This is a genomic window from Shewanella sp. 4_MG-2023, assembly GCF_030548015.1.
Taxonomy (GTDB): Bacteria; Pseudomonadota; Gammaproteobacteria; order Enterobacterales; family Shewanellaceae; genus Shewanella.
The window spans coordinates 1-57,671 of sequence record NZ_JAUORL010000017.1 but is presented as its reverse complement, the minus strand read 5'-3'; the positions used below and the strand labels follow the sequence as shown (position 1 = coordinate 57,671).

The following is a 57,671-nucleotide window of genomic DNA, read 5'->3' as shown; positions in this document are numbered from 1 at the left end:
TGATAATATTATTGGTTATGTTAACCGTAATAATATCATTCAAGCAGAACGTTACACCCAGAAAGAATCCATTGGTGTATTGAAGAAAAACCTGCTGGTTATTCCTGAAACCGCCAAGATTTTACCGATATTTGAATTGATGATTAAGCGAAATACTAAAATCGCTATGATTGTCGATGAGTATGGTTCTGGTGAAGGTATTGTCACCTTAGAAGATATTGTTGAGTCTTTACTGGGACTAGAAATTGTCGATTCAAACGATCCTGTCACCGATATGCAGCAATTAGCGCGTAAATTGTGGAGTAGCCGCATGAAGCATAAAGGCATTGTATTATCTGATGACGGTGAGTTTACCAAGCAATCTCAAACCCCACCGCAATAATACTCTAGCTTTATAGCTATAGATTTAAGGGAGCTTAAGCTCCCTTTTTAATTTAGTTAATATAACCACAGCCTTGGTTTAACGGCTATGCATTAGCAGCAACTAAAGTAAACAACGACTAAAGTAAACAGCTACAAAAATCAGTCACCCATTAAGTTCATTAAACGCCGGATCAGGAACAGCCTCCTTTTTCTGTATTAGAGTAAAAGATGCCCAATAACTATCGCCTTAGCCTTGCTCATATTAACGATACTCATTCTAATTTTGAGCCTAGCAGTGTTCAATTTTCCTTATCGGTCGAGCAACAGCATTATCACGTCAACACGAAAACAGGTGGCTACGCCCGTTTAGGCCATCAAATTGAATCAGCAAGGCAACAAGCTGCTCAACATAACCATGAGTTTTTGTTTTTGCATGGCGGCGATAGCTTTCAAGGCACCTTATATTTTAGAGAATTTCAAGGCGCGGCTAACGCGCACCTACTCAATATGCTCAAACCCGATGCTATGGTGTTAGGTAATCATGAAATAGATGCAGGTAATAGCCCAGTACTGGCTTTTTTAAATCGTATCGAATTTCCGGTGTTAGCTGGCAATATGGATCTCAGCCAAGAGTTAACCGATAAAGAAGGCCGCCTAAGTGGTCACCCTATGCTTTATGATTACGACAATCAGACCCAATGTGCCAAGGTGCTAGTTAAGCCGTTTTATGATACTCACATCGCCATTGTCGGGATTACGCTGGATCAGATGCCGCTGATTGCTCGCCCCGATCCTGATACCCATTTTATCAATGCCATTGACACGACGGCTAATACCATTGCCAGTCTGCAGCAGCAAGGCATACAGCATATTATTGTCCTCAGCCATTTAGGGCTAGATCAAGACCGAGAGTTAGCAGAAAAAGTATCTGGGATCAGCGTCATAGTTGGTGGGCACTCACATACCTTACAAGGTCAATTCGATGAACTAGGTCTTAGCCACACTCCCTATGCTGAGCGGGTAAATAACACCCCTATCATCCATGCCAGTAAATACGCTGAAGTCTTAGGCTTAGCTAATATCACTTTTGATCGCTCTGGCGCCTGTATTGCCATAAATGGTAATAACTACTTTATGATTGATGATGAATTAGAAGTGCTGTTTAATCCTAAGCAAGATAATCAGCTTTCTAACCTCAATACTTTGCCCACAGAGCAGCAAATAAATAGCGTAAAAACCAAGCTTATCAGCCACCCTGCTATCCGTGGTGATCAGGCCTGTGAAAGCATTCATAACACTATAATGGAGCAATACCGCCCAGCGCTAAATGCGCTAGAAGAGCAAGTGCTTGCTTACATACCCCATGATTTCATTCATACCCGTTTACCCAGTAAGCACTTTCCCCATGGCAGTGAAATTGCCCCTTGGGTTTGTAGAAGTATGTTTAAAGCCACTAAGCATTCAGGTGAAAAACTCGATTTTGCCTTACATAATGCCGGTGGCGTTCGGCAGTCATTAAATAAAGGCAGCTTATCAATGGCGGATGTATTAGGGCGGATTTTGCCTTTTGAGTTGCCATTAGTGAAATATCAAATTCAAGGCAAATACCTTTATGAAGTGCTGGAGTCGGCCATTAATGCCGCCACCAATAATGGGGTAACTGGCACTGGCGCTGGTAGCTTCCCCTACACTTATGGTATCCGCTATTTCTATGATGGCACCTTAGCGATGCATCAACGTATTACCTCCGTTGAGTTATATCAAGACGGTTTATGGTCGGCAATTGATCCTGAAAAGCTCTATATTGGGGTGTCTTCGGCCTATACCGCCTTAGGTAAAGAAGGTTATGACGCATTACTAAAAGCCCATTGGCAACAAGACTTAGATACCATGACGTTACCTGAAGCCTTTGTTGATTTTGTTACCCAGCATGGAAACTTAATCGAAAACCCATTACAGCCTAATGTTTACTATATTAGCCACAGGTAATATTGAGTTTAAATTTTGCCTTGTGTAGTAATTTAGTATTCACAAATCTGCCGCGGATCACAGACCCTGTGTGCGCTTCATGATTTAATAAACTATCTTTATGTAGATTCATGACCTGAATCATTGCAAAATTTAGCCTAATCAAATAGGGAACGTATTCATGAAAGCAAAACTGATCAAATTAGCTGCAGCAGCAACATTAGCATTAGGCGTATCATCAGCATGGGCTGCTGGTATTATGCACCAAGGTGAAGTAGTAGAAACGATGAACAGCGGTGGTTATACCTATGTTCAAGTTAAAGCAGAAGATAAAACTTTTTGGGCTGCTGGCCCACAAGTTGCGATCACTAAAGGTGACACTGTGATCATGAATGAGCAAATGTGGATGCAAGATTTCACCAGCAGCACATTAAACAAAACCTTTGATAAATTATTATTTGTTGGCAAAATCGAGAAAAAATAACTCGCTTTAGCAATAAATACCCCATAATCGGCTAATTCTCATTAGCCGATTTTTTATCTGATATCAAGCAGCCATGACTCAAACAGCGCAATATTCAATTATCACCTTCAGGCCTGCTTTTGCTCAGCAAGTCAGTGAGCTAGTTCATCAAAGTGTTCGACAAATCTCACACCGACGATACTCTCAAGCCCAGTTAGCCGCATGGTCAACTAAACCGCGCTCAGCAAAACATTGGCAATTACGGCTGACGCGATCGCAATCTTGGTTAATGCTGGCAACAAACAAAGCCGATACTTTAGCAAGTCAGCAGCCAAAGGTTATTGGGGTTATCAATGTCGAAACCCATTTTAAAAGCCGCGGTTATATTGATAGTTTGTATATCGCCCCCGCCTATCAGCAACAAGGGCTAGCATGTCAGCTTTATGAAACCTTAGAAAAGTGGGCTCTCAGCCAAGGCTACGCAGAATTGAATGTTGATGCGTCATACTTATCAAAAGCATTTTTCATCAAGCAAGGGTTTACACTGATCCAGCCAAGCTACCAAATCAGTCAACAGCAGGTGATTAATAGTTTCTATTTAAGCAAGCCGCTCACTTAAATCTTAATCCTCAGCAGCACAAGGCAAGATATCAACTGATAAAGACAAGTCTTACAAACACGTTAACCAGTGGATTTACTTTGTTAATAACGGCTGCAGCATCTGCTCTAAACCATTAAGTTTTACTTCATACATCAATGCCAATTGCTCGCCTAACTTCCCCTCAGGAAAACCTTTACTATGAAACCACACCAGGTATGGCTCGGGTAATTCCAGTAACTTTCGTCCAGCATATTTACCAAATGGCATGGTTTGGTTAATGGCTTCTAATAATAATTTTTCATTCATAGTGTCAAAGTCTTTTTGTTCAGGAGATTTAGTTAACAATAGCAATATAACATTTTGGAATAGCGATAAATACAAAAGCAAAGTTTAGTTATAGATAAGAGTCATTTACATTTAGCGGTTGGCAACACTAGCCACTTTTCTGGTCATTAATTTATCAAATAATCAACTTAAGCAATTCAATTTATTACTAAAATTCTAGTGAATAGCTCATAAGGTTAACACAGTCAAAAAATCGCCATTAGCCGCTATTTTGTCAAAAAACAAACGCCTGTCAAAGCCACTAAAACCGTCAATTTATAGCACATTGACGACCAAGTCATAGCAACATAAAGTTAATAACAAGTACAACATAAAGCGCCAACAAAAAATCAACCTTTTATAACCAAGCGAATCAATAATGATTGACAATCCAATGGCGTTATACCACATCAGGAGATGTTTTGATGATTATCTTAGTCGGTGGTGAAAAAGGCGGTAGTGGTAAAAGCTGCTTAGCCCAAAATATCGCAGTATTTCTCGCTAAAGAAGCCACAGCCAGTATTATCATGGTCGATTGCGACCCGCAAAGAACTACATCAGATTGGATCCAAGCGCGCAATAACAACCCTGAATTACCAGCAATAAATTGCGTCCAATTGTACGGAAAAATCCGTAACGACTTACTCAGTCTTGAGAAACATTATGATTATGTACTCGTTGACTGCGGCGGCCAAGACAATTTAGCCCTGCGCGCTACATTATCAGTGGCCTCTCACGCCTTAATGCCCCTAAGACCCAAGCGTAGAGACCTAAAAACGGTCAGTCACATGGATGATATTGTCGCTACCTGCAAAATGATTAATCCCACCATGAAAGCCTCTTTTGTGGTAACTCAGTGTCCAAGTTTGCCTAACCAAGCAGGTCGAATACTCGAAGCTAAAGAGGTATGTAAAACTTACGATATTAACGTGCTTGATGCGATTACTTACAGCCGAAATATTTATGACGACAGTGAAGAGTCTGGCTTGTCAGTCATTGAAATAGACCCCAATGGAAAAGCCGCGGTTGAAATCCGTAATATTGCTTGTGAATTGCTAGAAGTAAGCGATGCCAAACAGCTAATCAGGCAGCGAAATAATAACGATAATGTAACGCAATTAGGGGGAAGTTATGGGCCTGGCCGATCTGAAGAAAACCGTTACGCCATGTAGTACGCCTTTTTTGCCGCAAATGTCAGTTGATGACTTTATTGAGGCAGCAAATCTTTACGCTATGGGCAAACCACAGCAGTCGAGCGCCTGTAAAAATGCAGATTCAAACCAACAGGCGATGCAGCAACTATGGGAATTAACCACCCAAGCTGAAGCGAATGAACCCATAAATGAAAAACCTAAACCATTTAGACGGGCAACATTTACCTTAAGTGAAGCGGCAATTGAGCAATTAAACTGCTTAAGTCAAAGCAGCCAATCGGCAAAGTCAAAGTTAATTAGAATATTGATTAAACAGCATTTTTCATTATCACTTGAAGAACAACAGCAAATAGAGCAACGACTGCAAATACGTTAAATCAACTATAAAAATAAACTCCCTCCCCTTCTTTCTGGCAGCAACCTTGGTCGTTTGCCAGTTTTTTTTGTCTCAATAAAAATCAGCCACTTGAATTTGGCGCAAATTCACCCAATAACATAATGACAAGCTAATATAATCTGGGAGAGCTGAATGTTTGCAGTGTTTTTACTTGTCACCGTTGCGGTAACTGCCATCGCGTTGATTATGACTAAGTCTCAACGCACTGAAAAGCGCAGGCAACAGCTTATGACAAGGCCTTTCCCTAAAGCATGGCGGCAAATCCTTAAGCGTCGCTTACCCTATTTTCATGCATTGCCCACAGATCTGCAGCTACAACTAAAAAAGTTAATCCAGATTTTTATTGATGAAAAACAATTTGTCGGCTGTGATGGCTTCAACATTACCGACGAAGTAAGAGTGACCATTGCCGCGCAAGCCTGCTTGTTATTACTCAATCGAAAAACCAATTTTTACCCCAAGTTAAAACAAATTTTAGTGTATCCCTATGCGTTTATTGTTGAGAAAAATAACACCGACTTTGCCGGCGTATCCTCTAATGAACGTAATGTGTTACTGGGAGAGTCCTGGGGTAATGGCAAGATCATCTTGTCGTGGAAAAGTACTTTGGACGGCGCTGCAGCGCCATTTGATGGTCAAAATGTGGTTATTCATGAGTTTGCTCATCAGCTAGATCAGGAAAACGGCAATGCCAATGGCGCACCGCCATTAAAAGAGTTCACCGATTATGCCACTTGGTCAGCAACACTCGGTCGTGAGTTTAAAGCGCTGCAATATTGTGCCCAGCATCAATTACCCTCGCTGTTTAACTACTATGGTGCGACCAATCCTGCTGAGTTTTTTGCCGTCATTAGTGAAACCTTTTTCGAGAAACCGTTAGCGTTTTACCAACAGCATCAATTGCTTTATAAAGAACTGAGTCAGTTTTATCAGCTAGACCCAATCAATTGGCATTAAGATCAGCATTGAGTCATTGATTTTCGAGGCTATCATTACCAGCCAGCATTTAGCAGACAAGGAATTTTCATGCACAAAGCCATCTTAAGATTATTATTAACCACTAGTTTATGTTTAATGTCTTCTTTACCCCTAGCAGCTCAAGAGGCACTCTCTGACGAGTCAAAGCAACAAGCTAATAGCATTCTCGACCAACTACACCAAAATGCCAGCCAGGCGAACTGGGACAGTTACTTTTCGCTATATCACCAGCAAGCGGTGTTTTTAGGCACTGATGCCACAGAGCGCTGGGATATGCAACAATTTGCCGGTTATGCCAGACCTACAGATGGTTGGCATTATGAAGTCAGCTCACGCCAGCTACTGCAGTTTGATAACACCATTGTTTTTGATGAATTACTTGAAAGCGCCAGTTATGGTCTATGTCGCGGTACAGGTGCACTACAATTAACTGATGATGGCTGGAAAATTATTCAATATCATTTAAGTATTGCAGTGCCTAACGACAATGCCAAAGCCGTGGCGCAGTTGATAGGCGCAAAGAAACAAGCTAAATAACCTCTATCGATAAGTTAATATTGATTAAAAACCTAAGCCAGCAACTTAGCTACGCTGGCTTTGCTTACTTGAGCGCTTAAGCCAAACAATCGATTAGTTTCTCAAGATATGAGTTTAACGAGCTATCAGTCAAAAAAGTCCATAAGCAAAAGAATACAGCAACAAAACTCCCCCCTATTAGTGTCTATGTTATTTACTCTAGCATTAGGTGCCTTCGATAATGACTCACTAATCCTTTAGCCGCTTTGGATTGATATTAATCAATAACATAACTAGAAGGTTTAACTGAATCAGCTGTGATTTCGCTATAAATTTTAAGCAAAAAAAACGGCTCATAAGAGCCGCAACACAAGCAAATGGTTGAAAACTTACTGGGTAGGAAGTAAAAATCCTCGCATTAAGAACGACAACTAGCTTGCGCTAAAATTCCAAATACTGGATAAAACCCGATGTAGCCTGTAGGTGAACTACATCGGGGGACATCAGCTGCATGGCAGCTAAACTGTTACAGAAGTGGTATTAAAACAGCTCTTCTTCGGTAAAGCCGGTCAATGCCGTCACTGAAGATTAACCGCCTTGAATACAGCTTGTCACTTGGTCAAAGTAACCTGTGCCCACTTCTTGTTGATGCGACACGAATCTATAACCTTTCTCAGCCGTTATAAATTAAACTTTTGTAATACGTCTACTGAATTTAAGCTGTTAATAACTCATAACCCGGTAGTGTTAAGAAATCGACCAACTCATCAGAGGTGGTAATTTCCTCAAACAGACTGGCCGCTTTAGTAAACTGACCACTGGTAAACCTTTGCTGCCCTAGCTCTTGCTCGACATTAATTAGCTCTTCAGCCAGCATGGTTTTGAATAAGTCTTTAGTGACTAACTTGCCATTAGAAAGTGACTTTTCATGTTGGATCCACTGCCAGATCGAGGTGCGTGAGATTTCTGCTGTAGCGGCATCTTCCATCAATCCGTAGATAGGAACGCAACCATTACCTTGGATCCACGCTTCGATATATTGCACTGCGATACGAATGTTTAAACGCATGCCCGCTTCGGTACGTTCACCATCACAAGGTGTCAGCAGCTCTTCGGCTAATATCGGTGCATCGACATCACGGGTAATGTGCAACTGGTTAGTTCCGGCGCCAATATAATCATTGAAAATCGCCATGGCGGTATCGGCTAAACCAGGGTGTGCCACCCAAGTACCGTCATGTCCATTACGCGCTTCAAGCTCTTTATCACCTTTTACTTTTTGCAAAATAATTTCATTTTCTTCGGCTGTTTTAGCCGGAATTAATGCTGCCATGCCGCCCATAGCTAATGCGCCACGCTTGTGACAGGTTTTAATCAGTAGACGTGAATAAGCACTTAAAAAAGGCGTATCCATAGTGACTGCTTGGCGATCTGGTAAAACACGGTCAGCATGTTTGTTCAAGGTTTTGATATAGCTGAAAATGTAATCCCAGCGGCCACAATTTAATGCCACAATATTTGAACGTAGTTCATATAAAATCTCGTCCATTTCGAATACTGCCGGCAGCGTTTCAATTAGGCAGGTACATTTTATTGTGCCTGGCTTTAAACAAAAACGTTCTTCAACGAATGCGAACACTTTTGCCCACCAGCGCGCTTCAACATGACTTTCAAGCTTAGGAAGATAAAAGTAAGGGCCGCTGCCATTAGCTAATAATTGATGGTAGTTGTGATAAAAATACATCGCGAAGTCGAACAGACCACCTGGAATAGACTCGCCCTTGAACTCAACGTGCTTTTCTTTAAGGTGTAATCCACGTACTCGACAGATAAGTACTGCAGGATCTTCATCTAAACTGTAATGTTTGCCTGTTGCCTCAGCAGTAAAGCTAATATCGCCTCGCACTGCATCACGTAAGTTAATTTGACCTTGAACGACTTTTTCCCAGCTTGGTGCTAGTGAGTCTTCAAAATCTGCCATGAATACTTTTACGTTGGCATTCAGCGCATTAATAATCATTTTGCGATCTACGGGGCCAGTAATTTCAACTCTACGGTCAGTAAGATCTTCAGGTATCCCTCTAATCGCCCACTCACCATCTCGAATAGCGCGGGTTTCAGGTAAGAAGCCAGGTAATTGACCATCATCAATGCGTTGCTGCTTTAATTTTCGCTGTGATAGCAACTCAGGAACTTCAGCAGCAAAAGCACCACATAAACTAGCCAATAATGACAGTGAGCCATCATTGAAGATAACCTCTTGGCCAGGGACTTCTGGGCCAATCAAAGCAAGCTCTGAGCTTGTTGGTAAATCAGTTTCAGCACTTGGCTGTGATTTAGCATATTTAGCCATTAGTTGTTCTGCTGTCATATTTAGCCCCTTGAGCAATAATTCGTTTTTAAAAGTTAAATGGTGGTCAGTAAGCGTATTTATCTGTACACCTCTATCAGTGTTTATAAACAGACAACTTACTTCCACATATCTAAAAACAAACCCTGCTACTTTTTAACCATCAAATGTTTGTTTCGTACTAAAACCTAACCAGAAACGTTTGCATTTGCAACAACCAAATAACATCCTCAACAAGCCAAACAGCAACCTAACAATTGGTAACACCAACAACAAAAACACAACAAGACACTGATTTAAAACAGATAAAATTTAAAACAACATTTAATTGGTTTTAGTTGGTAACTTGTCCAACCAATTTACCAACAGCACAAAAAGGTAATTACACAAGTGCTTTAATTACATATCGCAAATAATTGTGTACAGCCTTAAGGCAGTTTTCTACTAAAGTAGAAATAGCATTTTGTTTTGAACATACCCTGAGGTAAAGCCATTAAAATAATTAAAATCATTGAGTTATAATATGCTTAATCACAACCAAATTTAAACAACTGTTTTAATTTGACGTTTACGTAAACAAAATAGGCTGTCTAGAATATATACTCTAGACTGGTGGAGTTGTAACCGGATCAACATCACAAAAGTTATTGGTTTAGTCGAAAAAAAATGCATCTTTTTTTATAAAAAGTTAAAAACAGTCACAATTTAAAGCATTTTTGCACTAAGGAAGGTCAAAGCTTGCAAATACAGAAGCCATATTGGTGCAGATAAAAACGCCCAAAGCAGGTAGCTATGATAAATAAACCACTTTATTTCGACCTTCAGATTTTGCTTTATATAAGGCTGTATCTGCACGGTTAATGATGGGATCAAGGCTTAGATCATCTGCCGTTATTTGGCTAACCCCAAAACTTGCGGTAATTGTAAATTGATGACCAGAAAAACGAGTATCAATCGACTCAATATCAAATCGTATTTTTTTCGCTAACTCAACTGCTAATTCAATTGTGGTAAAAGGCATAAAAATAGCAAACTCTTCACCACCCATTCGACTGACGATATCTGTACTACGGGTATTCGCCGTTATCACCTCAGCAACCTTTTTCAGTGCCCAATCCCCAGTGCCGTGGCCAAAGGTGTCGTTAATCTGTTTAAAAAAGTCTAAATCAATCACTATAACGCTATATTGTCCGCCACGGGCAAGCACTTGGACAAATTCATCTTCGGCTTTTTCTTCGCCAGTACCACGATTTAACAAGCCGGTGAGTAAATCAATTTGAGCTTGTTTACGAAATTGATTTCTTTGCATCCATGCGGTGGCAAGCAACAAACTCAAAAATGCTACCGTGCCCGTCAAGACGGTAGAAAACATAAACGAAGCGCTTTTTTCGCTATTCATAATGCTGCGCTCTTTCGCTAGCATTTCTTGATCTTGTGCCAGTTTATTTAACTGGCGAGTCTTTTCTGCATTATCGAATTTTGCAACTTGGTATGCCGTTTCTTTGACCTTTTTATCATTAATTAACAGCATCCCTATGGCATGGGCTTGCACATGATATTGATAAGCAACTTTAAATTGACCACGTTTACTGGCCACCATTGAAAGCACATTATAAGCACGCTGCTTAGCCTTATAATTATTAGGCTCGTTAGTCAGTTTATCGACCAATTCGGCATACTCAACCGCCTGTTGAAATTGTTGTAACTGAAAATAAACTTCACTTAAATAAGCGTAAATATTATTAATTTCTAACTCAAAATTAAACGGTTGATAAGCTGCTAACGCTTTAAGAAATAACACTTCTGCGGTTTGATAATGATGGTGTTCAAACTCAACTATAGCCTTGCCTTTAATGGCCATAGCTGCAATTAACGGGAAATTATTTTGCTGACAATAATCTTGGGTATCTGCAAATAATTGTAATTGTTCTAGATAAGGGATTTGGTTCAATGATAATTGCGCTGCAGATGTCAGTACCATGGCATAGCAATGGGATTTGCTATCTTGGCCTTTATTTAACATAAAAACAATCTTCGAAAGCCTAAGTACCTCGTCATATTTATCTAAATCTAGATAGGTATTCATTAGCCTGACATAGGAACTGATTTTAATCGAGTTATCTTGAAAGCTGTCAATGCGTGCTAGGCTTTTCTCCAGTAGGCTAAAAGCATCTTCATAGCGCTTTAAAGGAATACTAGCAGAAATTTTATAAGCATAAATATTCGTTAATTGCTCATCGTTCGGGTTGAGTAATAGAGCCTTATCTAAAGTCTGTAAGGCACTTTCATATTTTCCGGCAAGAATAAGCCGTACCGACTCAAAAATATAAAGCCTTATTTTTTGCGCTCGACTTAGACTATCAAACAAACCAAACAGTTCATTAATGCTGGCGCTAGAGGTATCAATATCTTTAAGTATTGATACATCTAGCAGATCTAATTTTTGGTCAATATCGTCAGCGCTGACGTCATCGGCACTCACTGCTGCGCAGAAAATGAATAACGTGGAGCAAAGTAACCGATTAAGCGCTTTTAGCATGAGGCTAAGATTACGATAAGTGATGGACGAGTAAAATTGATTTCAGTTCAACATCACCCACCAAGGATTTAACTTGCGCCATATCCCCTGACATCACAGCGTCAATGTCTTTATCTGATAAACCATTGGCCTGCATAACGCCGCGAGGATCTTTCTTATAAGCCTCTAACAACTTGGCATCTGAGCTTAATTGAGTAAAAAACTCGGTTAAATTTGACATGTTATTTCCTTATTTGTCTTCAAGGTTGTTATCACTATTGATTAGTACAGCTATCAAGCGCGGTTATTGTCCACAATAACCCGTATTCTGTTAACCAATATCATTGGCATTAATCCCTAATTTTTTCATCATCAGCTGATTTAACTTCAGCGGCATTGAAGGTGGGATTAATAAAGTACTGATCATACTTAATGGCGCAAACGGCAAATCCTTTAAAGGAATTTGGTCAATTCTTGGAGATTGAATTGGCAAGTTTGCCGCTTCATATATAATAACTTGGTGATCAAGTGGGTACCATTGGCTTAAGTGATCAACCAAAATCTCCAAGCGGTGTTGATCAGTACTAAACTCGGTCAAAGTATGCTCACCAGCCAAAGCGATTTGCCATAATAGCAAGTAAGTCGCAGGATCTGGATGATGCTGGTAAAGCATAAATTGTGTTGCTTCAAAGCTTTGATGACCATTAGAGCCGGGGTCAATGCCTAAATCTGCCCACAAACATGCTTCAGCGGAAATACCCGGCAGCATATTCGCCTCATAGCCTTCGTTAACCGCTTGCTTAATGGCTAAATGAGATACACAAGAAAATACCCCAGGGTGACCATATAAGGCTACCACCACCAGCTTATCCTGACGAACTTGCTGCAAAATCGCCTCAACCATCTCAGCATAGCTGTCGCGGCGATTCTTCACTTCACCCTCTTGAGCATAATGGCACTGTAATGAGATATGATTGCCATTTAAGCTTTCAAGCCAACGGTTAGCAAAACCATCGGGCACAATAGAAAATACAATATCTGCATTCTCAATATAACTTTGACTTAATTTACTGATATGGCCGGCAAGTTGCAGTCCCGTCCCTACAAAAACTAAACGTCCAGTCTCACCCGGTTCAACTCTTGTTAATGACATTGTGCTCAATTTTTTCAAAAAAGGTTAAGAGTTTTCTGCACTAAATGCCCTAGCATTACCATGGCGGCACACGGCATTTAAAAATAACTCCAGTTACTATCAAACTTATATAAATAGCAGCGCTATTACCACCTCTTTTAAACATTTGCACAACATATTTAGCGCCAATAAAATCATCATTGGTCAAATTTGGGGAACTAACTGAGTCACTAATGAGTCATAACCGTCATTGAAGTAGTAATGAAGTATCAATAGCCACTTGTCAGCATAGGGAAGCCTTGGGTATGATGGCGTCAGATTTTTAGGAAATAGCGCAGACAATGATAAATAAAAAACAAAGTCTTACCCTTTTAGGCGCCGTTGCGCTTTCTGTATCACTAAGTGCATGTAGCGTTTTTGACTACTTAATTTACAAGCCAGATATACCGCAAGGTAACTACATGGAGTTACAGCAAGTTGAAAAACTGCGTATCGACATGACTAAAGAGCAGGCTGAATACATCTTAGGTCGCCCAGTGTTGCGTGATAGTTTCGCAGACAATATTTGGTATTACGTTTATCACTTTAAAAGTGGCCGTAACGCTAAAGTGACTCATAAAGAACTTATTTTATACTTTGATGGCGACTTACTCACCAAAGTTGAAGGCGACTATAAGCTTAGTGATGACTTTAATACGCCTTTAAACGAAGGGGCATTGCCAACAGTGTCAGCCCCAGTTGTTGCACCATTACTACCTGAGCAAGAACCTAAAGCGATGAGGGGCGATATTCACCCACTTGTTGAAGAAGAGCGCTTAGAAACTGAAAATGATGTACCGCAGCAAGATGAGCAGTAATGAAAAACAGATTTAAGCAATAAAAATAAAAACGGAGAGAATGTTTCATTCTCTCCGTTTTTATTTATGTAATAGCAGTAATACATGACCGCTTTTAGTTCAAATCAGTTAACTTTTGCACCCGTTATCTTATTGCTGCGGCCTTCTTCTTTGGCTTTTTCAGCACGCTTGCGACGCACATCTTTAGGATCTGCAATTAATGGCCGATATATTTCTATTCGTTGACCGGACACCAATACTTCATCATGCTTGACCTGACGGCTAAACACCCCTAGCTTCACCTTGGCTAAATCAATTTCTGGAAAAAAGCTGACAATATTGCTTTGCTTTACCGCCTCAATAAATGTGGTGCCAGGCAGCACATTCACGCTAATAATTTTTTGCTGAGTCGGTAGCGCATAAATCACATCCACCGCAAATGTTTCAACATCATTTGTCATTGTAAATCACCTTGGCTCTTTCAGTGAATGCCGTCACCATTGAATTCATCAGATCTTTAAACACTTTGCCAAAGGCCAAATCAGCTAATGGATTTGAAAAATCGAAATTTAAATCAAATTCAACTTTACAGGCATCGTCCGTTAACTCGGTAAAGCGCCATAAACCGTCTAAATGTTTAAAAGGGCCATTCTCAAGCCTTAACTCAATCGTTTTACCTGGCACCACTTGGTTACGAGTGGTGAAGGTTTTACGGATCCCAGCTTTAGAGACATCAACCGACGCCACCATAGTTTGTCCATCAAACTCCAGCACTTTCCCACCCACACAGCCGGGTAAAAATGCATGATATGACTCCACATCATTAACCAGATCATACATCTGCATTGCACTAAATCGAACCAGTACACTTTTTGAAATTTTTGGCATGAAAAACAACACTCATATTAACAATGAGTCGATTTTAACATGCTCCCAAGAAAACGCATCCATTACAGCTTGATGAATGTACTCGCATCTTTAAGCCGTTTGGGTATAATCCACAGATTAGTTTTCTCTCTCCCCCATCTCTGCCACACGTCAACGAGTAAGCAGAGTTTTTAAATGGGATAACAGCGGGTATCACACGCGATTATGGTAAAAAAGAATTCAAAAAAATCAAAGAATCCGCCCGCTACGATTACACGTAATAAGCGCGCCACCTTTGAATTTAAAATCGAAGAAAAAGTCGAAGCCGGTTTAGAGCTTCAAGGCTGGGAAGTAAAATCTTTGCGTATGGGTAAAGTGACCCTCGCAGATTGCTACGTTTTTATTAAAAACGGTGAAGCCTTTATGCATGGCTGTACCATTCAGCCACTTAACACTGCAACCACCCATGTAGTTTGCGACCCAGTGCGTACTAAAAAGCTGTTATTAAAGCGCAGTGAAATTGATAAACTTGAAGGCTTAATTGAGCGTCAAGGCTACACCTTAGTGCCATTGTCACTTTACTGGCGCAAAAGCGCTTGGGTAAAGGTGGAAATAGGACTCGGTAAAGGTAAAAAAGATCACGATAAACGCCAAGACACTAAAGAACGTGAGTGGAAAGTTGAACAATCTCGAGTAATGAAGAAGTCGAGACTGGACGGATAATGAACAAACGATTGTAACTGTGGTCAAATACATTAGGTATTTTAGTATTTACCCGATACAATCAACAAACTTTGGGGGCGATTCTGGATTCGACAGGATTCACGAAACCCTGGGAGCATGTCGAGGGGCGGTTGGCCTCGTAAAAAGCCGCACTGTTATAGTTGCTAACGACTCTAACTACTCTCTAGCAGCTTAGGCTAGCTAGCCATCTTACCCACGTCTCTCAAATGGGCAGGGATTCAAGATGGTCATATTACATTTGATAGCGAGGGAACTCCGTCCGAGGGTGAACCGCGAAATAGTATCGGACTCGCCAATTGCAATCCTGTCTTTCGGAGTGTACTTGGTTAACCAAAAGAGAGACTAAACATGTAGCGCCTTGGATGTAGGCTTTCTGGACGCGGGTTCAAATCCCGCCGCCTCCACCAAATTCTAAAAGGGCTTAACCGCAAGGTTAAGCCCTTTTTCTTTGGCTAGTTCAAACAACTTTTATCAATCCCAATCAATAACTTTCTCGATTCCAATGAGGCGGTGGCAACTGAACTGCCGGCCATAAAAAAACCTGCACTTGGCAGGTTTTTATCAAACTCAATTAAAAAGCGATTTAGTTTTGCTTTCTAACAAACTTTGATTTGAGCATCATTTGGCCGTGACCATCAACTTTACAGTCAATATCATGGTCTGCATCAACAAAACGTTTGATAACCGCTTTAGTACCAACTTTAAGCACTAATGAAGAACCTTTTACTTTAAGGTCTTTAATCAGCGTCACTTTGTCTTCTTCTGCAAGTAGGTTACCTACTGCATCTTTTAGGATGATTGCATCTGGATCAACGATTTCTTCGTTTGGGTTCCATTCATGAGCACATTCTGGACAAACTAGTTGTGAGCCATCTTCGTATACGTAGGCTGATTCACATTTTGGACATGGTGGGATATTGCTCATGGTGAGTTCTCTTTAAATGAATGATTGTCTGCCTTTAAGTGGCTTAAATAGCACTTTTATTGCAGAAACAGATAGCGGTTATTATACGCAAAATAAGCTATATCTGCTAGACAGCTTATTTGCTGAGCTTCACAAATTAGCACCTTGATGTGAGACTGAACTGGCCAAGGTGTTATTTTTCATACAAGTGTGTTAAACATGTTACATCAGTTATTTTAAGCCCAAACTCTGGCCTCATAAGGGCTTGCGATCATTGGTGATTTTTCCGAACACTGTTTAAGGCATTTTTTATACTGCTATTTGTTGACCTCTGTGAAATTGCAGCTCATATTGCTTACCAAAGGCTAAGTAATATAGTCATCTGTAGTTACTTTTTTAAGATACAAGGTCATGTCTGTGAGTATAGTTGCTCATTATTTACATAAATGGAAAATGAGGCTGGGCATTTTGGTTGCACTAGTCTGTTTGTGGCCGATTCAAACTTGGCTAATTAATGCAATGACTACAGATGCGTTAAGCCCTTATCGCATCACGCTAACCTTGCCGCTCTCTGACGCCCTCAATCAAGATTATGGTCTTAGCCCTGATGCTAAAGTGAATAAGGTTTTTGTCAGTGGCAGTTTTTCTGACTGGTATAGTGACGACCCTTATTATCAAATGCAGCAAGTCTCTGCTAACCAGTGGCAATATGATCTTTCCATTCATCCCGGTGACATTGAATATAAACTGGTGCTGCATCTCGATGGACAGCCGACACCGATTTGGATTTTAGACCCGAATACCCCTAACACAGCCAGTAACCCTTGGGGTGATACCAACTCTGTGTTACACGTGTTTGACTGGCCCAAGATTGCCACCACAGTGCAGCTATTTACTCTATCGATTGTGGGGGCATTTTTACTATTTTGTGTATTAGAGCCTTTTTTATATTGGTTACTGCATTTAAAAATGCCCTTTCACCGTAAACTGATGATCAGCAACATGTTGATCCTTATTTGTGTACAGTGGTGTTTTTTGGCTATCAACTGCATCAAAGCCGCCAATTGATAAAGCTTTCGGTTAGTGACACCTTGCATAACATGCACTTACTGCTAGCCAGTGAACAAATTGATTTTGACAACATAGCAAGCCAGCAACAACAAATCTCAGCGACCATTGAGCGTTTTTTTTCTCAAGCGACTACCCGCATCGATAAAAAACAAAACAGCTTATTTCAAATTACCTTGTCTGATTTTGCGGTGCTGGATAAAAACGGCCAATTAGTCAGTTTGCATCACCGCCGTCAGAATGAAACCATCCAACAAGATAGAGCCTCAAAACTTGGCTTTGCTAGCTCTGAAGATTACTTTATGAAGGGCTTATGGGCGCAATTAATTCCCAAGGCACAACAACAAGCGCTTACTGGGCAATTACAGGTAAAAAAACGCCCACGTAATATGCGTAAAATAGAAACCGCCCGTACCCAACAAGCTGAATGGGTACTAGGTTTTAGCCAGTTGATGCAGCCTATTGTCTACCGAGGTCAATTAAAAGGCTTTTATGGTGCGTCGATTCAAGTAAAGCTTTATGGCACTGAACTATTAAATATACTGTTTTTTCAGTTGTTGCTTTTGCTGGGGCTGATTGCTGTCGCTAGCTGGTTGTTTATGCGCGTCGGTAAAATTGTCACCAAAGACATTCTAATACTGACCAGTTGGACCCAAAGAATCGTTAAGGGTAATTTAAACCAAAAACTTTACATAAATAGCCAAGATGAAATTCAACAACTGGCTGAAGACTTCGAATTAATGCGTCAGTCCTTGGTCACCAGTTTTAATAAAATTGAGCAGCAAAATACTAATCTGTATACCGAGGCTTATTTTAATAACCTTACAGGCTTGCCTAACCGCAAAAAGCTTTACGCAGATTTAGCAGGCAAAACTGCGCACTCTTTAATTGCCTTTAACATTAATCAGTTTGGCCAAATAAATGATTTTTACGGGGTAAAAACTGGCGATGCGACTATCAAAGTTATTGCCAAGCGGATCGTCGCTGCCGCTAGTCAGCACACGGTTTACAAAACCGGCGCTAACGAGTTTGTCGTCACCCTTAGCAATCAAGTTGAAGATCTGCACTTACAACAACTAGCAGAAGCCATTATTGATGATGTCACTCAACATGCCATCACCATAGATGGCAACGAGGTATATGTTAACCTCAGCGCCGGTGGAGCCCACTGTATTGATAGTAATTACTCACAACTGCATCAACATGCTGATTTAGCCAGAAGAATTGCCCTTAAACAGTTTCAGCGTTATCAGCTGTTTTCTTTATCAATGGTCAACCCACAAGCTTTTGAACACAACATGCAGCAAAGCCGTATGTTGGCGCTGGCAATACAAAATGATGCCGTAGTGCCCTTTGTACAATTAATCCAGCCACTGGATGGCAATAGCGCCCCGAAATTTGAATGTTTAATGCGAATAAAACAAGCTGATGGCGATTATTTAACGCCTGCAATGTTTATGAAAACCGCCGTGCAATCGCGTATTTACCCACTATTGATGCAGAGTATGCTAACAAAATCTTTTGCATTATTTCATCTACAGCCCTACGAGTTTTCAGTCAATATCTCTATCGATGATATTGCCCTACCTGAACAAGTGAATCAGCTGCTTAATTTACTGAAGCAATACTCTGGGGTGGCGCAAAGATTAACCTTTGAATTACTTGAAAGTGATGAGATCACCAACTACCAATTAGTAAAAGACTTCATTGCAAAAGTAAAACCTTTTGGCTGTAAAATAGCCATTGATGACTTTGGAGCTGGTTATTCTAACTTTAGTCATTTACTCAGCTTAGATGTGGATATCATTAAGATTGATTGATGGCTCGCTTATCCGTCACCTAGATCATGATAAAAAAGCCCAACATTTAGTTGAAACCGTATCTGAGTTTGCTCGCAAAATGCATATTCAAACCGTGGCTGAATTTGTGGATTCTGACAAGGTGCTAAATATGGTCAAGCACTACCAAATTGATTACGCCCAAGGCTATTTACTGGGTAAACCCCAGCCAACAATTGAGGCTGCATTAGGCTTACCGCGCCCAGTAAAAAAACAGCTGACAAATAGCGTTATTGAGCCAGTATTTAGTTAACCCTCAGCACTATCTGCAAGCACTAATCACTAATCACTAAGGAGTTAGGAGTTAGAAGTAAGTGCTAATCACTAACAAAAAATACCGCTACTCAGTTGCGGTATGTTGTCACTCACCAAGCCGGCTCAATCAGCGATGAGCTGTGTTTTTATGAGTCTGGTTGCAATTAAACTCGCTCAGACAACATGGCATCAGATTAGTGTGAAACACAAAACCGTGGCCATTAAATAAAACTAGGGCGACTAAATATAGTCGCCCTAGTTTTATTTAATGATGTTAGTTGCTGTTTGATTATAAAAAATTAGTTAGTTACCAATCATTTTTTGTTGAGAATAAACTCGCTCGCCCAAGGTGTTAAGCACTGTGCACTCACCATCAAGCACGGCAATAATCGACTTACCCTCTCGAAACTCATCGGGCAATATTACCCTTCCAGCGGCACTGACATGCAACCCTTTCAGTACAGTGTTATTCATAGATAGACCTGCCGGAGCATCATAAAATAATACCGTTACTGTCGCTTTATTATCTTTATCAACTGTGGCTAACGGCTGCGTTACTTCTGTCATAAGTTCACTCTCATCCTTATAAAGCGGCTAACATGACTATTAGTTCCCTTATGATAAGTCTAGTCATGAATTATTGATTTATCGAGAAACTGAACAACATATTACTTACAAAGGTATTGTTAATTTGACCTAGCTCACTGCTTAATGATGATTTTGTTCAAAAATTAGGGGGAATTTTAATATCTACAGCGGTCATTTTTGTGCTGCTGGCAAGAAAATGAGCAAAAAACAGTAAAATTAACATTGAAACAGATACAGCCCCTAAACAGTTGCGATAATTTTTGCTAGAATCATCGACAATTTTTCGATATAAGACTGAGATTAAGATGGGAAGAGCATACCAAAACCGCAAAGAATCTATGGCTAAAACCGCTGGCCAAAAAACGCGTTTATACTCGCGCTACGGTAAAGAGATATATGTTTCAGCTAAAAATGGTGGTGTTGATCCTGACGGTAACTTAGCATTACGCAGCTTAATTGCACGTGCGAAAAAAGACCAAGTACCGACTCATGTTATCGAACGTGCTATTGAAAAAGCCAAAGGCGGTGGCGGTGAAGATTATGATACCGCGCGTTATGAAGGTTTTGGCCCTGGTGGATGTTCAGTCATCGTAGATTGCTTAACTGACAATGTGAAACGTACTTTCACTGAAGTGCGTCAAGCTTTCGTTAAAAATGATGCTAAGTTAGGTGGACCTGGTACTGTTGCTCACAGTTTTGACCACCAAGCCGTATTTGTATTTCCTGGTGATGACGATGAAGCCGTTTTAGAATTGCTGATGATGGCTGATGTGGACGTGACTGATGTTGAGTTAGAAGATGGCATGATCAGCGTTTTCTCACCAATCACTGAATACAATAAAGTCCGTGTGGCATTAACTGAAGATAATGCAGACATCGAATTTGAAGTTGAACATATCACATTTGTACCTCAGGCCATGACCGAAGTGACCGGTGAAGATGTTGAAACCTTCGATAAATTTATTGCTGCTTTAGAAGACTGTGATGACGTACAAAACGTTTATCACAATGCTGAGATTAACGACTAACAGCAACAGCTCTTACGCCAGCCCTAAAGCGGATGAGCCCAATAAAAACGCAGTCAATAGACTGCGTTTTTTTATGGCTTACCTTTGTAGCTAAAATAAGGGCAAGTCGCTTATTTTAATTCCATTTCTTGAACTTTTTCATAAGCTATTTCAGGTGCTGTAACCTCGGGCTTCTGATGTAAATCTGCTTTTAATTGTCCTTTTCGATGCTTGAGTGCGGCATCAAGTTTTTTACCTGCTTGGGTAAGTGCTGGGTACATAACGGGATCTGACGCTTTGGCAGCGATTCGGCTACCTTCATAGTTCGTGGTAATTTCTACTTCAAACTCGCCGTGCTCTTTTGAAATAATAATATCGAGTGATATTAGCGTTGGGAAATGACTGGCTATTTTAGTGAATTTTTGATTGACGTGTTCTTTTACAGTATCAGTAACATCGACATGGTGACCCGAAAGATTTATTTTCATAGATAAATATCCTTTAATAATATAGCGACGCTATATACTTCACTTTCTTTAAGCAATTTTATTCTTACACCAGTATATTTGAGGACTTGTGTCCTAGAACTCAAGGGAAGTTGGATAAATTTTTGTTAACATTACAAAAATTTCTCACTACCACCTCATACTAGTGTTAATTATTTTGTTTGCAGCGATTCATTTGTCTTACAACTTCAGTATAGACATAAAATTAAAACAAAATCTGCAACTTTTGTCGTGTTTGCACTTTATTTGTGCATTTAGCTGTTTTTTAAGAAAATTAACCTTCAAAATAGTTTAAAAATCAGCCAAAAAAGCTAAATTAAGGCACAGTTCAAGCGTCCATGGCCTCAAGTTAATCTATGACTAAAAGTGATAATTCACGCTTTACACTCACTTTTAAGCACTGGAGTGGATTTCATAAAAAACCCAGCATAAGCTGGGTTTTGTTATATTCGGTCATTTGAGATAAGTTTATCGTTAAAGTCAGTTAACTTTGGTTACCGACAAGGTGGGAGAGCTCGCACTGGGGCCAGTTACCGTAAATCGATATGTGCCAGCATCTGCAGCATTAAAATTCATATTAGCCCCTTTGGATGCCAATGACTGCATTTCACCTTCTAACACCGTTTCTTCGCCAGCAATAGCACCAAAATCAACAGTAGACCAATCTGCAGTAGCAATCTTAAATTCATGATTGCCCGCCTCTAAAGCGATATCAACATGGTAAACCGAAGAACCTTGGTAAGTTAGTGCATCAACTTCACCCCAGCCATTCATTCCGCCACGAATATACACAGTATTAGTGCCAAACATTTCTGTTTTATTGACAGTTAGCATTGGCTCTAAACGATTACTCATATTAAAAGTAAAAGTGTACATTTCTTCAGTTTCAAAGTTGAGACTCATATTCGTCCCTGCAACCGCTAACGCTTTGGCAGTATCTAAGGTCACTGCACCATTATCATCTAAACTGCCGTAATCAACTGTAGACCAATCACTTGAGGCAACTTTAAATTCATGGTTTGCTGCTGATACCAATATTTCTGCTTGGTAAATACTGCCACCCATGTAAACCAATTCATTGGTTTCGCCCCAACCATTCATGCCGCCACGAACATAAACACTAGTGCCAACGAAAGGCTCTTCGTTGTATACGGCTAGCACTGGGTTATCTTTATCTGCTGCATTAAGTGAGAACACATAAGTCCCATCAAGTGTTGCGGTAAAGCTTAAATTTGCGCCCGCTCTAGCAAGTGGCTCAGCTACGTCTTCATCAACTCCCGCTTCGGCATCTGACACGCCGCCAAAGTCCACAGTGCTCCAATCACTGGATGCCACTTTAAAGTCATAGCCACCCGCGGCTAAAGTAATTGCAACGCGATATTCACCACTACCAATATAGGTAAAGCTATCCACTTCACCCCAGCCATTCATGCCACCACGAACAAATACTTCAGTGCTGCCATATGGCACAACATCTGGCGCACCCGCTGTAGCATTAGCACTTAAACCTGCACCTTGTGTATCACCTTGGTTTTTCACAAACACTGCTGTGGTATAAGCCGGTACAGTAAACGTGCCCTCTTCAGTCCCCTCACTAAAGTTGGCACTTTGCACTGTGGTGTCAATCGACATAGATAAACTTGGATGCAAACTAAACCCAGATGCAGTCGGCACTGTATGAGACTGCTCACTTTCACTGCCGTTGATCATCACCACCATGGCATCAACTGAAGGGTCTATATCAGTTAAATCAGCACCATCATCAATACTCATCACAATTACGCCCTGAGTTTGATTCTTGCCAATATTATGGAAACCAACACGGTCAATAATGTCTTGCTCAGTCGTTAAACGCAGTAGTGGGCTCGTTTTACGTATAGATAAAAACTCATTAAAGACGTTAGAAGCAAACTCAATTTCAGACATAGAGGCAGCTGAATTAGGATTACCCGCAAGCGCAATAATTTGCTCCATTTTGGCAGCATTATCTTGCTCTAACGGTAAGCCGACATTCCAGTTATTACTGCCTTTAGTAAAGTCGACCCAGTTAAACCAATCGCCGGAATCATAAGTATTTCGGTCTAATGATTTCGAGCGCAACATGTCGCCACCCATTTGTAAAAATGGAATACCTTGGCTCATTAATGGAATCGTAGCAGCAATATTTTGCACTCGTACGCGGCTATCTAACGATAAACCAATATCATTTGAATACTGTAAAATATCCCATAAGGTTTCGTTATCATGCTTTGATACATAGTTAATACTGTCTGCAGGATCTAAGGTGTAAGCTGTTGGCTGTGAGTTCCAGCTAAAGCTACTCCCTGTGGCAGTATTGCCGTTAAAGTCTTTTAAGACGTAGTTTTGTAAGTTACCTGCCATTGATAAGCGCAGCGTATCTTGGTCACGCAAATAATCATCTTTTTGCTCAGAAGCAAATAAAGCCCCCCCTCGAACGGCCTCACGAATACGGTCATTAAAGGTACCGACTTCACTGCCTGCCATATTGGCTTGAGTGGCCTGTTCAAACAATCGATTATCGGCGACTTCACCAAAGTTCCAACCTTCACCATAGAAGTAGTTATCAGCATCAACCGCTTGAACGGCATCACGGGCAGCTAAAATACTGCTCTTAGGCATATGACCCATCACGTCGAATCGGAAACCATCAAAACCATATTGCTCAGCTAAAATCACCATTGAATCAGAGACAAACTTATCCATCATTCGATGTTCAGTGGCGGTATTATCACAACAGGTGGATGATTCAATGTTACCGCTAATTTCGTTATAACGGTGGTAATAACCTGGCACGACTTTATCGAGCACTGAGTTATCCCAAAGCCCAGATGAACTGGTATGGTTATACACCACATCTAACACGACTCTTAGCCCTAACTCATGTAAAGCTAAGTTCATTTCACGTAACTCTCTAACTCGAGCAATGCCATCGGCATCGCTAGCATAACTGCCTTCTGGGGCAATAAAATGCTGAGGGTCATACCCCCAGTTAAAGCTGTCATAGCCGCGCATAGCTTCAACTAATGCTTGGGCATCTTTTGAGCCTGGTAATGCTCCTTCTAGGATTGATTCAATTGTGGCTGATTTATCTTGGGTAACACAGGCATCTGCACTGTCTTCAATCTTGTCACACAAGGTGCCTAAAGTGTCTGTGATATCAACTCGCTCTGCCGGATCTTCATTAACAGTAGCGATATCATTGACAGGCAATAAATGAAAATGAGTCACGCCACTTTCAGCTAATTTACGTAGATGCTCAACAGGTGCACTACCCGCTTCAGTAAAGGCTAAATACTTACCTCGGTTTTCTGCGCTAGTGCTTTCATCGCGAGCACTAAAATCACGAACATGACCTTCGTAAATCACGATATCTTCAGGATTGGCAACCGTCATGACTTCGTGGTCATCCCAACCATCAGGTTTTAAGTCATCATCACTTAAGTTAATAAATTGACTATAGCGGCCATTGGTTGACACATTCAGAGAATAAGGGTCCGTTGATTCAAGTGTTTCAATGGCTTTAGTTACAGGATGGAAAACAATGAGTTCGTAACGGTAATACATTCTGTCTAAGCTCATATCACCGCTAAATGACCAAATCCCCGTTTCAGCATCTAAGGTCATCGACTCAGTACGGGTTAAGTTTTTAGCTGCATCATAAACTTTCAAATTCACTGTTTGAGCTGTTGGTGCCCAGACTTTCGCCATGATGTTACTGCCATCATAGATTATGCCTAAGTCAACTTCATCAGCATCATTCTCACCAGCGGTGTACAGTGCATCAAGTACTTTAGCGGCTTGAACATGAGTTGCTGCAACAGGTTTGTCGTCGCCATCATAAGCCACCATAACCAACTGATTTTTAGCAATAGACTTAGCTTCTTCTGTAGTAAAATTCGCTTCATAAGCAGGCCAATCCGCTAAATGCGGTACTAAGGCTTTTTGCGCATCAGTTAGCTCACTGCTCATAACTTCAACTTGTGTGCCACTGATATTGCCATCATTGTCAGCTGCAATTCCTGCAATATCAGAATGATGAATAACAAATTTTGCGATTCCGTCCGCTGACTGATTCCATACAAAAGTATTTTGATCGAGCCAATGAGCACTAGCACCATCAATTGAAAAGCCAGTATCTAACACAGGATAAGCATAAATATCGCCAATCCCATCAATGGTAAAGTTTGTGCGATCGAACATGGCTTCTGGTGCGTCTGCGTCTTCAAAGGCAATTAAGCTCATGCTTAAATCGCCCGAAGCAATGGCCTTATCATCACCATCATGAATAATGAAATTAGCACATTCTCCATAGCCTTCTTTTAATTCTAAAACCCAATAAGCGCCGTAGACTTCATCAACCCCAGTAAAACGATGTCCATTGGCCCAGTCCGTGCTGTCAAATGGCGGAGCATAAGCGTCACATTTGTCGTTATTCCAAGTGTGTAATTTATATGCTGAATACTTTGGATTTGACTCAGTGTTATTTTTATCTTGCTTGCGGTGGTAATAAAGTACCGCTTGATTTGCCCCCGCTAACACACTAGGCAAAGGCAAGTTAGGGTTTAAGCCCACTTCACACGTTTCATTGTTTGCATCAGGAAAAGTCGGTGCAGGACAACTTAATGGCGGCGGTGGAACACACGCAGTGCCCTCGGCATTCGGTACATTGGGCACATTACAGGTTAGCAGTACTTCACCGGACTCTACTGAGTCACCACCACAACCATACAGAGCAGTTAACGATAAAGTCACTGCGGATAATTTTATTATTCTATAAAGGCTCATCATGAGTCACTTCTCCCTGTTAAATTCGATACTGGGCATTTGGTTGAGCTAAGTTTCTTAACGGCGTCATCAGCGTTAGATTTACATGACATAATTTAACCCCAGATAAAATTCACGACCGAAGTACTGAATGGTGCCGGTTTTGTTTTGGTTGCCAAAATAGCTCTTAGTTGGCTCGTCAGTTAAGTTATTCACTTGGAATAACAGTCCTAGCCCATCGGTCACTTGATAAGACGCTTGATAATCAATCACGGTTTCACCGTCAAAATTGACCACCTGCTCATTAATAGCGACTTGCTCTGAGATAAAGTCGTCACGATAGCGAGCGCTAACTCGAGTTTCAAAGCCTTCATAACTGTAAAATAACGTTGCACTTGCAACATTATTTGATAAGCCAGGTAGGCCTTGCTTTGACGCTTCACCAGCAAAGGTAGAAATGGTTTCGATTTCAGATTCGGTATAGGAATAACTGGCATTAAAGCCTAACCCTGACCAAGCATCGGGTAATGAAGCAAACACTTGGGTGTAGGCCAGTTCTAAACCGCGAATATAGCCGCCCTTTTCGTTATTCATTGCCGTTGTGAAAGTACCATTAACCGTTGGCACAACTTGGCCACTGTCTAATTCAATCGAATCAGGCACGTTGTAGCCATTGCCTTTAAAGTCGTAGTTGTCGATGCTGTCGGTATCAATAAATGACTTAATATCTTTGTAGAAAAGCGCAGCAACAAACGCACCTTCATCAAAGTAATACTCATAAGACACATCGTATTGATCGGCATAGAAAGGCTTTAAGAATGGGTTATTAGTGCTTGAACCATTAATTTCACCTGTGTCGCTGACCGAAGCGCTCGCATCGCCCGCTAAGCGATTAATAGGTGGGCGAGACATCACTTTCGCGGCGCCAAAACGCACTTGAGCGCTTTCTGTCACATGAAAGTTAAGGTTAATTGAAGGCAAGTAATCGGTATAGCTCACCCCTTCAACGATGGGAGCATAAAGCGAGTTATTGATACCGATTTCGTCGAGAATGTTTTGCGCACCAAAAGCTGGATCGCCACCCACATTTTTAAGCACGGTTGCCGATTGTTCGGTGTTTACCACCCTTACGCCAACGTTACCCGTTATTGGCAAACCACCTAATTCAGTATTGATATTGGCTAAGGCATAACCAGACCAAACCTTTTCGTACACTTCACCACTTTGCAATACTGACCATGAATAGTTGTTGGTATAACCTTGGGCTTGCCCCGGTGCAACACCATCAGCGTTACCCCATGTTTGCACTGGTTGCGGAGTTCCATTTGGGAACCATGCGTTAAGTGCCGCATCAACATCAATGGCTAAATAAGATGGGAAATAGCTAAAATCACCTTCCCAATCAACGACAGTGGTCATGTCATCGGTCAATCTTAATGGCGGCTGCGAACTCGAAAAAGCATTATCAACTCCGTATTCAAATACTGAGCGGTCATTAGAGTAAGTACGGTCTGAATAACGACTACCAAACTCAACACTGGATATAACATCATTGTCTAGGGTGTATTCAAAATCTATCCGATAAGCGATTAATTCATCTTCATTCACATAGGGATAGATGCCATATTTGCTAACCATCATACGGTCAGTATCAGAAAATGCATCCGCTTGATTAAAACCCACATCGGGTAAATCTAAACCATTCAGTAAGTAGCTAATTGATACATTTTCATCAAAAATGGGCGTGTCGGCGTTGGCATCAACTGCCACATTTGACCATAACAAACCATTACGAAAATTACTTTTTGCCGATGATAAAGACACATCAACATTCACATTAAGATTGTCAGTAACTTGCCAATCAGCGTTAATGCCATAGCTATTTACTTCATCAAAATCTTGATTGTCATCGTTAACCAACTCAACCCGCGTGTTACCAGTAGACTTACGGTTGTAAGTACCACCAATCACTGAGTTACCATCTAAAACAGGGTTGGCAATTGAAGCGCTTTCTGGATCTAACTTAACCCTAAAACCACGGGCAAAGGCTTCTGTGTCAAAGCGAGATATAAATGCATCAGCTTTAAGGACAAAATTATCAACCGGTGCCCATTCAATCGCCCCCATGTAGCCATTTCGAGTTTCAACGCCGCCAAGATGCTGTAGTTCAAAACCTTCACCCAAATATTCTTTATGGGCGTTAGTCATATCGCCATCGTCACCAATCGGGCCATTGGTGTCATTTTCGATAAAGTCGACATCCGCTGTGCCATTGTATGCAAAGCCAATAAATTGAGTTGCTACGCTTGGCTGATTCAATCTTGCATAACCAACGGCAATACCTAATGTGTCTTCAAGAAATTTACCCTGATATGAAAAACTGACGCGATCGCCATATTCTTCCGCACCATACACTTCACTCGCGCGGTCGTTATACATAGCGCGGGCATTCACCACAAAGTTATGTTTTTCTGTTTTGCTCAAAGGACTAACCGTTGCTAACTCAACCGTACCGGCTACGCCCCCTTCAAGTAATGATGCTTTAGAAGATTTATATACTGCAGCAGAGCTAATTAGCTCAGAAGGATATTGATCAAACTCAATGCTACGAGAGCCACTTGTCGATACCTGCTCACGACCATTTAAGGTTGAAGAGACAAAGCCACCTGACATACCACGAATATTGATTTGAGCAGCTTGGCCACCGGTTCTCACCGCTGAAATCCCCGGTAAACGGGTTAATGCATCCGCCATTGATACATCTGGCAGTGCGCCTAAGTCATCTGCTGATAGTTGCTCAGAAACAGTATCCCCATAACGTTTTGAATTAAGTGAATCAATCAAACTACGGCTATAACCGGTGACACGAATAACCTCAATGTCATCTTCAGCGGTGATATTATTGCTACTGGTATTTGCTGCGGCATTATCCACATTAGTTTCATTTTCGACCGCATTAGCGACCTGAGTTTTTTCTGTATTGATGCCATCGGCAGCAAGCGCTATATCGGATGAAAAAGCAAATCCGCCCCCCGCATAGCGATAACACACTAGGTTTACGATTGAACATTGAGTTTCCCCTCACCGTACTGGTTTTTATAGTTACCCAACATTCAGTTATACCGCTCAGACTAATGGAATATCAGGCATTTTTATTCCGATATACTAGTCATGGATTAGTGCTAGCCTCAATTTACCGCATACGTATTCATAACATCTCATTAACATATCGATTGTTTAAATAGTCGCTAAGTTGATGTAATCACATGCTAAAATCGGTTTGCTAATTATGATTAATATTTACACTATCCGCGGCAATCCACTTTTGGCTATAGGCTAGTCATTAAATATCTAAGGGGAGGTAGATTTCGTCACTCACTCAGGTAGAATACTTTTCAGCTAAACCATTTGAGTAATGCTTCTAATCACAGTTTTAACCAGATTACTCACTAAGTGTTTGAAATTGTAAACAAAGGATAAATGATGGGTTTTAAGTTAACGGTAAAATGGCAAGCAGATCATTTTGATCATCAAGCGCCAGAGTTTAACCGGGATCACCAAATCGAATTTGGTACAGGCCAAGTTGTTCACGCCTCTTCTGCGCCTGAATATAAAGGCAATGAAGCCAAGGTTAATCCTGAAGAAAGTTTGCTTGCGGCCTTATCCTCTTGCCACATGCTAACCTTTTTAGCCATTGCCCATTTAAAACGCCTAACAGTTGAAACCTATGTTGATAATGCCAAAGCAGAACTAGGCAAAAATGATAACGGTAAGCTGTCAGTCACCAAAATGACCTTAAATCCAGTGGTAACTTTTGCAGAAGGCATTGAAGTCAGTCAGGAAGTGATAAATAAAATCCATGACAAAGCCCACGCCAATTGCTTTATCGCCAATAGTGTTAATTCTGAAGTAGCAATTAACGGCTGATAAATACCTGCTAAAGGCTGTATTTACAAATAAAAAAACCGATATCAACTTGACTTGATATCGGTTTTTTTACACTTATTTACCAAGCTTAACTCAAGTTAGCGCCTTTAAAATTGCGCTTTAGTATCTGCCGCAAATCCGCTTGCAGGAATTGGCTTAGCTTTTAACGGCGCGATTGGCTTTTGGATCAGCTCATCTTTTAAATAACGAATGGCGGTTTCAAGTTGGGCATCTTGGCCCGAGAATGTGGCAAAAGGTAAGTTATCTACCTCAATATCCGGTTCAACTCCGTGGCCTTCAACAATCCAACTGCCATCAATAGCGTATTGTGGATACTCCGCCACTCTTGCCATACCTTTATCCGTTAGGCTGTTGCGCCCTGAAAGCCAAACCCCTGCACCCGCAGTTTGCTTACCAATTAACGGCGCTAACCCTAAGGCTTTAATGCCTGCTGAAAAGGTCTCGCCATCTGAATAAGTCATTTGATCCGCGAGCACCACTAAGTGACCCCTAAAGGTTTGCTGCATATTGGTATTAGCAGTGCCATGGGTGGGCTGCCAAAAAGCCCACGCACGGCGCAGTAACTTTTCAATAATCCAGCTATCGATATTACCGCCACGATTACGACGCACATCAATGATTAAACCGTCTTTGTCATAATTGGTATAAAACTCACGGGCAAAGCTTTCAATATCCCCAGCCCCCATGGCATACAAATGTAAATAACCAATGTTGCCTTTACTGGCACTGCTGACTTTAGCGGCATTATTGGTGACCCAGTCTAAATAACGCAGCTTGGCATCGGTGCGGTTATCATGGGGCACAACAATCGTTTGATGGCTTTTTTTACCACGAGTTAACTCCAACAACACTTGTTTATTGGTTTGATTACGCAGTAGTTGACTAACCTGAGCAAGACTGCTGACAGGCTTACCATTAATGGCTTTGATGATGTCGCCCTCTGCGGCGTCAACGTCAATACGGGCCAGCGGTGATGCCTGCGTTGGTAGCTCTGGGTCGTTACGATAAATATGGTTAATCAGCACCCCTTTTGAGGTTTGCGCTAACCGTGCCCCTAAACTTGCCCCTGTGGCAGTGTCGTTTTTAGCTATATCACCACCGCGCACTTGCGAGTGCAATGAATCAAGCTCGCCCATCATTTGCTTGAACAAATCATTAAGCTCATTTCTATCGGTTAAGCGGGCTAATAACGGCTGATATTTTTGCTTCACCTGCTGCCAATTAACCCCGCGCATATTCTTGTCGAAAAAGGAGTCACGGTGCATTAACCAGGCATCTTCAAATATCTGCTGCCACTCTTGCATTGGCGCTATAGATAACTGCCACTGGGCGGTATCAACCTGAGTGTTTTTAAGCTCTGTGGCTATTTTATCGCCAGCATCAACAATATGCAGCTCACTTGGATTAGCCTGTTTTCTTAGCAGTAATTTTTCACCATCATCTGAAAGTTGATAGTCGCTGATATCAGCGGAAAACTCGGTTACCTCAGGCGACAAGTTATCAAACTTCACCAGTTTTAAGCTGCTTTTATCTGCCACTGTATCGAGCAAATATAGCTTATCTTTACTGGCAGTTAAGCTGGAATAATTGCCTGATGCCACCGGAACTTGCCAGAGTCTTTGACTGATATTATCCCAATCCACTTTGACTTTTTGATTACTATCAGCCTGACTTCTAGCCTCTTTGGCATCGGCAATGATACTGCTATTGAGCTCGGTTGGTTTTACGAAGGGAAATACCGACTTTTCAGTTAATGCGATGGCAAAGATTTCAGTGCGTTTATCAAAAACCGGCCCCATATTTCTATCACCCCAAGGCGAACCAGGAGTCGCTTTAAAGTGCCGCGCTGATAAAAAATATAACCATTGTCCGTCAGGGCTAAAGCTAGGTGAATGTGACTCGTATTTATCACTGGTAATGGATTGGGCTTTATTATCATTAACCGAATACAGCACGATTTGCGGGCGCTGTTGACCCATTTCCAATTTGGTTAAGGCAATAAATTGGCTATCACCAGACCAAACGATATCCGGATATTCTCCTAACCCTTCACCATGGGTGATGATTTTAGTATTTTTACCTTTGTTTAAATCCACTAACCACACATTGCCATCGTAGTCATCATGGGCAATATAGCGGCCATTGGGTGATAAATGCAGACTGGTTATTAAGCTACTGCCATCTTTAGTGAGTTGTTTTGCCCCTGCACTGCCATCAGCGGGGAATTGCCAGATCTCTTGCTCGCCTGATGCATCACTGATGCCATAAACCCAATCACCATCCGTACTTAATAACGCATTTCTAATGCGGGCGTTAGCGGGTGATTGCACTTGGATTAAGCGGCGGCCATCATGACTTGCTATGGCTACATGGCTTCTAGCGGTGATCACCGCTTTATCGCCACTGGCGGCTAACTCCACTGAGGTAGCAAATGCCATTGGATCTTTTAACCAATGTTCACGGCGATGGGGAAAATCTGAAGTCAGGCTAATATCGACTAAGGATGAACTGCCATCATTAATGCTAAAGACTTTAATATCTGCCCCATGCTGAAACACAACTCGTCCATCATTTAACTGTGCATCTCTGACTTGCCAAGCACTAAATTGGGTATGTTGCTTAGCATCTTGACCATCAAGCGTCATCGACCAAATATTATCATTGCCAGATTGGTCGCTAATAAAATAAAGCCGATTTTGCCACAGCATGGGTTGTCTTACTGAGCCTTGATGAGCTGCTGTCAGCTTTTGCGCCTCTTGATTACTGCCCAATTTAAATCGCCAAATTTCACCTAAAGCGCCGCCACGATAAACTTTGGCGTTATCACCACTGGTTTGCAGGCCAAACTGAGTAAAATAAACATACTCGCCCGCATCATCAATGGTGCCTTCAATCGCATCTGCTAGGGGTAAATCCGTTAATTGCAGCGTCTGTGGATCTACCGTTTTAAGAACCCAGTAATTTGCCGGTCCATTAGCATTATCGGTGGCATACAAAATCTCCCCGCTGGCTGTCCAGCCTTGCAATCTGACGCGACTATTTTCAAAGCTTACTCGCTTGGCAACGCCGCCTTTGATCGGCATGACATACACTTCAGTAGCGCCATCATAGTTCGCGCTATAGGCAAGCCAATTACCATCTTTTGAAATCACAGCATCGATTTCTTCTGCTGCTTGGGTGGTTAATCGTGTTGCTGAAGTTTGATTTAACTGACTAAGCCAAAGATCGCCTTCGGCGGTAAATACCAAGGTTTGATCATGTAGCGCTGGCGCGCGGTAATAGCCTTGATTGTCTGAATTAACCGCAAGAGCGGATGTGCTTAACAGCCCAAGAGCTAATAAACAGGCGCTAACAGAATGGCGAAGTTTCATAGTCAGAAAAGTCCTTATAAATATTATTATTTTCAAGCAATCAAACTAGCAAACTTAAACTGATTTAGCAGTATAAAACCCAGTATTTATTGCGATAAAAGTTTAAGAATTTGTAACAATTAACTTATTCGCCGCAAAAAAAGGGTAACAACTTTTGTTGTTACCCTTGGTGCTTTGGACACCTAGCTCGACAACAAATCTTCAAGCTAGAGCCAATGTTACTGTTAGTGCGCTAGTGCCATTATTGAATCGATTGTTGCAAGCTTAAGCGCTGCTGTAATTGTTGGTATTGCTGATATTGAGGATGCTGCTGCTGAATAATCTCAGGGAATTGCAGCTCAATAACCTTCGAATATGCCTGAGCTTGCTCCAATTGTTTGTTATCTAACAGTTCAGCTAAATGCTTGATTGCATTAATGGAGTTTGTTGCCTTAGCTGCGCCAGTTGCGTTGGCTGCGCTAGTCGTGTTAGCTGAGTTAATGTCGTTAGCTGAGCTCATGACAGTAACTGCTGAACGAGTTTGTGCTGGCGTTGGTAATTGAGCTTGAGGCTGAGATTCTGGTTGTGATTGTAATTGTGGTTGTGATTGAGCCGCAGACATAGATTCACGCTGCTGTTGAGGCATAACTTTAGTTGTCACAGTTGGGACCACATCAGCGGCAGACTCAACTGTCGTTGCCGTCATTGGCGTTGGCGTTGCTGAAATAGTTGTTGGCGTTACTGTTGCTGAAATAGACGTTTCAGTGGCTTTCGTTGCCATTGGCACACTGTCACCCGCATCTATATTGGCATGTTGGGTAAAGTTTGGATTAACTAATATCACGCTGGCAATGATCATTACAGATGCCGCGGTTGACAGCCCTAAACGATGCTTATGCCAAAAACTCACTTGCACGACATTTGTGGCTGCTGAATCACCTTGAGATGCTCTTGCCTGCTCAACTGGAGCGGCGCTCAATTTAGCTTGGGCTAAGATAGCCTTATCCATCGCTTTGGGGGGCGTTTCTAAATCCTGCTGATACAGGGTTTTAATTTCTTGCTGCAAAGCCACAAACTGTTCATCAGTCTTATCGTTGACTGAGCTTTTATCTTTAGAATCACTCATGATCCGCCCCTTGCCATTTCAGCGCTACACATTGCTTAATACTTTGATAGGCATAGCGAATGCGGCTTTTGGTGGCCTCTAAGGTTACATCGGCAATCTCACTGATTGCCGTAGCTGTTAAGCCCAATTCAATATTCAGCAAAAAAGCCTCTCGTTGTAATTGAGGCAATTTACTAATACAGGTCTTTAATAATTGCCCTTTTTGGCTATCAAGCAGTTGCTCATCAGGACGACTGCGATGAGAACTATCCAGTGTGCTGGCATCAAAGCTATCCATGCCCTCTTCTGCAGTTTCAGCAAGCTTATCGAGTGGTTTCACCGCCCGCACATGATCGATCAGTAAGTTATGGGCAATGCGATAAATCCAAGTGGTAAACTTGGCTGTGACTTGATAACTGCTGGCGGCTTTTATCACCTTGCCCCACGTGTCTTGGTATAGATCTTCTGCTAATTGCTTATCGTTGATTTGGCGCACAAAATAGCGATACAAAGGCCCTTTATGTTTGCTATACAGCTGCTCAAAAGCAAGCGAGTCCCCTTGCTGATAATTCAACATTAATTGCTCATCTGATAATGCAGTTATTTTATCCTTCACCGCCGGCAACCTTGGTTTATAGACTGTTTTTAATCACTTTAAACAGTTTGCCCAGCGTAAATGCGATTGTCTATTAATACTCTGCAATTGAGCGATATTATTCACAGCACCTTATCATTAATACTCCTGTCGACAATGAGCTCGTTAATAATAGCCGAGTTAATAATAGGCTAGTTAAAAATAGCCTTGCCAATAATGCTGCCCTGCTTTGGCGGAGTATCATAAATAGGCTGCGGCATCGGATAAGCTTGTCGTTGATGGGGCTTTTTTATCCCGACATTGTTTGTAACAGACACTAGCATCGCCTGCTTAACAAGGGCAATAAACTCGCTGCGCTCACCTTGGCTATCTGCCCCTTTAGCATCAAGAGCGATATTAACTAACTCATGATAATCAAAGCCATGAACATAATTACTTTGATTAATTAATTGCCCTAAACCCGCCACCGCTGCAGCAAAACGAAACTCATCACTGGCTTGTTGAAAGAATTTGTCTTGTTGAGCAATGTCAATATCAAACTGGCCAAGCAAAGCTTGTTGGCTTGTTATACGCATGTCATGCAATGACAATGTGGCGAGGTTATCGGCACTAAAGCGCTGCTGAGCACTTGGTTTATGGGCTGGTGATTTATAAGCAGCTGAATCATCGATGCGCAACTCATACAAGGCACTATATTGGCCACTTGATTGAGCCTGCAATCGAGCATGGCCTTTGGACATTTGTTTATTAACGGGGTTGCCATAATTTCGCTCAAAACCAATCAGTCGGTATTCCGTAATCAACCTTGGATTGAAGCTTAACTTGGCTTGTAAATAAGCTAAGCCTTGCTTTGCAGGCTCTGTGGCCTTGTCACTCTGTTTGATATTAATCAACAGCAGCAAGGTGTCATTATTATAAGGCGATGGCGCCAGTTCAGTATGTATCTGATAGTTTTCATATAATGGCTGATATTGACTAAATTCATATTGAAATGCATTGAGTAAATTCTGGCTTTGGATGGTATTTTTTTCAGGCCAGATTTGCTGGTTGAGTAAGTGCTTTAGCCTGTTATAGTCGCTGATACAGCCGCTGCTATCCGTATTAAATGTCAGCAGGGATAATGGCGTTTCACCACTAACCATGTTGCCGCCATGACTCACAACAGCCTGCTGAGCAGCCACGCAGTTTGGCTGTAATGTTAGAGTTTCAGCAACCCCATTAACGCTTACAAGCAGCAATAGGCTTAGTTTGCACGCCTGATAAATTGTACATTTACTCATCTATGACTCCGTAATAACCACAATACTATTATTAACGTGCTCAGATTAAAAAAGGGTTATTTATCTTTCACATTTAATCACCTCCAAAACAAAACAATATAAATCAATACCATAAACCCAAAAGCACATTAATTATGCGTAACGTTAACGGGTTAATTTTTACCTTATCAATAACCCAAAACTTGCAGTACACGATTGCTGTTCGATGTTTACCAAAAGCCAGTATAAGCATTCGTAATCACAAACTGAGTTTCAGCCCCAGGAAACACTGAAATGCAGCGAAATCTTAGCCAACATGATATTATCTAGCCCCTTTTTTATAGGTGCAAAAATGCAGCCTATAATGCCTGTACCCTATGCAGGTATAAGTAAAATTATTCTAATATAATAAGTGTGTTAAGGAGTTATCATGCAAGCCCTTGTTGCCGTAGTTATGGGATCTAAGAGTGATTGGCCGACCATGGAAGCCGCCGCAGAAATTATGGATAAGCTGCAGGTGCCATATCACGTTGAAGTTGTCTCAGCGCATCGTACTCCTGACAAACTCATGGACTTTGCTAGCACTGCTGCTGGTAAAGGCTTTAAAGTCATTATCGGCGGCGCCGGTGGTGCTGCACATTTACCCGGTATGATTGCCTCAAAAACCCGCCTTCCTGTGCTGGGAGTGCCTGTGCAAAGCAAAGCGTTATCAGGCATGGACAGCTTACTGTCTATCGTACAAATGCCTAAAGGTATTGCTGTAGGTACCCTTGCTATTGGTACTGCAGGCGCGTTCAATGCTGGCTTACTTGCTAGCCAAATTCTTGCGGTTGAAGACAGTGAACTTGCTGCGCGCTTGGATGCTTTTCGTGAAGAGCAAACTAATTCAATTCTTGAAAATCCAGATCCGAGGGAAGCTTAATGGCTAAGCAGGACGGTGAGCAAAAAAATCAAACCCATGCTACACAGCACAATGTGTGGGTTTTAGGCGATGGTCAATTGGGCGCGATGTTGTCCCATGCAGGGCAGCCTTTAGCGATTAATGTTCGTCCGGTTGATATTATGACCCCATCAGATGAGCGTTTACCTCTTAACGATACTGACGTCATCACCGCAGAACGAGAGCAATGGCCTGAATCAAACTTAAGCTTGCAACTTAGTGAGCATAAGCATTTCATTAATGGCCCGGTTTTTGGCCTGCTGGCAGACCGTTTTACCCAAAAAAGCTTATTGGATGAGTTAGCTGTACCAACATCACCTTGGGAGCTGGTTGACGACAATACTCAAACGACGCAATTGCATCAGCAATATGGCGAGCGAGTATTATTAAAGCGCCGTACCGGCGGCTATGACGGTAAGGGTCAGCACTGGTTAAAACAAGCTGAGTCAACCACTATCCCAGCAGATTGGCGTAATGAAGCCATTGCTGAGCAAGCGATTAATTTTGATGAAGAAGTGTCATTAGTGGGCGTACGAACCCAAACCGGCGAATGCTTATTTTACCCGCTAGCGTTAAATCTCCATCAAGACGGTATTTTAATGGCATCGATTGCGCCATTATCGCGCTTAAACCACTTACAAGCCCAAGCTGAAGCCATGCTAAGTAAAATTATGCATAAGCTTGAGTATGTTGGAGTGATGGCGATGGAATGTTTCCGGGTTGGTGATGAATTACTGATTAATGAGTTAGCCCCTCGGGTTCATAACTCTGGTCACTGGACTCAATCAGGTTGTCATATCAATCAGTTTGAATTGCACCTGCGTGCCTTGTGCGGATTACCTTTACATACCCCACAAGTGAATCATCAATGTGTGATGGTGAACTTAATTGGTGTTGATAAAGATGACCGCTGGTTAAGCTTACCCAACGCTGAGTTATTCTGGTACAACAAAGAAGTTCGCGTCGGTCGTAAAGTGGGTCACTTAAACTTGTCGGTTCACAATAGCGCTATGCTAAACGGCAGTATCGGCCAGCTACAACAATGGATGCCGCAGCTGTATCAAGCGCCATTAGCCTGGGTTTTAGATGAATTTAGCGCTGATTAAGATCAATGGCACTTAATCGTAACCCATAAAAAAGGAGCTAAGGCTCCTTTTTTATGGACTATTGATTTGCAAGTAATGATTTAGCTAGGGTTTAAATACACACTCGAGTGAGTACTTTCTCAAGATGCTCAGAGCTGGTTTGTTGCCTATAAGCGCGGTCTGAAATCGCTTTTAAGCTCTGCTGCACTTCATGACTCAAACGGGTAATTTCCAGCGCTCGACTACTGATACTGTTAGTGGAAGATTGCTGCCCTTGAATGCTGTAGGTCATATTACTGGCAACACTATCAAGTTGCTCAAATGCGCCGCCAATATCAGTAAATGCTTGGGTGACCCGCAGGCATTGTTGCACGCTTTCATTAGTCACTCTTTGACTGTCGCTAATGGCATTAACAGCATTACCCGCTTTGGCTTGCAGCTCTAAAACAATAGTTTGAATTTCTACCGTCGACTCCTGAGTGCGATGAGCTAATGCGCGAACCTCATCAGCCACAACCGCAAAACCGCGGCCTTGCTCACCGGCTCTAGCGGCCTCAATGGCAGCGTTTAGCGCCAATAGGTTGGTTTGCTCGGCAATACTTTTAATCACTTCTAAAACATTACCAATTTTCTGGCTGTCGCTGTTTAATAAATCTAAATCAGATACCAAACTTTCAATGCCATTGGCAAAGGTGGTCATGGCAGTTTGATTACTTAACGCATCATTATTACCGAGCTCAAGTAATTGCTTCACTTCCGTAGAGGTTGATTTAAATTCGTCGGCATTGATTGATAACTCATCTGCCGTTTTCACTATGTCTGCTAATGAGCTTGAAATAAGCTCGGTTTCAGCAGTGCTTTTGGCAACGGATGATTCAGCCGAATTCATTTGCTGCGCCAACTCCTGCGAGCCATGGTGAAAATTATTGGCATCTTGCTTAATGTCATCTAAAACCAATTTCAGTTCTTCAATAAAACCACTAAGGTCGTTGGTAATTTTCGCCAGTAAATCATTACCACTATCGATTAGCGGCTTTTTAGGGGCGGCTTTCGTACTAATAACTAAACTTAGATACTCAGCCAGTTGACTCAAGCGTGTGTGTAAAAACTGCTTAAATAAATACAGACCTACTATCGTTTGCGCCGCACCTAATAGCGCGACAATGAGTAACAGCGTGGTTTTATCAATTTGAGAAGGTAAAAATGCAATGATGACCAATGCCACCAGCACCAACGAGATTAACGGATAAAGCAGTGTTGCCTGTAATTTATTATTATTGTGAGATTGCATATACAGTTCCGAAAGTAGTGATTATATTTTTCTAGCAACTCGTCATGAGCTTTTAGCGCTAGCGGTGCTTAACATTGATCCCCCCAAAAAGCCATATAGCCTCAAGGGTTACAAATTGTCACAAGCGGTTTTATTACTATCGGAATAAGCTGCAAAAAGTTTAGCGTTAATTGTTAAATATTTATGAACAAGGTTAAGTATAAAAACTGATCTAACCAAGAGAAAGTAAAAGCCCCGCGAATGCGAGGCTGATGAGAATGACAATAACTAATGCGTATTAACCGAAAAATAACCGCCATAACCAGGAAGAGTCGAGATCTTCTTTACAGGTATGATACTGAGCAGCGTAATTTCTGGCGCGAGCATCAACACGATTAGCAACAGGTCCAAGCCATGCTTTAGCTTTATAGCTGCCACGTTTATAGCCGCCCCAACCTTCGTGATAATTCAAATACTGATTTTTCGCATCCCATTTTGACACCCCATTAATGGCATGGGTTTTATAGATAAACCAGCCCATAAAATCCATCGCATCATCAAAATTACTGCGACTTGACCATGAATTACCGGTTTCACGTACATAGTCATCCCATGTCATGGTTTTTGCTTGAGCATAGCCATAGGCATCACTGGCGCGGCCAATAGGAATAAAGCCCCAAAAGTATTCCATTGGTGGCGCGGCATTATGTTTAAACGAGCTTTCTTGGAACATCATAGCTAAAGGCACATGTACTGGTACGCCCCACTTTTCGCGCGTTTTTACCGCCGATTTATACCAAGAGCGATTTTCTTGAAATATTGAGCATAAATTATCAGGCTCTTTAGGTGGCGGAGTTGCACAGCCCGTAAGCTGTAAAAGAAACATTGCGCCCAAAGCACGAAAAAACCACGTCATAAATGCCCTTAAAGTAATCAATATCAGGAGTTAACTAAAGCGATTCGATTTTCACATCAAAATAAACTAGATGCAAACCACGGCGTTAAAAAATAGAACTTAATCTGTCGCTAGAATGCGACCATTGGTATTAGTCAAAAAATACTTGAACTCAAGTCTGACAATAAAGCTGGGCTAGAGGGAGGTTCAGCGGCTAAGGTTTTCTAAAAAGACTATCAAGGTAACATTTAATATCGGAATAAATGAGTAACTAAACCATTAAATTATTGCCTAATTGGGGACACTTATCGCGCCTAAGCGGCACATTAATTATCGGGGTTGGCAAACTCACATTCATGGGGCTCTTGCTGCCATATGACGGGTTGCCAGTAATCGGTATTCTCGCCAGTATAAATTCTATCTTGATTAAATTCAGCCGCTAAATGAAGCTGCAGGTGCGCTTTCACATCAACATCAATATTTTTAGGCTTACGGGCAGCAAGCTTAACTTTTAACTCAGGCGACTCAATGAGCTCTGCCACGGTAAACTCATGTTTTCCAGCGGTTAATTTATAATAAGGCCTTGAGATAACAGGCTTACCATCAAGATGAGTCACCACCACGCGATAAAGACTCTGCGAGGTCGGTGGGGTTATATAACTCGCCACCGAGCCACAGATAGCTTGCTCATCCACTGATGATGCACAGCCTTGTAATAGACCCAGCACCACCACAGATAAAGCTAGCCTTTTCATTAACGACACGCTGCGGCAGGTTTGGATAAGTCAGCAAAATAATCAGCTAAAAACTCATCAAAGCCGACACTCGGTAACGCTTCCGCCATATGCTGTTGAGCAAGTGATAGTGCCGCCTCTTCAACATAGCCAGCTTCCACCTCAGCGGATAATGGGTAGTCAGATAAATATTGCTGATAATCTAGCGCCAGTTTTTTCACCCAACTGCTATGATCTTGACCTTGATTAACCACATCGTCCAGCACGCGACCCGATAGGGTTAAACTTGGATCGTCGATAGCGGCTTGCCATTGCGATAATGCCTGTTGGTATGCATTACCAGAATCACCATCTAACAACTTAGCGAGGCGAGACAGAGGTTCAAATATGTCATTCAGCCATTGAGTGCGGCTAATTGACTGACCATTTTTAATTAGCTCAAGCCCAGGCTTTCGACCTTCAACTACCACAGCTTGCAAGTTAGCGGCGATTTCCTGCTCTGCAGCGCAATCACTTTTTTCTGATGACGACAGCAAGCAGTACAGCAAGAATAAGTCTAAAAATCTTACCTGACTGGCATCAATACCAATTGGGCTATAAGGGTTTACATCTAATGCACGCACTTCAATGTATTCAACTCCAGCGCGAGACAATGCCTCTGAAGGTTTCTCACCTGCTTTGGTGACTCGCTTGGCACGAATTGGCGAGTAAAACTCATTCTCAATTTGCAGCACATTGCTATTGAGCTGACGATATTCACCATCGACTTTAACGCCGATTTTCTCAAAACTGGCAGAAGGCATGCGAATGGCTTCGCCCACCCCTTGTAAATATTCAGGCAGTGAGTTGTAACTGATGTTTAAGCGTTCTTGCTCTTTATTGGTGTAACCTAAATCGCTCATACGAAGTGAAGTCGCATATGGCAGGTATAAGGTGCCCTTACCGGTTTTCTTAAAATCAAATCCGACGTTTTTATCTTTAATGAACGAGCCACACAGCGCAGGAGATGAACCAAAGAAATACGGTAATACCCAAACTAAACGGCGATAATTACGGATCATGCCAAAGTAAGACTCTGAGATGAACTCACAGCGCGACACTGACTTATCAGTGCGTTCATATAAGCTATCCCACAATTGTTCAGAGACTGAAAAATTGAAATGCACCCCTGCAATAATTTGCATGAGTGCGCCGTATCTATGGGTTAAGCCTTTACGGTATAAGGTTTTCATTTGACCGTTATTAGAACTGCCATAACGGGCAATAGGAATATCTTTTTCATCGCCGACATAACACGGCATGCTCACAGGCCATAGCGTCTGGCCATTCATGTTTTTAACACTGTAGGCGTGAGTTTGAGTTAACCCTTCAAGTAAGGTGTCAATATTAGTATTCACCGGGGTAATGAACTCAAGTAAAGACTCACTATAATCAGTGGTAATACGAGAATGCGTTAAGGCTGAGCCGAGCTTTTGCGGATGGCTATCCATCGCGAGGTGGCCAGTGCTTTCGATGCGCAGCGCTTCGCGCTCAATGCCTCGTACCATGCCGAGTAAAGATTCACGCCCTTGGGCATTTGATAGATAATCGACTGTTTCATTGAATGAATTCAATTTGCTGTTCTCTTGTAGTGACTCGCTTATGCGACATTCAAACTGCTAGACCTGATATTTAGCACTAACATTTCTTTAAACCAATTAAAAGCATGTTATTAAACACATATGAGCTCACAGTAAAAAGCATTTTCAGCCATTCTACACTCACTATGTTTTACAAATAAAAAACGGTAACAGTTAACCTGTCACCGTTAATTACTAAATTCTAGCATTTTTAAATGGCTATCAAACCCTATATCTGATCTATATAAGGTTTTTTATCCTAAAAACAACTGCGATGCTTATTTTATTTCAACTATAGGATAGTCCAAAGCTTGCAACTTAGGCAGAATAGCAGCTTTATCGCCCACAATCAGCATCACCATCTGTGATAAGTCTAATTGCGTGGCAGCTAACTCATTTAGCTCAGCACGCGAAACTTGTTGAACAATATTTGCCTGCTGCTCAGTAAAGTTGTCATCAAGTTGGTAACGCTGAATCATCCGCATGAAGCCCGCTTTTTGATAAGGCGTTTCGTAGTCTAATGCTTTACCTTGTGAAATTGAGCTACGTAAAAAGCTTAATTCCGCTTCGCTCATGCCTTGCTGCTGATATTCATTAATCTCGTTAATAAACTCAATAAGTGATTCTGCAGTCACATCAGTGCGGACACTGGCTGAAGCCATAAATCGCCCCACTAAGCTATCACCATTAAAACCACTGCGAGCACCATAGGTATAACCTTTGTCTTCCCGCAAATTGAGGTTTATCCGACTGTTAAATGCGCCACCTAATGGGTAATTCATTAAGTAAGACTTAAAGTAGTCGCCTGTTGCATCATAGGTTAACGCCCGCTTACCAATATTAATAACCGACTGCGCCGCATCTGGTTTATCAATAATGTAAATGGTGCCACCAGCAAGCTCTGGTAATTGCGGTAATACAAATGGCGAGCTGGCACTGCCTTGCCAAGCTGCAAACGGGCTTAATAACGGCAGCACTTGTTGCTTGCTTAAATCAGATACCAGCACCATTTTGGCATTACCCGCTCGATACTGCTGCTGATAAAACTGTTTAACATCCTCAAGGGTTAATCCGGCAACACTTTCTAAGGTGCCAGAAGCATTGACGCTTAACGGGCTGTTTTCACCATAAAGTAACGATGAAAAGCCTTGGCGCGCTAAAAAGTTAGGATCTGACTCTTGATGCTGTAAACCTTGTAATTGCTGCTGTTTAAGGCGCTGAAAGTCAGCCTCAACAAAACCTGGGGTAAATAGCTTCTCTTGTAATATCGCTAAAGTCGGCGCGAGATTTTCAGTCAAACTTGAAAGCTGAATATAGCTTTGTGAGCCCGATGCACCAAAGGACACACTACTGCCAAGCATTTCTAATGCGCCAGCTAGTTCTTCAGTTGAACGTTTAGCGCTTGATTCATTGAGCATAGATGCCGTTAATGACGCCACGCCCGCTTTACCTTGGGGCGCAACGCGGTGGCCGCCTTCAAGATAAATCAGTAATTCAACGGTTGGAGTTTCATGGCTCTCAGTACCCATGACTTCAATACCATTGGTCAGTGAAGCATTCCATAACTCAGGCACTTTTAGTACTGGCGCATCACCCACCTTTGGCATAATAGTACGATCAAAGTTTGAGGTAATTTGTCTGACGTTATCGACGCCGCTCACGGCTTCTGGCGCTACCGGCATCATGGTTGGGGTAAAGTTATCTTCAGCGGCAATTAATTGTTTTGCCCCTTCAGGTACAACGCTCATGACCACCATAGGTTTGTCTTTGATATACGTATTAAACACCCGCATTACATCATCTTTGGTGACACTGGCATAACGGGCCAAGTCACTGGCTACCATGTCAGGGTTGTCAAAAAAGGTTTGATTGTAGGCTAGGGTTGATACCTTACCTTTTACACTTTGCATGCCAAAAATAGTATCGGCTTCAAACTGTACTTTAACCTTTTGTAAGTCATCATCTGTCACGCCACGCTGCTCAAACTCCTTAATAGAGTCATTAATTTTCTGCTCAAGCGTCGCAAGCGTTGCCCCCGAAGCGGGATTAGCCAGTGCATACAAGGTCAAGCTACAAGCTAACTCTTGGCATGGATGACCTACCGAGGCTTGTACTGCATAACCATCTTTGACTAAGTTTTTGTATAGCAGTGAGGTTTTACCGCCACCGAGAATATTGGCTAATAAATCCAGCGCGGCCTCATCTTTATGTCGAGCGTATACTGTGGGGAAACCCATATAAATCAGCGGCAAATGAACTTTATCTTCCATTGAAATATAACGGGTTTTATCTAAGACCACTGGGGTTTTAGGATCTGCTGACACCTCTGGACCACGTTTTAGCTCACCAAAATACTTATTCACCATGGCTAGTGTTTGCATTTCATCGAAATCACCACCAATGGTTAAGGTAGCGTTATTAGGGCCATACCAGCGCTTAAAGAAATTACGCACATCATCAACACTGGCACGTTCTAAATCTTCTGGCCAACCTATCACTGGCCACGAATACGGATGCCCAGCAGGATACATTGCTTGGTTAAAGCGCTCATTCAAACGGCCATAAGGTTGATTATCAATTCGCTGAGCGCGTTCATTTTTAACTGTCTCACGCTGGACTTCAAATTTTTCACTGGTCAATGCTGGCAATAAAAAGCCCATACGATCAGATTCAAGCCAGAGCATTTTTTCCAGCTGGTTGCTGGGTACAGTCTCAAAATAATTGGTTCTATCGGTATTGGTGGTGCCATTTAAGGTGCCACCAGCCTCAGTAACGACTTTGAAATGCTGCTCATCGCCGACATTTTGCGAGCCCTGAAACATCATGTGCTCAAATAAATGGGCAAAGCCACTGCGCCCCGCCACTTCACGAGCTGAGCCCACATGATAAGTGACGTCAACATGAACGAGAGGGTCTGAGGTATCTTGATGTAAAATCACCGTAAGACCATTTTCTAGCTGATATTTCTTATAAGGAATACCCACAGAGTCACTTTGAGCGACGGTTTCAACTAATGTGACCCCTTGAGGTAACGCAGGGGAAATTGTTGCTTCATGTGCGCAGCCACTAATGGCGATAGAGATCGCTGCTGCCAAGATCCATTTCTTCACTTATATACTCCTTGAAATCTAGCCAATGAAATCAGTCAATGTGATGCTATGAGTCGTTTTATACCTTGTTGGTTCAATCGCATATAAAAATATCCTCTCCAATCAGATAGCTAACAACAGTGATCACCATAGGGTTTTATAAAAAAAACCAATAACAGTTGTTTTACCATGCCAACATAAAGGCAGCCACTATTAATGAGTAACGAATCGTTTTACCGATTAACATCATGACAGTAGACGGGATAATAGGTAGCTTTAACCAGCCAGCGAGTAAACATAGAATATCGCCAATTAATGGCAACCAAGAAAGCAGCAACGCCCAATAGCCATATTTTTCAATTAATTTTAATCCATGTTGGTATTTTTTACTCGCTAGATCCTCTGGCGTCTTAGCAAAGCGACCTAAATAGCCTAAATAGTAACTGCTTATTGCTCCTAAGGTGTTACCAACACTGGCAGCCACCAGCAGCGCAAGCCAGGTTTCTGGTTGATCCGTAAGTAAGGCTACAAGTAAAACTTCTGAACCTCCTGGTAACAAAGTTGCCGCTAAAAAAGCCCCGCTGAACATTAACCACAATGCAGTCATTTACTTTACCTAATGATATCTATAGTGTTTTAGCCATTAAACTCGTAATATAAAAACGAGTTAACAAGCTGTTGAATTTCAATATGTAATTAACAAATTGAAAAAATGATATAAGTTATATTAAAAACGGTTTGTCCCGACGATATTCGCTGAATACAATTCGAAAAATATTACCTAAAAGACTCTAATTAGGCTGGCTTAAAATAGCCTGAAGTCAATGGCTAAACTCAGTTTATACCGCTAACGTAATACATAGCTACAATGACTATTCAATGGCCTTTTGTGTGATTGTATAAGGTTATTGAAATAATAATCCTCTTGCTGGTAACGACTGGCAAGCATAATAAATAGTTGGAACCTTGATGATTTTTCAAACCTTGAAACGCATTCCTTTTTGGCAAAAAGTACTCGCAGGCTTTGCCTTAGGTATCCTTGCAGGTGTAGCTTTAGGCGAAAGTGCAGTAATACTAAAACCTTTAGGTGATTTATTTATTAGCGCCATCAAAATGTTGGTTGCACCTTTAGTTTTTTGCGCCATCGTTGTCAGTATTACCTCATTAGGCTCACAAGCTAATTTAAAGCGCTTAAGCTTTAAAACCTTAGGCATGTTCATGTTTACTGGCACCATGGCATCGTTTATTGGTTTAGCCATTGGTAGCTCATTTGATATGGGCGGCAGTTTAGAACTAGCGACCTCAGAAGTGCGCGACCGTGATATCCCAGGGTTTGCCCAAGTGTTACTTAATATGATCCCAGTAAACCCTTTTGCATCATTAGCTGAAGGTAAAGTCCTGCAAATTATTGTGTTTGCAGCGCTCGTTGGTATTGCAATTAACGCCGTTGGTGAAAAGGCAGAGCCACTTAAGCGCACCATTGAAGCAGGTTCAGAAGTAATGTTTGAACTAACCCGTATGGTATTAAAGCTTACCCCTATCGGCGTGTTCGGCTTGATGGCATGGGTTGTTGGTGAATACGGCCTGTCAACTTTACTGCCATTAGGTAAGTTTATTGTGGCTATTTATGTGGCTGCATTAATTCATATTATTTTTGTTTATGGTGGTTTAGTGAAGTTTGCTGCCGGCCTAAGCCCTGTACAATTTTTCCGTAAAGCCATGCCTGCTCAACTAGTGGCATTTAGCACCGCATCAAGTTTTGGCACCTTACCAGCAAGTAGTAAATGTACTGAGTCTATGGGTGTATCAAAGCGCTATAGCGCCTTTGTATTGCCGTTAGGCGCTACCATGAACATGGATGGCTGTGGCGGTATTTACCCTGCTATTGCGGCGATATTTATTGCGCAAATTTACGGTATTCCACTGGATATGACCGACTACATGCTCATTGCGGTAACGGCAACTGTGGCGTCAGTAGGTACAGCAGGTGTTCCAGGTAGTGCGATGGTGATGCTAACAGTGACCTTGGGCGTGGTTGGTTTACCCCTTGAAGGCATTGCCTTTATCGCCGCTATTGACCGCGTTATTGATATGATCCGCACCGCAACCAATGTCACTGGTGACATGATGACAGCTGTGGTTGTTGGCAAAAGCGAAGGCCAATTCGATGAGCAACAGTTTTATTCAGATGAAAAAGCGCTAAATCAAGCGGCTTAAATCGAGTCGCTCAGCAGCGAAAATTTATTAAAAAACGGCTAACTCAAACTGAGTTAGCCGTTTTTATTTAAGCGTTAACTGTTCAGACCAACTGCTTAAAAGCTACGGCTAGAACTTAGCATTAGCCCATAACCACAGTTTATCAGTATCGACTTTACCTGCAGCAGTATCGCCTTTTGAATACGCGGCGTATTTAATCCCTAAGGTATAATTTTTTGTCACCGGCACGCTGAAGACTGCATTAATTTCAGACCCTAAATCATCCACTAAAGCCGATGATTCATCAGCCTCAAAATCGTGATATACCAGCGCCCATTTACCGCCAATCACCTTACCGCCAATTGAGGCGTAAAGATCGGCTAAGCCTTGTTTAGGGGTTGATAAAAACTGATCTGACCAACCATTAAAGCCATGCAAGGTCGCTAAAGGTGTTTGGAAACCATAGTCGCCGCCGTCTGATCCCAATACTTCATAACCCACTTTAATAGTAATCGCCGAAAAACCGACTCCAGCCTCAACGCTCATATAATCAGCTGAATAGGACAAGTCTGCGTTATCAGAATCCTGGGTGGCATACTCTGCTGAATACAATACTTTGATATCACCCACATCGGTATTACCAGCAAAGCGTAAACCATAGGTATCAAGGCCGTTATCAATGGCGCTATCTTCTTCTAGTAAATACCCATAACCACTTAAGGTACCAAAATCGGTTTTTAGTGAAGCATTTATCAGGTTATCTTTTGAATCGATATCTTTTTCCTGTGCAAAGATACGATTACGCTGGCTGATATAGCCGTAGTCAATTTTAAATACATCGTTAAATTTGTACTCTAACATCACCCCATCGAAGGTCTGTCTATCTTGACGCCAGCCCACATGACCCACAAAGCGTTGGTTATCAAAGGTAATGACTTGGCGACCACCTTTAACGGTAAAGCCTTCATAGTTATATTTTAAAAAGAATTGATCAAACTCGGTGGTTTCTGGATCGGCAATCACTGAATATTGCGGATTTTTACCTAAGGTATTGTTGTAATCATCAACGCCGGCAACCACACGTGAATCTTCAAACTCAAGGGTGGACGAAAAACCATAGTAATCAGCTGTGGCATAAGTCAGACGAGTGCGAAGGGTTAAACCATCAGCATCTTTTAAGGCATTATCTTGATCAACCATTTCATAACGCAAATTCAAGTCGACCTTAACGCTGCCTTGGGTGACCGCATCAGCAACGGACTGGGTCGTTTCAGCATGAGCCGAGCCCATGGCCAACAAGGTTAATGATAGCGGTGCCGCAAGGCTTACTATCGATTTGGTTAATTTGCTATTAATCAGTGCAGCGAGTTGCTTCTGTTTCATCATCTTTCCTTTTATATTTATAACTAAACTGTTCCATGCATCAGTGTTAAACCGCTTCAGCCTGTTCATCTGATGTAGTTAATGACTTACTAATATTAATAGGCTCTACTTTGCGCTGTTTCTCATAAAGAAACTTCAGTACTTCGGCCCGCAAACGGTTGTATTCAGGATCTTCTGCTAGCGCCAGACGATCTCTTGGGCGGGGTAAATCAACTGTAAGAATTTCACCCACGGTTGCTTCTGGGCCATTGGTCATCATCACAATGTTGTCTGACAGCAATACCGCTTCATCCACGTCATGGGTGATCATGATGACGGTATTATTAAGCTCCAGTTGAATTTCCATCAGCGAGTCTTGCATATGGGCTCGGGTCAAAGCATCGAGCGCCCCAAAAGGCTCATCCATCAATAGCACTTCAGGTTCCATTGCCAAGGCTCTGGCGATGCCCACTCGTTGTTTCATGCCGCCAGATATTTCACTGGGCAGTTTGTGCATCGCATGATCCATATGCACTAGGCTCAGGTTGTATTCAATCCATTGCTTCATTTCAGCTTTTGACTTAGTGCCTTTAAACACCTGCTTTACTGCTAATTCCACATTTTGATATGAGGTTAACCAAGGCAATAAAGAGTGGTTTTGAAACACCACAGCTCGCTCAGGGCCGGGCTCTGAGACTTCAGTACTATTTAAAATCACCCCACCTTTGGTGGCCTGATATAGCCCCGCCACAATATTGAGTACGGTTGATTTACCACACCCCGAGTGACCAATAAGCGAGACAAACTCACCTTTATTAATTTTTAAATTGACTTCCTTTAGCGCCTTAAACGGCCCATTTGGGGTTGGAAAGTCCATGTCGATATTACTAATGTCTAAAAATACACTCATAAGATTTATCCTTATTCCTCAACGAACTCTTCAACCAGTTAGTGACTTTTATCCCAAGAGAACCAGCGCTGTAGTGCCAGTACGCCACGGTCTAACAAAAAGCCAATAAAGCCAATCACAATCACTGCCGCCATTATTCGTGACAGAGATTCTGAACTGCCGTTTTGGAACTCATCCCAAACAAACTTTCCAAGCCCAGGGTTTTGCGCCAACATTTCTGCGGCAATTAACACCATCCATGCCACTCCTAGGGATAAACGCATGCCAGTAAAAATCAGTGGTATTGATGCTGGTAGCACGATTTTTTGTACGTGGGTTAACGGTGATAAGCGCAGCACCCGGCTGACATTGAGTAAGTCAGAATCAATGGATGCCACCCCTATTGAGGTATTGATGACCATCGGCCACAGACTACAGAGGGTGACGGTTAACATGGAGTTGATAAATGATTTAGAGAACATAGGATCTGGTGACACATATAACGCGCTCACCACCATGGTCACCAACGGCAACCATGCCAGTGGTGACACAGGTTTGAATATTTGCACTATCGGATTAACCGCTGCATTAACGGTTTTACTTAACCCCATCCAGATCCCCATGGGGATAGCAATAATGGCGGCTAGTATAAACCCAGACATAACCGTGATAAGTGAGGTCACTATCTGATCGAAGAAGGTTTCCTTACCGGTATACGTTCTGGTTTTCGCTTGATAACTGGGATCGGCAGCCAGCCTTGCATTATTGCGAACTTGTTGGCGCTCATAAAAAGCCGCCGCCTTTTCTCGCTCGGCATTATGCTCTTGGTAAAGCCCATCGAACTGACCTATAACAGCCACAGGACCAGGAAACTTACCTAGGGATGTATTAATATTATTGGCTGTAATTGACCAAATAACCAAAAACACGGTAATACCGATGAGCGGTAATAATAATGCTTTGCTCATTGCCGCTGATTTGGCTAACAACGAAGTTACAGCCGACTTATCCATAGGGAGTCTCTGCGCTAATCTTGCAATGGTTGTCATAGGTCTATCCTCACTTCGATAGCTCTTACTTGCATAAAATCTGAATCAAACTCGACATAAAACTCGAGATAAAGTACTTAAGCTCAGGCTTACAGTTTGTCGCCTTGTTTTAATCCGATACTGAACTTGTTGATATAGGCATTCGGTGCACTACCGTCATACACAATGTCATCAATAAAATGTTGCTGCGGCTTTTTAAAGCCCGTTTCAGTAGCAAAGTCAGGGAAATGTTTGGCATCAATACTTTTATCATCAATTAACGATTGCGCCGCTTTTGCATAGATATCTGGACGGTAAACCTTGGCAGCTATCTCTTTGTACCAAGTATCAGGCTTATCATCTGAAATCTGTCCCCAACGACGCATTTGGGTTAAGTACCAAATCGCATCTGAGTAATATGGGTAGGTTGCGTTATAACGAAAGAACACGTTGAAATCAGGCACCGCGCGCTTATCACCTTTCTCATATTCAAAGGTGCCCGTCATGCTATTGGCAATCACATCGTAATCAGCGCCAACATAGTTAGATTGAGATAAGATTTTCACAGCTGCTGGGCGGTTAGCATTGTTGTTTTCGTCTAACCATTTAGCCGCTTTAATTAATGCTCTAGTTAAGCGAATAGTGGTGTTTGGATACTTTTCAGCAAATTCTGCAGTAATACCAAATACTTTTTCAGGGTTATCTTTCCAAATTTCATAATCGGTAACCACTGGCACCCCGATGCCTTTAAATACCGCTTGTTGGTTCCAAGGCTCACCAACGCAGTAGCCATAGATGGTGCCAGCTTCAAGGGTTGATGGCATTTGTGGTGGCGGCGTAACAGATAAGTAAGCTTCAGCGTCAAGTTGTCCTGAAGTATCACCTTTGTGAGGCGCATAAAAACCGGGGTGAATACCACCAGCGGCTAACCAATAACGTAGTTCATAGTTGTGGGTAGAGACTGGAAATACCATGCCCATTTTAAAGGGCTTACCTTGCTCGTTATATTTATCTACCACAGGTTTGAGCGAGTCTGCTTTAATGGGATGAACCGGTTTACCATCAGCATTTTTAGCGATGTTAGGCTTCATTTGCGCCCAAATATCATTGGATACAGTAATAGCATTACCATTTAAATCCATTGAAAAAGGCGTAATGATATGGGCTTTGGTACCATAACCAATCGTGGCTGCAATAGGCTGACCTGCTAGCATATGCGCCCCATCTAAGCGGCCATCAATCACGCCGTCCAGTAACACTTTCCAGTTAGCTTGAGCTTCGATGGTGACGTATAAGCCTTCTTCTTCGAAATAACCATTTTCATAAGCGATAGCGATAGGCGCCATATCGGTCAGTTTAATAAAACCAAATGTCAGCTCTTCTTTTTCAGGAAAGCCTACTTCTGCAGTGGCAACATTAACTTGCATCGCTGCACCAATACTTAGCGCGACCGCAAGCTGTTTAAAAGACGTTTTCCAGTTCATCGTTTATCCCTTTTAAGTTTAAAATGACTTAAAACAAAAAAGGCGCTTTAATTATCCCTAAGGAATAATTAAAGCGCCTTTGCTTTATCGTTAATGTGTTCCATCTTGTCGCTCTGCATAAATATTCAACAAACTGCAGATTAAACCAATAAATAGTCTCAATGACGAGTATTGTTGTCATAGTCCATTCAGTAACCATGCCATAAATGTAAACCTCTGTTATAAATGATTAAATGTGTTTGCAACTGAAAAACCTATTGCCCCTAAGCGTCCGTAACGGTGCAAGATAAAATACTGTTGCACTTTTTTGGGCAGCATTTAACTTTAGACTAGCACCGGAACTTGGGGTTTAGTTGCTGACTGTGTAGGTGATTGTGTATGTGATTGTGATTGTGATTGTGATTGTGATTGTGATTGTGTTAGTCGCAGAGTAAATGATTAAGTCATGGCTGTGTCGATAACTAAACCGATAGATAAGCAAATGAAATTGAGCTACCGATATAAAAAAGCCACTTAATCTGGTGATTAAGTGGCTTTTATTTAGCAACTAATGCGAGTAACTAATCTGAATCACTAACTTAAGCTAATTGAGACGCATTAGCTGATGGTTACTCTTGTTGAAACAACTCTGGTTAGCCTAATACCGCAAGTAGTACACCTGCAGCAACAGCACTACCTAATACACCAGCCACGTTTGGCCCCATAGCATGCATCAGCAAGAAGTTTTGGTTATTAGCTTCAAGACCTACCTTGTTAACAACGCGCGCCGCCATCGGCACTGCAGAAACTCCTGCTGCGCCAATCAATGGGTTAACTTTGCCACCAGATAGCTTAGACATGAACTTCGCCATTAATACCCCTGAAGCAGTACCAATACTAAATGCCACGGCACCTAAAATAAGAATACCCAAGGTTTCAATGCGTAAGAACTGTTCTGCCTGTAATTTAGAGCCTACAGCTAAACCTAAAAAGATAGTCACAATATTGATAAGCTCGTTTTGCGCGGTAGAAGATAGTCTATCAACCACGCCAGACTCACGCATTAAGTTACCTAAACAGAACATGCCCACTAAAGGCGACGCCGCTGGTAGGAACAAAATCGTTAGACCGACAACCATCAAGGGAAAGATAATTTTCTCTTTCTTACTGACTTCACGTAGCTGCTCCATTTTGATGCTACGCTCTGACTCATTGGTTAATAGACGCATAATTGGCGGCTGAATTAACGGCACTAATGCCATGTATGAATAAGCTGCAACAGCAATCGCACCTAATAAATCAGGGGCTAGTTTTGAGGCTAAGAAAATCGCAGTTGGACCATCTGCACCACCAATAATCGCAATGGCTGCGGCGTCAGTCATGCTGAACTCAAAACCCGGCACCACATTAAGAGCAATTGCACCTAATAAAGTCGCAAATATCCCGAATTGGGCTGCAGCGCCCAACAATAAGGTTTTTGGGTTAGCGATTAATGCACCAAAATCGGTTAATGCCCCCACGCCCATGAAAATCAGTAATGGAAATATGCCGGTCTCAATGCCCACATGGTAGGCGTACCAAAGTAAGCCGCCTTCTTCAGTGAAACCCGCATTTGGAATATTCGCCAGTATGGCACCAAACCCAATAGGCAATAATAGTAATGGCTCGAAGCCTTTTGCTATTGCGAGATACAGTAATAAACCGCCTATTGCCATCATAAATAATTGATCAAGAGCGAAGTTAGCAATGCCTGTCTCAGACCAAAAGGCCAGTAATCCTTCCATGCTATCTCCTACGCTAATGCTAACAATGGTGAACCAACCGAAACGGCATCACCTTGCTTAACTGAAATATTTTTGATGAAACCTGTTATTGCTGCGCGCACTTCAGTTTCCATTTTCATTGCTTCAAGGATTAACACCACATCACCTTCATTGACGTGATCGCCATCGTTTACCAATACTTTAAAAATATTACCCGACAGCGGTGCATTCATGGTGGCTTTCACTTCATCGCTCACAGGTGCAGCAGCAACAGTTGGAGCAACGGCAGCAGGTGCTGCTGATGTCGGCACGATCTGGCTGATATCGCCTCCTTCGCTTACCTCAACCACAAAGCTTTGTCCTTGCACATTAACAGTGTAGGTTTCAGCGCCTTTTTCAGCTTTAGCCGCAGGCACGGCCATATCATCAGCACTTGGCACTGGCTCAAAGGCATCAGGGTTACCGCGATTAGTCAGGAACTTAAGACCAATTTGATTAAATAGGGCATAGGTCATTACATCATCATCAGTTTCTGCGGCTAATGTAATACCGTCTTTCTTAGCGATGTCAGCAAGCTCGCTGCGAAGCTTATCTAATTCAGGTTCAATTAAATCTGCAGGGCGACAAGTAATAGCCTCTGCGCCATTTAATACCCGTGCTTGCAGCTCGGCATTAACCGGAGCCGGCGTTGCACCGTATTCGCCTTTCAGTACACCTTCGGTTTCTTTAGCTAAGGTTTTATAACGCTCGCCCATTAAGACATTAATCACTGACTGGGTGCCGACAATTTGCGAGGTTGGTGTAACCAATGGCAAAAAGCCAAGATCTTCACGCACACGAGGGATCTCTTCTAACACCTCATCCATTTTATCTGCAGCGCCCTGCTCTTTGAGCTGGTTTTCCATGTTAGTTAACATGCCACCTGGCACTTGTGCACGAAGAATACGTGAATCAATGCCTTTAAGCGCCCCTTCAAAACGGGCATATTTCTTACGTACTTCTCTAAAGTAAGCGGCAATTTCTTCTAATGCTGCCATGTCGTAACCCGTGGCGCGGCCCGAGTCTTCTGCCATAGCAACTAATGTTTCAGTAGCTGAATGGCCATAGGTTTGGCTCATGGTTGAAATCGCGGTATCAAGAATATCAACACCAGCCTCAATGGCTTTTTGATAGGTTGCAGTACTTAAACCCGTTGTAGCATGACAATGCATAGAAACGGTTAAGTCAGTTTGAGATTTTAAACGGCTGATAAGGTCATAAGCTTGCATTGGCTTAAGTAAGCCTGCCATATCCTTGATGCACAGTGAGTCACAGCCCATGTCTTCAAGGTTTTTAGCCATATCAACCCAAGTATCTACGTTATGAACTGGGCTGCTAGTAAATGAAATCGTACCTTGTGCATGACCGCCGACTTGCTTAACTGCTTTAACCGCAGTTTCTAAGTTACGCACATCATTCATGGCATCGAAAATTCTGAAAACATCAACACCATTGGTATGGGCACGCTCAACAAAGCGGGTCACCACATCATCGGCGTAATGACGATAGCCTAATAAATTCTGACCACGCAATAGCATTTGCTGTGGTGTATTTGGCATCGCCTTTTTCAGCTCTCTGATACGATCCCAAGGGTCTTCGCCTAAATAACGAATACAAGAATCAAACGTAGCACCGCCCCAAGACTCTAAAGACCAAAAACCAATTTTATCCAGTAAAGGTGCAATAGGTAACATATCGTCTAAACGTAAGCGCGTGGCTAAAATAGATTGATGGGCGTCTCGTAATACTACATCTGTTAACGCTAAAGGCTTGCTCATGATAACTCCTAAACGATTTAATCTTTGGCACGATACTGGTGAATAGCAGAAGTGATAGCTGCTATTAACTTAGGATCAATTGATGTCGCAGCTGCGGGTGCAGGTGTAGGCGCATTAGCAACAACAGGCTGAATGTCTGACTGACATAATCTAGCTACAAGATTAATGCCGATAATTAATATGCTTAAAAATATAAAAACTAAGCTCATCCCCATTATCATCATGCCCAAGGCATCCAATAATTGCTCGGATATTGATGATGTCATAAACCCTCTCTTGTCATTATGTGCAATTAAAAATTGCCCACAGGATCAGTTCCAATGTTTACACGTCAATAACGTCTGCTGAATAAATTGCACCAAAACGATGCGGCATCAACAAAAGGAATAATTATTCATTCAGCATAAGCTGTTTTTATTCCATTAAAATCCACCAGTTCAGCGATTAAACTACCCTGTGATTTTTTACCGACGAAAAATATAACCAATCTATAACAATTAATCCAACACCTTGTAAATTGGTCAGACCAAAATTAATAAGATTAAGCCCACCTTGGTGATAATTCGATAAAAATAGTTCACATATAATGAAGAATCTTCATTTTTGATTACTTTATCAGGAAAATGATAAGGTCATGACAAGATCTATATAAAAAGAGATATCAGAAATAAGAACAGCTATATTCACCAAAATTGTGCAGATGCTCTATTTAGCATAAATATGTAGTGGTTTTTGTAATTTATGGCTCATCATCAAGTTGTAGTTAAAATAAAAGCATACAAAACTAATTAACCAAGCTAAGTACAATTAATCAACTAGAGTGAACCTACTAACCAGCATGACTGAAGGATTTATCCAAATTTTGATGTGGTTCATTTCGACTTAAGATCTAAAGCAGGTTAGCGACATTTGAGTGAGTGTGAAGTAGGTATATTGGCAGGAAAACTTAAAGTCACTTTATATGACTGACTGGATTTTAGGCATAAAAAAAGCCCTGTAGATAACTACAGGGCTTTTTCTAATACTGGTGCGGATGGGAGGATTCGAACCTCCGACCGCCTGGTTCGTAGCCAGGTACTCTATCCAGCTGAGCTACATCCGC

At 41.9% G+C, this 57,671-nt stretch carries 47 protein-coding genes, 1 tRNA gene and 1 other RNA gene (1 of these 49 running past the window's edge); 19 read left to right on the top strand and 30 right to left on the bottom strand.

The genetic code is table 11. The features are described from left to right. The 4 genes from Q4546_RS11200 to Q4546_RS11185 all read left to right on the top strand — a co-directional run. Positions 1–382, top strand: the 3' end of a protein-coding gene (locus tag Q4546_RS11200; protein WP_102440593.1) for a CNNM domain-containing protein. 701 nt of this gene lie to the left of the window's left edge; the window shows 382 of its 1,083 coding nt (coding positions 702–1,083); its start codon lies beyond the left edge, outside the window; its stop codon occupies positions 380–382. Positions 383–591: 209 nt separating this feature from the next. After that, entirely contained in the window at positions 592–2,352 is a 1,761-nt protein-coding gene (locus Q4546_RS11195) for a bifunctional UDP-sugar hydrolase/5'-nucleotidase (protein WP_303446289.1), read from the top strand. Positions 2,353–2,512: 160 nt separating this feature from the next. Then, positions 2,513–2,815: an NrfJ gene (locus Q4546_RS11190; RefSeq protein WP_102440595.1), complete on the top strand. Its 303-nt coding sequence runs from the start codon at positions 2,513–2,515 to the stop codon at positions 2,813–2,815. A 73-nt stretch (positions 2,816–2,888) separates the two neighbouring features. After that, positions 2,889–3,413 (top strand): GNAT family N-acetyltransferase, encoded by a 525-nt coding sequence (locus tag Q4546_RS11185; protein WP_102440596.1) that lies wholly within the window; start codon positions 2,889–2,891, stop codon positions 3,411–3,413. A 75-nt stretch (positions 3,414–3,488) separates the two neighbouring features. On the opposite strand, the gene Q4546_RS11180 is transcribed toward Q4546_RS11185, so the two are convergent. Then, positions 3,489–3,701 (bottom strand): DUF3820 family protein, encoded by a 213-nt coding sequence (locus tag Q4546_RS11180; protein ID WP_102440597.1) that lies wholly within the window; start codon positions 3,699–3,701, stop codon positions 3,489–3,491. Between the two features lie 443 nt (positions 3,702–4,144). On the opposite strand from Q4546_RS11180, the gene Q4546_RS11175 reads away from it, so the two are divergent. From Q4546_RS11175 to Q4546_RS11160, 4 genes are all read left to right on the top strand, one after another. Further along, the gene (locus Q4546_RS11175; protein ID WP_076542673.1) at positions 4,145–4,891 is read left to right on the top strand and encodes an AAA family ATPase; all 747 of its coding nucleotides are present in this window, start codon (positions 4,145–4,147) and stop codon (positions 4,889–4,891) included. Further along, the gene (locus Q4546_RS11170; protein WP_133126441.1) at positions 4,851–5,249 is read left to right on the top strand and encodes a CopG family transcriptional regulator; all 399 of its coding nucleotides are present in this window, start codon (positions 4,851–4,853) and stop codon (positions 5,247–5,249) included. Before Q4546_RS11175 ends, Q4546_RS11170 begins: the two co-directional genes overlap by 41 nt. Before the next feature lie 153 nt (positions 5,250–5,402). Beyond that, the gene (locus tag Q4546_RS11165; RefSeq protein ID WP_102477205.1) at positions 5,403–6,227 is read left to right on the top strand and encodes a zinc-dependent peptidase; all 825 of its coding nucleotides are present in this window, start codon (positions 5,403–5,405) and stop codon (positions 6,225–6,227) included. A gap of 69 nt (positions 6,228–6,296) precedes the next feature. Continuing rightward, positions 6,297–6,785 (top strand): nuclear transport factor 2 family protein, encoded by a 489-nt coding sequence (locus Q4546_RS11160; RefSeq protein ID WP_102440600.1) that lies wholly within the window; start codon positions 6,297–6,299, stop codon positions 6,783–6,785. Between the two features lie 694 nt (positions 6,786–7,479). Here the strand turns inward: Q4546_RS11160 and aceB are convergent. The 4 genes from aceB to Q4546_RS11140 all read right to left on the bottom strand — a co-directional run bounded on the left by aceB (position 7,480) and on the right by Q4546_RS11140 (position 12,785). After that, the gene (gene aceB, locus Q4546_RS11155) at positions 7,480–9,117 is read right to left on the bottom strand and encodes a malate synthase A (protein ID WP_102440609.1); all 1,638 of its coding nucleotides are present in this window, start codon (positions 9,115–9,117) and stop codon (positions 7,480–7,482) included. Positions 9,118–9,904: 787 nt separating this feature from the next. Then, a complete protein-coding gene (locus tag Q4546_RS11150) occupies positions 9,905–11,596 on the bottom strand; it encodes a GGDEF domain-containing protein (protein WP_303446288.1) in 1,692 nt (563 codons plus the stop codon). Between the two features lie 67 nt (positions 11,597–11,663). Beyond that, positions 11,664–11,873, bottom strand: a complete 210-nt coding sequence (locus Q4546_RS11145; RefSeq protein WP_102477204.1) for a hypothetical protein — start codon at positions 11,871–11,873, stop codon at positions 11,664–11,666. Between the two features lie 90 nt (positions 11,874–11,963). After that, positions 11,964–12,785, bottom strand: a complete 822-nt coding sequence (locus tag Q4546_RS11140; protein ID WP_102520548.1) for an SAM-dependent methyltransferase — start codon at positions 12,783–12,785, stop codon at positions 11,964–11,966. Between the two features lie 320 nt (positions 12,786–13,105). On the opposite strand from Q4546_RS11140, the gene Q4546_RS11135 reads away from it, so the two are divergent. Further along, the gene (locus Q4546_RS11135; protein WP_102520534.1) at positions 13,106–13,621 is read left to right on the top strand and encodes an outer membrane protein assembly factor BamE; all 516 of its coding nucleotides are present in this window, start codon (positions 13,106–13,108) and stop codon (positions 13,619–13,621) included. A gap of 104 nt (positions 13,622–13,725) precedes the next feature. Here the strand turns inward: Q4546_RS11135 and Q4546_RS11130 are convergent, their stop codons facing one another. Both Q4546_RS11130 and Q4546_RS11125 read right to left on the bottom strand, forming a co-directional pair. Beyond that, positions 13,726–14,061 (bottom strand): RnfH family protein, encoded by a 336-nt coding sequence (locus Q4546_RS11130; protein ID WP_102440492.1) that lies wholly within the window; start codon positions 14,059–14,061, stop codon positions 13,726–13,728. Next, positions 14,051–14,488, bottom strand: coding sequence for a type II toxin-antitoxin system RatA family toxin (locus Q4546_RS11125; protein WP_102440491.1), 438 nt, complete (start codon positions 14,486–14,488; stop codon positions 14,051–14,053). Before Q4546_RS11125 ends, Q4546_RS11130 begins: the two co-directional genes overlap by 11 nt. Before the next feature lie 204 nt (positions 14,489–14,692). Here Q4546_RS11125 and smpB point away from each other — a divergent pair, with 204 nt between their 5' ends. Both smpB and ssrA read left to right on the top strand, forming a co-directional pair. Beyond that, positions 14,693–15,190 carry an SsrA-binding protein SmpB gene (gene smpB, locus Q4546_RS11120; protein ID WP_076542647.1) on the top strand — a complete coding sequence of 166 codons (498 nt, stop codon included), beginning with the start codon at positions 14,693–14,695 and terminating at the stop codon, positions 15,188–15,190. 73 nt (positions 15,191–15,263) lie between these two features. Beyond that, positions 15,264–15,618: a transfer-messenger RNA gene (gene ssrA / locus Q4546_RS11115) on the top strand. A gap of 176 nt (positions 15,619–15,794) precedes the next feature. Here the strand turns inward: ssrA and Q4546_RS11110 are convergent. Next, the gene (locus tag Q4546_RS11110) at positions 15,795–16,136 is read right to left on the bottom strand and encodes a zinc ribbon domain-containing protein YjdM (RefSeq protein WP_076542642.1); all 342 of its coding nucleotides are present in this window, start codon (positions 16,134–16,136) and stop codon (positions 15,795–15,797) included. 390 nt (positions 16,137–16,526) lie between these two features. On the opposite strand from Q4546_RS11110, the gene Q4546_RS11105 reads away from it, so the two are divergent. Genes Q4546_RS11105 through Q4546_RS11095 form a run of 3 tightly spaced genes read left to right on the top strand, consistent with a single transcriptional unit; the run spans position 16,527 to position 19,274 of the window. Continuing rightward, positions 16,527–17,183 (top strand): glycogen-binding domain-containing protein, encoded by a 657-nt coding sequence (locus Q4546_RS11105; RefSeq protein WP_303446287.1) that lies wholly within the window; start codon positions 16,527–16,529, stop codon positions 17,181–17,183. Beyond that, positions 17,180–19,003, top strand: coding sequence for an EAL domain-containing protein (locus Q4546_RS11100; RefSeq protein ID WP_303446285.1), 1,824 nt, complete (start codon positions 17,180–17,182; stop codon positions 19,001–19,003). The genes Q4546_RS11105 and Q4546_RS11100 overlap by 4 nt, the downstream gene beginning before the upstream one ends. Next, positions 18,978–19,274, top strand: coding sequence for an EAL domain-containing protein (locus Q4546_RS11095; RefSeq protein ID WP_303446284.1), 297 nt, complete (start codon positions 18,978–18,980; stop codon positions 19,272–19,274). Before Q4546_RS11100 ends, Q4546_RS11095 begins: the two co-directional genes overlap by 26 nt. Positions 19,275–19,579: 305 nt before the next feature. On the opposite strand, the gene Q4546_RS11090 is transcribed toward Q4546_RS11095, so the two are convergent. Then, positions 19,580–19,843: a TIGR02922 family protein gene (locus Q4546_RS11090; protein WP_102438134.1), complete on the bottom strand. Its 264-nt coding sequence runs from the start codon at positions 19,841–19,843 to the stop codon at positions 19,580–19,582. A gap of 326 nt (positions 19,844–20,169) precedes the next feature. Between Q4546_RS11090 and Q4546_RS11085 the strand changes: the two genes are divergently transcribed. Continuing rightward, positions 20,170–20,892: a YebC/PmpR family DNA-binding transcriptional regulator gene (locus Q4546_RS11085; protein WP_102438132.1), complete on the top strand. Its 723-nt coding sequence runs from the start codon at positions 20,170–20,172 to the stop codon at positions 20,890–20,892. 110 nt (positions 20,893–21,002) lie between these two features. On the opposite strand, the gene raiA is transcribed toward Q4546_RS11085, so the two are convergent. The 3 genes from raiA to Q4546_RS11070 form a co-directional block, all read right to left on the bottom strand. Then, entirely contained in the window at positions 21,003–21,359 is a 357-nt protein-coding gene (gene raiA, locus Q4546_RS11080; RefSeq protein ID WP_102477203.1) for a ribosome-associated translation inhibitor RaiA, read from the bottom strand. 498 nt (positions 21,360–21,857) lie between these two features. Next, positions 21,858–26,186: a pullulanase-type alpha-1,6-glucosidase gene (gene pulA, locus Q4546_RS11075; RefSeq protein WP_303446283.1), complete on the bottom strand. Its 4,329-nt coding sequence runs from the start codon at positions 26,184–26,186 to the stop codon at positions 21,858–21,860. Positions 26,187–26,264: 78 nt separating this feature from the next. Next, positions 26,265–29,096 carry a TonB-dependent receptor gene (locus Q4546_RS11070; protein WP_303446299.1) on the bottom strand — a complete coding sequence of 944 codons (2,832 nt, stop codon included), beginning with the start codon at positions 29,094–29,096 and terminating at the stop codon, positions 26,265–26,267. A 549-nt stretch (positions 29,097–29,645) separates the two neighbouring features. Between Q4546_RS11070 and Q4546_RS11065 the strand changes: the two genes are divergently transcribed. After that, positions 29,646–30,089 (top strand): OsmC family protein, encoded by a 444-nt coding sequence (locus Q4546_RS11065; protein ID WP_102438126.1) that lies wholly within the window; start codon positions 29,646–29,648, stop codon positions 30,087–30,089. A 107-nt stretch (positions 30,090–30,196) separates the two neighbouring features. Here the strand turns inward: Q4546_RS11065 and Q4546_RS11060 are convergent, their stop codons facing one another. The 4 genes from Q4546_RS11060 to Q4546_RS11045 form a co-directional block, all read right to left on the bottom strand. Beyond that, positions 30,197–33,481: a S41 family peptidase gene (locus tag Q4546_RS11060; RefSeq protein ID WP_303446281.1), complete on the bottom strand. Its 3,285-nt coding sequence runs from the start codon at positions 33,479–33,481 to the stop codon at positions 30,197–30,199. A 241-nt stretch (positions 33,482–33,722) separates the two neighbouring features. After that, complete coding sequence (locus Q4546_RS11055; protein WP_303446280.1) at positions 33,723–34,586, bottom strand: hypothetical protein; 864 nt, start codon at positions 34,584–34,586, stop codon at positions 33,723–33,725. Then, a complete protein-coding gene (locus tag Q4546_RS11050; protein WP_102438140.1) occupies positions 34,579–35,142 on the bottom strand; it encodes a sigma-70 family RNA polymerase sigma factor in 564 nt (187 codons plus the stop codon). Before Q4546_RS11050 ends, Q4546_RS11055 begins: the two co-directional genes overlap by 8 nt. 209 nt (positions 35,143–35,351) lie before the next feature. Continuing rightward, positions 35,352–36,440 carry a von Willebrand factor type A domain-containing protein gene (locus Q4546_RS11045; protein ID WP_303446278.1) on the bottom strand — a complete coding sequence of 363 codons (1,089 nt, stop codon included), beginning with the start codon at positions 36,438–36,440 and terminating at the stop codon, positions 35,352–35,354. Between the two features lie 409 nt (positions 36,441–36,849). On the opposite strand from Q4546_RS11045, the gene purE reads away from it, so the two are divergent. Then, positions 36,850–37,341 carry a 5-(carboxyamino)imidazole ribonucleotide mutase gene (gene purE / locus Q4546_RS11040; protein ID WP_076542981.1) on the top strand — a complete coding sequence of 164 codons (492 nt, stop codon included), beginning with the start codon at positions 36,850–36,852 and terminating at the stop codon, positions 37,339–37,341. Next, positions 37,341–38,465, top strand: a complete 1,125-nt coding sequence (gene purK / locus Q4546_RS11035; protein WP_303446277.1) for a 5-(carboxyamino)imidazole ribonucleotide synthase — start codon at positions 37,341–37,343, stop codon at positions 38,463–38,465. Before purE ends, purK begins: the two co-directional genes overlap by 1 nt. Before the next feature lie 91 nt (positions 38,466–38,556). Here purK and Q4546_RS11030 read toward each other — a convergent pair whose 3' ends face one another. The 6 genes from Q4546_RS11030 to Q4546_RS11005 form a co-directional block, all read right to left on the bottom strand. Then, positions 38,557–39,735 (bottom strand): methyl-accepting chemotaxis protein, encoded by a 1,179-nt coding sequence (locus tag Q4546_RS11030; RefSeq protein WP_102477195.1) that lies wholly within the window; start codon positions 39,733–39,735, stop codon positions 38,557–38,559. A gap of 277 nt (positions 39,736–40,012) precedes the next feature. Next, positions 40,013–40,630, bottom strand: coding sequence for a hypothetical protein (locus tag Q4546_RS11025; RefSeq protein WP_102438112.1), 618 nt, complete (start codon positions 40,628–40,630; stop codon positions 40,013–40,015). Between the two features lie 305 nt (positions 40,631–40,935). Then, positions 40,936–41,364, bottom strand: a complete 429-nt coding sequence (locus tag Q4546_RS11020; RefSeq protein WP_102438110.1) for a hypothetical protein — start codon at positions 41,362–41,364, stop codon at positions 40,936–40,938. Further along, a complete protein-coding gene (gene gshA, locus Q4546_RS11015) occupies positions 41,364–42,986 on the bottom strand; it encodes a glutamate--cysteine ligase (protein WP_277869089.1) in 1,623 nt (540 codons plus the stop codon). The genes Q4546_RS11020 and gshA overlap by 1 nt, the downstream gene beginning before the upstream one ends. Positions 42,987–43,240: 254 nt before the next feature. Beyond that, positions 43,241–46,072 (bottom strand): pitrilysin family protein, encoded by a 2,832-nt coding sequence (locus tag Q4546_RS11010; protein WP_303446275.1) that lies wholly within the window; start codon positions 46,070–46,072, stop codon positions 43,241–43,243. 163 nt (positions 46,073–46,235) lie between these two features. Then, entirely contained in the window at positions 46,236–46,658 is a 423-nt protein-coding gene (locus tag Q4546_RS11005) for a YqaA family protein (RefSeq protein ID WP_102438105.1), read from the bottom strand. A gap of 362 nt (positions 46,659–47,020) precedes the next feature. Here Q4546_RS11005 and Q4546_RS11000 point away from each other — a divergent pair, with 362 nt between their 5' ends. Next, positions 47,021–48,268 carry a dicarboxylate/amino acid:cation symporter gene (locus tag Q4546_RS11000; protein WP_102438103.1) on the top strand — a complete coding sequence of 416 codons (1,248 nt, stop codon included), beginning with the start codon at positions 47,021–47,023 and terminating at the stop codon, positions 48,266–48,268. Positions 48,269–48,376: 108 nt separating this feature from the next. Here the strand turns inward: Q4546_RS11000 and Q4546_RS10995 are convergent, their stop codons facing one another. From Q4546_RS10995 to Q4546_RS10960, 8 genes are all read right to left on the bottom strand, one after another. Beyond that, positions 48,377–49,537, bottom strand: coding sequence for an alginate export family protein (locus tag Q4546_RS10995; RefSeq protein ID WP_303446298.1), 1,161 nt, complete (start codon positions 49,535–49,537; stop codon positions 48,377–48,379). A 139-nt stretch (positions 49,538–49,676) separates the two neighbouring features. After that, positions 49,677–50,519: an ABC transporter ATP-binding protein gene (locus tag Q4546_RS10990; protein WP_102477193.1), complete on the bottom strand. Its 843-nt coding sequence runs from the start codon at positions 50,517–50,519 to the stop codon at positions 49,677–49,679. Between the two features lie 38 nt (positions 50,520–50,557). Beyond that, a complete protein-coding gene (locus tag Q4546_RS10985) occupies positions 50,558–51,466 on the bottom strand; it encodes an ABC transporter permease (RefSeq protein WP_241901093.1) in 909 nt (302 codons plus the stop codon). 170 nt (positions 51,467–51,636) lie between these two features. Continuing rightward, positions 51,637–52,953 (bottom strand): CmpA/NrtA family ABC transporter substrate-binding protein, encoded by a 1,317-nt coding sequence (locus tag Q4546_RS10980; protein ID WP_227006757.1) that lies wholly within the window; start codon positions 52,951–52,953, stop codon positions 51,637–51,639. A gap of 689 nt (positions 52,954–53,642) precedes the next feature. Continuing rightward, positions 53,643–54,773: a sodium ion-translocating decarboxylase subunit beta gene (locus tag Q4546_RS10975; RefSeq protein WP_102438094.1), complete on the bottom strand. Its 1,131-nt coding sequence runs from the start codon at positions 54,771–54,773 to the stop codon at positions 53,643–53,645. A gap of 8 nt (positions 54,774–54,781) precedes the next feature. Continuing rightward, a complete protein-coding gene (oadA, locus tag Q4546_RS10970; protein WP_102438092.1) occupies positions 54,782–56,569 on the bottom strand; it encodes a sodium-extruding oxaloacetate decarboxylase subunit alpha in 1,788 nt (595 codons plus the stop codon). A 17-nt stretch (positions 56,570–56,586) separates the two neighbouring features. After that, positions 56,587–56,835, bottom strand: coding sequence for an OadG family protein (locus Q4546_RS10965; protein WP_303446272.1), 249 nt, complete (start codon positions 56,833–56,835; stop codon positions 56,587–56,589). A 759-nt stretch (positions 56,836–57,594) separates the two neighbouring features. After that, positions 57,595–57,671 (bottom strand) — tRNA-Arg (locus tag Q4546_RS10960).

Coding starts and splice junctions, on each gene's coding strand:
- smpB (WP_076542647.1), top strand. CDS start 14,693: ATGGTAAAAAAGAATTCAAAAAAATCAAAGAATCCGCCCGCTACGATT.
- Q4546_RS10990 (WP_102477193.1), bottom strand. CDS start 50,519: ATGAGTGTATTTTTAGACATTAGTAATATCGACATGGACTTTCCAACC.
- Q4546_RS11050 (WP_102438140.1), bottom strand. CDS start 35,142: ATGTTGAATTATCAGCAAGGGGACTCGCTTGCTTTTGAGCAGCTGTAT.
- Q4546_RS11090 (WP_102438134.1), bottom strand. CDS start 19,843: ATGACAGAAGTAACGCAGCCGTTAGCCACAGTTGATAAAGATAATAAA.
- Q4546_RS11030 (WP_102477195.1), bottom strand. CDS start 39,735: ATGCAATCTCACAATAATAATAAATTACAGGCAACACTGCTTTATCCG.
- Q4546_RS11025 (WP_102438112.1), bottom strand. CDS start 40,630: ATGACGTGGTTTTTTCGTGCTTTGGGCGCAATGTTTCTTTTACAGCTT.
- Q4546_RS11045 (WP_303446278.1), bottom strand. CDS start 36,440: ATGAGTAAATGTACAATTTATCAGGCGTGCAAACTAAGCCTATTGCTG.
- Q4546_RS11060 (WP_303446281.1), bottom strand. CDS start 33,481: ATGAAACTTCGCCATTCTGTTAGCGCCTGTTTATTAGCTCTTGGGCTG.
- Q4546_RS11085 (WP_102438132.1), top strand. CDS start 20,170: ATGGGAAGAGCATACCAAAACCGCAAAGAATCTATGGCTAAAACCGCT.
- Q4546_RS10985 (WP_241901093.1), bottom strand. CDS start 51,466: ATGAGCAAAGCATTATTATTACCGCTCATCGGTATTACCGTGTTTTTG.
- purE (WP_076542981.1), top strand. CDS start 36,850: ATGCAAGCCCTTGTTGCCGTAGTTATGGGATCTAAGAGTGATTGGCCG.
- Q4546_RS11190 (WP_102440595.1), top strand. CDS start 2,513: ATGAAAGCAAAACTGATCAAATTAGCTGCAGCAGCAACATTAGCATTA.
- Q4546_RS11185 (WP_102440596.1), top strand. CDS start 2,889: ATGACTCAAACAGCGCAATATTCAATTATCACCTTCAGGCCTGCTTTT.
- Q4546_RS11140 (WP_102520548.1), bottom strand. CDS start 12,785: ATGTCATTAACAAGAGTTGAACCGGGTGAGACTGGACGTTTAGTTTTT.
- raiA (WP_102477203.1), bottom strand. CDS start 21,359: ATGAAAATAAATCTTTCGGGTCACCATGTCGATGTTACTGATACTGTA.
- aceB (WP_102440609.1), bottom strand. CDS start 9,117: ATGGCTAAATATGCTAAATCACAGCCAAGTGCTGAAACTGATTTACCA.
- Q4546_RS11175 (WP_076542673.1), top strand. CDS start 4,145: ATGATTATCTTAGTCGGTGGTGAAAAAGGCGGTAGTGGTAAAAGCTGC.
- Q4546_RS11170 (WP_133126441.1), top strand. CDS start 4,851: ATGGGCCTGGCCGATCTGAAGAAAACCGTTACGCCATGTAGTACGCCT.
- Q4546_RS11065 (WP_102438126.1), top strand. CDS start 29,646: ATGGGTTTTAAGTTAACGGTAAAATGGCAAGCAGATCATTTTGATCAT.
- Q4546_RS11095 (WP_303446284.1), top strand. CDS start 18,978: ATGTGGATATCATTAAGATTGATTGATGGCTCGCTTATCCGTCACCTA.
- Q4546_RS11195 (WP_303446289.1), top strand. CDS start 592: ATGCCCAATAACTATCGCCTTAGCCTTGCTCATATTAACGATACTCAT.
- Q4546_RS10975 (WP_102438094.1), bottom strand. CDS start 54,773: ATGGAAGGATTACTGGCCTTTTGGTCTGAGACAGGCATTGCTAACTTC.
- Q4546_RS11020 (WP_102438110.1), bottom strand. CDS start 41,364: ATGAAAAGGCTAGCTTTATCTGTGGTGGTGCTGGGTCTATTACAAGGC.
- Q4546_RS11005 (WP_102438105.1), bottom strand. CDS start 46,658: ATGACTGCATTGTGGTTAATGTTCAGCGGGGCTTTTTTAGCGGCAACT.
- Q4546_RS11105 (WP_303446287.1), top strand. CDS start 16,527: ATGTCTGTGAGTATAGTTGCTCATTATTTACATAAATGGAAAATGAGG.
- Q4546_RS11145 (WP_102477204.1), bottom strand. CDS start 11,873: ATGTCAAATTTAACCGAGTTTTTTACTCAATTAAGCTCAGATGCCAAG.
- Q4546_RS11135 (WP_102520534.1), top strand. CDS start 13,106: ATGATAAATAAAAAACAAAGTCTTACCCTTTTAGGCGCCGTTGCGCTT.
- Q4546_RS11160 (WP_102440600.1), top strand. CDS start 6,297: ATGCACAAAGCCATCTTAAGATTATTATTAACCACTAGTTTATGTTTA.
- Q4546_RS11130 (WP_102440492.1), bottom strand. CDS start 14,061: ATGACAAATGATGTTGAAACATTTGCGGTGGATGTGATTTATGCGCTA.
- Q4546_RS11180 (WP_102440597.1), bottom strand. CDS start 3,701: ATGAATGAAAAATTATTATTAGAAGCCATTAACCAAACCATGCCATTT.
- Q4546_RS11165 (WP_102477205.1), top strand. CDS start 5,403: ATGTTTGCAGTGTTTTTACTTGTCACCGTTGCGGTAACTGCCATCGCG.
- Q4546_RS11125 (WP_102440491.1), bottom strand. CDS start 14,488: ATGCCAAAAATTTCAAAAAGTGTACTGGTTCGATTTAGTGCAATGCAG.
- Q4546_RS10965 (WP_303446272.1), bottom strand. CDS start 56,835: ATGACATCATCAATATCCGAGCAATTATTGGATGCCTTGGGCATGATG.
- pulA (WP_303446283.1), bottom strand. CDS start 26,186: ATGATGAGCCTTTATAGAATAATAAAATTATCCGCAGTGACTTTATCG.
- Q4546_RS11110 (WP_076542642.1), bottom strand. CDS start 16,136: ATGAGCAATATCCCACCATGTCCAAAATGTGAATCAGCCTACGTATAC.
- purK (WP_303446277.1), top strand. CDS start 37,341: ATGGCTAAGCAGGACGGTGAGCAAAAAAATCAAACCCATGCTACACAG.
- Q4546_RS10980 (WP_227006757.1), bottom strand. CDS start 52,953: ATGCAAGTTAATGTTGCCACTGCAGAAGTAGGCTTTCCTGAAAAAGAA.
- Q4546_RS11055 (WP_303446280.1), bottom strand. CDS start 34,586: ATGAGTGATTCTAAAGATAAAAGCTCAGTCAACGATAAGACTGATGAA.
- Q4546_RS11000 (WP_102438103.1), top strand. CDS start 47,021: ATGATTTTTCAAACCTTGAAACGCATTCCTTTTTGGCAAAAAGTACTC.
- Q4546_RS10995 (WP_303446298.1), bottom strand. CDS start 49,537: ATGGGCTCGGCTCATGCTGAAACGACCCAGTCCGTTGCTGATGCGGTC.
- oadA (WP_102438092.1), bottom strand. CDS start 56,569: ATGAGCAAGCCTTTAGCGTTAACAGATGTAGTATTACGAGACGCCCAT.